General features: G+C 41.2%; 55 protein-coding genes and 8 tRNA genes (2 of these 63 only partly in view). 42 read left to right on the top strand and 21 right to left on the bottom strand.

Annotation, left to right across the window (positions count from 1 at the left end):
• Positions 1-1,313: the 5' portion of a S9 family peptidase gene (locus ACMVDV_RS06465; RefSeq protein WP_416157589.1), read on the bottom strand. It extends 634 nt beyond the left edge of the window; the window shows 1,313 of its 1,947 coding nt (coding positions 1-1,313); the start codon lies at positions 1,311-1,313; the stop codon falls past the left edge of the window.
• Between the two features lie 191 nt (positions 1,314-1,504).
• On the opposite strand from ACMVDV_RS06465, the gene ACMVDV_RS06460 reads away from it, so the two are divergent.
• Together ACMVDV_RS06460 and ACMVDV_RS06455 are read left to right on the top strand one after the other, a co-directional pair.
• Entirely contained in the window at positions 1,505-2,095 is a 591-nt protein-coding gene (locus ACMVDV_RS06460; protein ID WP_416157588.1) for an ABC transporter ATP-binding protein, read from the top strand.
• A complete protein-coding gene (locus ACMVDV_RS06455; RefSeq protein ID WP_416157587.1) occupies positions 2,092-3,207 on the top strand; it encodes a DUF6136 family protein in 1,116 nt (371 codons plus the stop codon). Before ACMVDV_RS06460 ends, ACMVDV_RS06455 begins: the two co-directional genes overlap by 4 nt.
• A 4-nt stretch (positions 3,208-3,211) precedes the next feature.
• Here the strand turns inward: ACMVDV_RS06455 and fadE are convergent, their stop codons facing one another.
• Positions 3,212-5,668, bottom strand: a complete 2,457-nt coding sequence (gene fadE / locus ACMVDV_RS06450) for an acyl-CoA dehydrogenase FadE (RefSeq protein ID WP_416157586.1) — start codon at positions 5,666-5,668, stop codon at positions 3,212-3,214.
• Between the two features lie 219 nt (positions 5,669-5,887).
• Between fadE and ACMVDV_RS06445 the strand changes: the two genes are divergently transcribed.
• From ACMVDV_RS06445 to ACMVDV_RS06430, 4 genes are all read left to right on the top strand, one after another.
• Complete coding sequence (locus ACMVDV_RS06445; RefSeq protein WP_416157585.1) at positions 5,888-6,211, top strand: hypothetical protein; 324 nt, start codon at positions 5,888-5,890, stop codon at positions 6,209-6,211.
• On the top strand, positions 6,198-6,506 hold the full coding sequence (locus ACMVDV_RS06440; protein ID WP_416157584.1) for a hypothetical protein: 309 nt from the start codon (positions 6,198-6,200) through the stop codon (positions 6,504-6,506). Before ACMVDV_RS06445 ends, ACMVDV_RS06440 begins: the two co-directional genes overlap by 14 nt.
• A 148-nt stretch (positions 6,507-6,654) precedes the next feature.
• Entirely contained in the window at positions 6,655-7,689 is a 1,035-nt protein-coding gene (locus tag ACMVDV_RS06435; protein ID WP_416157583.1) for a GAF domain-containing protein, read from the top strand.
• 14 nt (positions 7,690-7,703) lie between these two features.
• Positions 7,704-7,883 carry a hypothetical protein gene (locus ACMVDV_RS06430; protein WP_416157582.1) on the top strand — a complete coding sequence of 60 codons (180 nt, stop codon included), beginning with the start codon at positions 7,704-7,706 and terminating at the stop codon, positions 7,881-7,883.
• A 45-nt stretch (positions 7,884-7,928) separates the two neighbouring features.
• Here the strand turns inward: ACMVDV_RS06430 and ACMVDV_RS06425 are convergent, their stop codons facing one another.
• The 3 genes from ACMVDV_RS06425 to ACMVDV_RS06415 all read right to left on the bottom strand — a co-directional run bounded on the left by ACMVDV_RS06425 (position 7,929) and on the right by ACMVDV_RS06415 (position 11,656).
• Complete coding sequence (locus tag ACMVDV_RS06425; protein ID WP_416157581.1) at positions 7,929-10,094, bottom strand: S8 family peptidase; 2,166 nt, start codon at positions 10,092-10,094, stop codon at positions 7,929-7,931.
• Positions 10,091-11,203, bottom strand: coding sequence for an AAA family ATPase (locus ACMVDV_RS06420; RefSeq protein WP_416157580.1), 1,113 nt, complete (start codon positions 11,201-11,203; stop codon positions 10,091-10,093). Before ACMVDV_RS06420 ends, ACMVDV_RS06425 begins: the two co-directional genes overlap by 4 nt.
• A gap of 186 nt (positions 11,204-11,389) precedes the next feature.
• Complete coding sequence (locus ACMVDV_RS06415) at positions 11,390-11,656, bottom strand: S24 family peptidase (protein ID WP_416157579.1); 267 nt, start codon at positions 11,654-11,656, stop codon at positions 11,390-11,392.
• 273 nt (positions 11,657-11,929) lie between these two features.
• On the opposite strand from ACMVDV_RS06415, the gene ACMVDV_RS06410 reads away from it, so the two are divergent.
• Entirely contained in the window at positions 11,930-12,694 is a 765-nt protein-coding gene (locus tag ACMVDV_RS06410; protein ID WP_416157578.1) for a class II glutamine amidotransferase, read from the top strand.
• A gap of 113 nt (positions 12,695-12,807) precedes the next feature.
• On the opposite strand, the gene ACMVDV_RS06405 is transcribed toward ACMVDV_RS06410, so the two are convergent.
• From ACMVDV_RS06405 to cmoA, 5 genes are all read right to left on the bottom strand, one after another.
• Positions 12,808-13,503 (bottom strand): DUF3108 domain-containing protein, encoded by a 696-nt coding sequence (locus tag ACMVDV_RS06405; protein ID WP_416159060.1) that lies wholly within the window; start codon positions 13,501-13,503, stop codon positions 12,808-12,810.
• Between the two features lie 55 nt (positions 13,504-13,558).
• Entirely contained in the window at positions 13,559-14,206 is a 648-nt protein-coding gene (purN, locus tag ACMVDV_RS06400; RefSeq protein ID WP_416157577.1) for a phosphoribosylglycinamide formyltransferase, read from the bottom strand.
• A complete protein-coding gene (gene purM, locus ACMVDV_RS06395) occupies positions 14,206-15,258 on the bottom strand; it encodes a phosphoribosylformylglycinamidine cyclo-ligase (RefSeq protein ID WP_416157576.1) in 1,053 nt (350 codons plus the stop codon). The genes purN and purM overlap by 1 nt, the downstream gene beginning before the upstream one ends.
• Before the next feature lie 228 nt (positions 15,259-15,486).
• The gene (gene cmoB / locus ACMVDV_RS06390) at positions 15,487-16,455 is read right to left on the bottom strand and encodes a tRNA 5-methoxyuridine(34)/uridine 5-oxyacetic acid(34) synthase CmoB (RefSeq protein ID WP_416157575.1); all 969 of its coding nucleotides are present in this window, start codon (positions 16,453-16,455) and stop codon (positions 15,487-15,489) included.
• A 15-nt stretch (positions 16,456-16,470) separates the two neighbouring features.
• Positions 16,471-17,196 carry a carboxy-S-adenosyl-L-methionine synthase CmoA gene (gene cmoA, locus ACMVDV_RS06385; RefSeq protein WP_416157574.1) on the bottom strand — a complete coding sequence of 242 codons (726 nt, stop codon included), beginning with the start codon at positions 17,194-17,196 and terminating at the stop codon, positions 16,471-16,473.
• A 116-nt stretch (positions 17,197-17,312) separates the two neighbouring features.
• On the opposite strand from cmoA, the gene ACMVDV_RS06380 reads away from it, so the two are divergent.
• On the top strand, positions 17,313-18,002 hold the full coding sequence (locus ACMVDV_RS06380; RefSeq protein WP_416157573.1) for a DUF3334 family protein: 690 nt from the start codon (positions 17,313-17,315) through the stop codon (positions 18,000-18,002).
• A 122-nt stretch (positions 18,003-18,124) separates the two neighbouring features.
• Here ACMVDV_RS06380 and ACMVDV_RS06375 read toward each other — a convergent pair whose 3' ends face one another.
• A complete protein-coding gene (locus tag ACMVDV_RS06375) occupies positions 18,125-19,381 on the bottom strand; it encodes an adenylosuccinate synthase (RefSeq protein WP_416157572.1) in 1,257 nt (418 codons plus the stop codon).
• 122 nt (positions 19,382-19,503) lie between these two features.
• Between ACMVDV_RS06375 and ACMVDV_RS06370 the strand changes: the two genes are divergently transcribed.
• Both ACMVDV_RS06370 and ACMVDV_RS06365 read left to right on the top strand, forming a co-directional pair.
• Complete coding sequence (locus ACMVDV_RS06370; RefSeq protein WP_416157571.1) at positions 19,504-20,394, top strand: LysR family transcriptional regulator; 891 nt, start codon at positions 19,504-19,506, stop codon at positions 20,392-20,394.
• A gap of 134 nt (positions 20,395-20,528) precedes the next feature.
• Positions 20,529-21,542, top strand: coding sequence for a DUF5924 family protein (locus ACMVDV_RS06365; RefSeq protein ID WP_416157570.1), 1,014 nt, complete (start codon positions 20,529-20,531; stop codon positions 21,540-21,542).
• Positions 21,543-21,599: 57 nt separating this feature from the next.
• Here the strand turns inward: ACMVDV_RS06365 and ACMVDV_RS06360 are convergent, their stop codons facing one another.
• Both ACMVDV_RS06360 and ACMVDV_RS06355 read right to left on the bottom strand, forming a co-directional pair.
• On the bottom strand, positions 21,600-22,100 hold the full coding sequence (locus tag ACMVDV_RS06360; protein ID WP_416157569.1) for a M48 family metallopeptidase: 501 nt from the start codon (positions 22,098-22,100) through the stop codon (positions 21,600-21,602).
• Positions 22,101-22,137: 37 nt separating this feature from the next.
• Complete coding sequence (locus tag ACMVDV_RS06355) at positions 22,138-22,986, bottom strand: DUF72 domain-containing protein (RefSeq protein ID WP_416157568.1); 849 nt, start codon at positions 22,984-22,986, stop codon at positions 22,138-22,140.
• A gap of 284 nt (positions 22,987-23,270) precedes the next feature.
• Here ACMVDV_RS06355 and aspS point away from each other — a divergent pair, with 284 nt between their 5' ends.
• Together aspS and ACMVDV_RS06345 are read left to right on the top strand one after the other, a co-directional pair.
• The gene (gene aspS / locus ACMVDV_RS06350) at positions 23,271-25,049 is read left to right on the top strand and encodes an aspartate--tRNA ligase (RefSeq protein WP_416157567.1); all 1,779 of its coding nucleotides are present in this window, start codon (positions 23,271-23,273) and stop codon (positions 25,047-25,049) included.
• Positions 25,050-25,140: 91 nt separating this feature from the next.
• The gene (locus tag ACMVDV_RS06345; protein WP_416157566.1) at positions 25,141-25,746 is read left to right on the top strand and encodes a pentapeptide repeat-containing protein; all 606 of its coding nucleotides are present in this window, start codon (positions 25,141-25,143) and stop codon (positions 25,744-25,746) included.
• 35 nt (positions 25,747-25,781) lie between these two features.
• Here ACMVDV_RS06345 and ACMVDV_RS06340 read toward each other — a convergent pair whose 3' ends face one another.
• On the bottom strand, positions 25,782-26,105 hold the full coding sequence (locus tag ACMVDV_RS06340; RefSeq protein WP_416157565.1) for a hypothetical protein: 324 nt from the start codon (positions 26,103-26,105) through the stop codon (positions 25,782-25,784).
• A gap of 174 nt (positions 26,106-26,279) precedes the next feature.
• On the opposite strand from ACMVDV_RS06340, the gene ACMVDV_RS06335 reads away from it, so the two are divergent.
• Positions 26,280-27,017, top strand: coding sequence for an alpha/beta hydrolase (locus ACMVDV_RS06335; protein WP_416157564.1), 738 nt, complete (start codon positions 26,280-26,282; stop codon positions 27,015-27,017).
• 31 nt (positions 27,018-27,048) lie between these two features.
• Here ACMVDV_RS06335 and ACMVDV_RS06330 read toward each other — a convergent pair whose 3' ends face one another.
• On the bottom strand, positions 27,049-28,251 hold the full coding sequence (locus ACMVDV_RS06330; RefSeq protein ID WP_416157563.1) for an alpha/beta fold hydrolase: 1,203 nt from the start codon (positions 28,249-28,251) through the stop codon (positions 27,049-27,051).
• Positions 28,252-28,492: 241 nt separating this feature from the next.
• Here ACMVDV_RS06330 and ACMVDV_RS06325 point away from each other — a divergent pair, with 241 nt between their 5' ends.
• A complete protein-coding gene (locus ACMVDV_RS06325) occupies positions 28,493-29,332 on the top strand; it encodes an isopenicillin N synthase family dioxygenase (RefSeq protein ID WP_192541963.1) in 840 nt (279 codons plus the stop codon).
• A 200-nt stretch (positions 29,333-29,532) separates the two neighbouring features.
• Positions 29,533-30,939, top strand: a complete 1,407-nt coding sequence (locus ACMVDV_RS06320) for a DEAD/DEAH box helicase (protein WP_416157562.1) — start codon at positions 29,533-29,535, stop codon at positions 30,937-30,939.
• Between the two features lie 61 nt (positions 30,940-31,000).
• Here ACMVDV_RS06320 and ACMVDV_RS06315 read toward each other — a convergent pair whose 3' ends face one another.
• The gene (locus ACMVDV_RS06315) at positions 31,001-31,747 is read right to left on the bottom strand and encodes a DUF3307 domain-containing protein (protein ID WP_416157561.1); all 747 of its coding nucleotides are present in this window, start codon (positions 31,745-31,747) and stop codon (positions 31,001-31,003) included.
• Entirely contained in the window at positions 31,747-32,373 is a 627-nt protein-coding gene (locus ACMVDV_RS06310; protein ID WP_416157560.1) for a hypothetical protein, read from the bottom strand. The genes ACMVDV_RS06315 and ACMVDV_RS06310 overlap by 1 nt, the downstream gene beginning before the upstream one ends.
• Positions 32,374-32,572: 199 nt before the next feature.
• On the opposite strand from ACMVDV_RS06310, the gene ACMVDV_RS06305 reads away from it, so the two are divergent.
• From ACMVDV_RS06305 to ACMVDV_RS06245, 13 genes are all read left to right on the top strand, one after another.
• Positions 32,573-33,079, top strand: a complete 507-nt coding sequence (locus ACMVDV_RS06305) for an NYN domain-containing protein (protein WP_304182160.1) — start codon at positions 32,573-32,575, stop codon at positions 33,077-33,079.
• Between the two features lie 124 nt (positions 33,080-33,203).
• Positions 33,204-33,632 carry a hypothetical protein gene (locus ACMVDV_RS06300; protein WP_304182161.1) on the top strand — a complete coding sequence of 143 codons (429 nt, stop codon included), beginning with the start codon at positions 33,204-33,206 and terminating at the stop codon, positions 33,630-33,632.
• Between the two features lies 1 nt (position 33,633).
• Positions 33,634-33,846, top strand: a complete 213-nt coding sequence (locus ACMVDV_RS06295) for a helix-turn-helix transcriptional regulator (protein WP_304182162.1) — start codon at positions 33,634-33,636, stop codon at positions 33,844-33,846.
• Positions 33,847-34,221: 375 nt separating this feature from the next.
• Positions 34,222-35,136, top strand: coding sequence for an N-acetylglucosamine kinase (nagK, locus tag ACMVDV_RS06290; protein WP_192541971.1), 915 nt, complete (start codon positions 34,222-34,224; stop codon positions 35,134-35,136).
• Entirely contained in the window at positions 35,136-36,254 is a 1,119-nt protein-coding gene (gene nagA, locus ACMVDV_RS06285) for an N-acetylglucosamine-6-phosphate deacetylase (RefSeq protein WP_416157559.1), read from the top strand. Before nagK ends, nagA begins: the two co-directional genes overlap by 1 nt.
• Positions 36,255-36,316: 62 nt before the next feature.
• A complete protein-coding gene (gene nagX / locus ACMVDV_RS06280; RefSeq protein ID WP_304182164.1) occupies positions 36,317-37,459 on the top strand; it encodes a transmembrane glucosamine N-acetyltransferase NagX in 1,143 nt (380 codons plus the stop codon).
• A 210-nt stretch (positions 37,460-37,669) separates the two neighbouring features.
• The gene (nagB, locus tag ACMVDV_RS06275) at positions 37,670-38,464 is read left to right on the top strand and encodes a glucosamine-6-phosphate deaminase (protein ID WP_416157558.1); all 795 of its coding nucleotides are present in this window, start codon (positions 37,670-37,672) and stop codon (positions 38,462-38,464) included.
• 133 nt (positions 38,465-38,597) lie between these two features.
• Complete coding sequence (nudC, locus tag ACMVDV_RS06270) at positions 38,598-39,521, top strand: NAD(+) diphosphatase (RefSeq protein WP_304182166.1); 924 nt, start codon at positions 38,598-38,600, stop codon at positions 39,519-39,521.
• A 46-nt stretch (positions 39,522-39,567) separates the two neighbouring features.
• Positions 39,568-40,746, top strand: a complete 1,179-nt coding sequence (locus tag ACMVDV_RS06265; protein WP_416157557.1) for a cystathionine beta-lyase — start codon at positions 39,568-39,570, stop codon at positions 40,744-40,746.
• Positions 40,747-40,869: 123 nt separating this feature from the next.
• A complete protein-coding gene (locus ACMVDV_RS06260; RefSeq protein ID WP_416157556.1) occupies positions 40,870-41,688 on the top strand; it encodes an ABC transporter permease subunit in 819 nt (272 codons plus the stop codon).
• On the top strand, positions 41,685-42,599 hold the full coding sequence (locus ACMVDV_RS06255; RefSeq protein WP_304182168.1) for an ABC transporter ATP-binding protein: 915 nt from the start codon (positions 41,685-41,687) through the stop codon (positions 42,597-42,599). The genes ACMVDV_RS06260 and ACMVDV_RS06255 overlap by 4 nt, the downstream gene beginning before the upstream one ends.
• Positions 42,599-42,973 (top strand): PH domain-containing protein, encoded by a 375-nt coding sequence (locus tag ACMVDV_RS06250; protein WP_304182169.1) that lies wholly within the window; start codon positions 42,599-42,601, stop codon positions 42,971-42,973. The genes ACMVDV_RS06255 and ACMVDV_RS06250 overlap by 1 nt, the downstream gene beginning before the upstream one ends.
• A 213-nt stretch (positions 42,974-43,186) precedes the next feature.
• On the top strand, positions 43,187-43,981 hold the full coding sequence (locus ACMVDV_RS06245; protein WP_304182170.1) for a putative porin: 795 nt from the start codon (positions 43,187-43,189) through the stop codon (positions 43,979-43,981).
• 86 nt (positions 43,982-44,067) lie between these two features.
• Here the strand turns inward: ACMVDV_RS06245 and ACMVDV_RS06240 are convergent, their stop codons facing one another.
• Positions 44,068-45,912, bottom strand: coding sequence for a M2 family metallopeptidase (locus ACMVDV_RS06240; RefSeq protein ID WP_416157555.1), 1,845 nt, complete (start codon positions 45,910-45,912; stop codon positions 44,068-44,070).
• A 181-nt stretch (positions 45,913-46,093) separates the two neighbouring features.
• Between ACMVDV_RS06240 and ACMVDV_RS06235 the strand changes: the two genes are divergently transcribed.
• Complete coding sequence (locus tag ACMVDV_RS06235) at positions 46,094-48,370, top strand: acyl-CoA dehydrogenase (protein WP_304182172.1); 2,277 nt, start codon at positions 46,094-46,096, stop codon at positions 48,368-48,370.
• A 90-nt stretch (positions 48,371-48,460) separates the two neighbouring features.
• On the opposite strand, the gene ACMVDV_RS06230 is transcribed toward ACMVDV_RS06235, so the two are convergent.
• The gene (locus ACMVDV_RS06230) at positions 48,461-48,901 is read right to left on the bottom strand and encodes a hypothetical protein (protein ID WP_416157554.1); all 441 of its coding nucleotides are present in this window, start codon (positions 48,899-48,901) and stop codon (positions 48,461-48,463) included.
• 141 nt (positions 48,902-49,042) lie between these two features.
• Complete coding sequence (gene cysK, locus ACMVDV_RS06225; protein ID WP_416157553.1) at positions 49,043-50,011, bottom strand: cysteine synthase A; 969 nt, start codon at positions 50,009-50,011, stop codon at positions 49,043-49,045.
• Positions 50,012-50,355: 344 nt separating this feature from the next.
• Here cysK and ACMVDV_RS06220 point away from each other — a divergent pair, with 344 nt between their 5' ends.
• The 13 genes from ACMVDV_RS06220 (at position 50,356) to ACMVDV_RS06160 (ending at position 56,506) form a co-directional block, all read left to right on the top strand.
• Positions 50,356-51,507 carry a dicarboxylate/amino acid:cation symporter gene (locus ACMVDV_RS06220; protein ID WP_416157552.1) on the top strand — a complete coding sequence of 384 codons (1,152 nt, stop codon included), beginning with the start codon at positions 50,356-50,358 and terminating at the stop codon, positions 51,505-51,507.
• A 108-nt stretch (positions 51,508-51,615) separates the two neighbouring features.
• Entirely contained in the window at positions 51,616-52,266 is a 651-nt protein-coding gene (gene uvrY, locus ACMVDV_RS06215; RefSeq protein ID WP_416157551.1) for a UvrY/SirA/GacA family response regulator transcription factor, read from the top strand.
• Positions 52,267-52,275: 9 nt separating this feature from the next.
• Positions 52,276-54,099, top strand: coding sequence for an excinuclease ABC subunit UvrC (gene uvrC, locus ACMVDV_RS06210; protein ID WP_416157550.1), 1,824 nt, complete (start codon positions 52,276-52,278; stop codon positions 54,097-54,099).
• 42 nt (positions 54,100-54,141) lie between these two features.
• On the top strand, positions 54,142-54,687 hold the full coding sequence (gene pgsA, locus ACMVDV_RS06205) for a CDP-diacylglycerol--glycerol-3-phosphate 3-phosphatidyltransferase (protein ID WP_416157549.1): 546 nt from the start codon (positions 54,142-54,144) through the stop codon (positions 54,685-54,687).
• A 217-nt stretch (positions 54,688-54,904) separates the two neighbouring features.
• Positions 54,905-54,980, top strand: a tRNA-Gly gene (locus tag ACMVDV_RS06200).
• A gap of 30 nt (positions 54,981-55,010) precedes the next feature.
• Positions 55,011-55,084: transfer RNA gene (locus ACMVDV_RS06195), tRNA-Cys, on the top strand.
• A gap of 36 nt (positions 55,085-55,120) precedes the next feature.
• Positions 55,121-55,207: transfer RNA gene (locus ACMVDV_RS06190), tRNA-Leu, on the top strand.
• 90 nt (positions 55,208-55,297) lie between these two features.
• Positions 55,298-55,373: transfer RNA gene (locus tag ACMVDV_RS06185), tRNA-Gly, on the top strand.
• A gap of 39 nt (positions 55,374-55,412) precedes the next feature.
• Positions 55,413-55,499, top strand: a tRNA-Leu gene (locus ACMVDV_RS06180).
• A gap of 129 nt (positions 55,500-55,628) precedes the next feature.
• Positions 55,629-55,704, top strand: a tRNA-Gly gene (locus ACMVDV_RS06175).
• A gap of 18 nt (positions 55,705-55,722) precedes the next feature.
• Positions 55,723-55,796: transfer RNA gene (locus tag ACMVDV_RS06170), tRNA-Cys, on the top strand.
• A gap of 38 nt (positions 55,797-55,834) precedes the next feature.
• Positions 55,835-55,921: transfer RNA gene (locus ACMVDV_RS06165), tRNA-Leu, on the top strand.
• 393 nt (positions 55,922-56,314) lie between these two features.
• Positions 56,315-56,506, top strand: a complete 192-nt coding sequence (locus tag ACMVDV_RS06160) for a hypothetical protein (protein WP_416157548.1) — start codon at positions 56,315-56,317, stop codon at positions 56,504-56,506.
• A gap of 70 nt (positions 56,507-56,576) precedes the next feature.
• Here ACMVDV_RS06160 and ACMVDV_RS06155 read toward each other — a convergent pair whose 3' ends face one another.
• Positions 56,577-57,396, bottom strand: partial view of an alanine/glycine:cation symporter family protein gene (locus ACMVDV_RS06155; protein WP_304182124.1) — the 3' portion only. 602 nt of this gene lie beyond the right edge of the window; the window shows 820 of its 1,422 coding nt (coding positions 603-1,422); its start codon lies beyond the right edge, outside the window — the gene reads right to left on this strand; the stop codon is at positions 56,577-56,579.

The raw sequence follows: 57,396 nt of genomic DNA, 5'->3' as shown, positions 1-57,396 counted from the left end.
AAATGTTGCTGCATCGCGCTGTAACCGGTGCGACTTTGTCCTCCTGGGCCGCCATGCACCCAAATAAGCGCGGGTACTTTATTGTTGCTATTGGCTTGTTTAGGTTTATAAAGTACGCCGGGTATTTCTAAACCGTCAAAACTTTTAAAGCGTACAATAGTGCTTTCAACTAAGTCATTTTGGTCGATTTCTTTACTTAGCGTATTAGTTAATCGCTGTGCTTTATTACTGTCTACTTGCCATACAAATAGGTTACTTGGTGATGTGTCTGAGTTTAGGTAAAACGCCATGCTTTTTTCATCTGCAGAAAAGTTAACCCCACGTAAGTTACCTGCGGGTAACTGAGGCATGGCAATCTCTTTACCTGTTTGTGTGTCTATTACTGTTACTTTGGTGCTGGCATCGGCATTGACGCCACTGACTTGATAACGGCCCGATTTAGAAAAATAAATAAAATTGACATCCCAGTCATCTTTTAATGCAGGGCTGTGTTCGCCTGAGGCTAAGTCATAGCGCCACACTTGTGAAAACTCACCTTTAGCGTCTGTAGAGTAATATAAAGATTTGCTATCGGCTGAGAAGGTTTCAGGGCCGTATTGAGCGGGAGTATCGTGTTTAGAAATTAATTGTGGCTTGAGGGTCTTTTTATAAGTATCAAGAATAAACGTATCGCTGTCTTTATTGGTGTTATTTTTAGATAGCGCAATATAACGACCATCAGGGCTGATCGCACCGACATCTAAACCTAGGGTGTTTTGATAAACAGGGGTAATTTTATAGGTTTTACTATCAACGCGGTATAAGTCCATAAATTTAGCATCGCGCTGGTTACTGGTAATAAAAAACTGGCTGCCATCTTGTGTAAACCCTGCAAAGCGTGCGCGAGTTTCATCGCCTGGAGTTAAGTCTTTGGTTGTGCCGTCAAGTTCACGCACGTAAACGTGAAAGCGCTCATTACCACCTGAATCTTTGGTAAATAGTACCCGTTCATCATGGGGAAAATAACGCACAGGGTAGGTGCTGTCTGCAAAATTGGTTAAACGGGTTTTATCGCCGGTGGTTGCATCTACTTCATACAAGCTGTAAATACCACTTTCATCAGAGCTTACTAGTACTTTATCGCCACTCGGTGAAAAGCTACTGCCCATAATTGCGGTGGTATCAAAGAAAGTTTTTGCATTGTAGGTGTTAACTTGCTGAGTTTGCTGCGACTGTACTGTGGCGACGGCTGTCGTTGAGGTTGATTGGCTACAACCGCTCAAGGCAATACTGATTGCACAGGCGAGTGCGGCAAATTTCAATCTGTTGTTCATAGTCGATTCCTTGGTTTATTGTTATCTAATCATATTTTTACCGATTTTAGTGTTGCCCGAACCCTATTTAAACGCAAGTTTTTGGCTGATTTTAACTGCAACAAAGTGTTACAAAGCCTATCTCGTCAAAAATACCGCTCGCGTTATAATGCTCACTTATATAACAGGCTCTCTCATATAAAAGGAAAGTGATGATTGAAGTTAGTGGTTTACATAAGCAATTTGCCCAAAACATTCTCTATAAAGATTACCGCATCAGCTTTACAGCACCGAGAGTATGTATTGAAGCGCCAAACGGCCAAGGTAAAACTACGCTACTAATGATACTTGCTGGACTTGAGCAACCACAAAGTGGGCAAATATTATTTGCAGGCAAGGTGCTGCCTGAACCTTATAAACAGGTGGCTATTGCCAGTGATCGTATCGCGCTGCCTGAATTTTTAACCGCGCAACAAATTATCAAGTTAACGGTTAGTAGTTTAGGCTGCGCTTGGCCGGCAGCGCTTATCAGCGGCTTTAATTTTACAGCGTTTTTAGACACTCGTTTTGATGCGTTGTCCTCGGGTAATCAAAAAAAGTGCCAGTTAATTTTAGCTTTAATGCGCGGTGCGCCGTATTTATTACTCGATGAACCTAGTGCAGCGCTTGATCAAGCCAGCATTAAATATTTACTTGGTTTGCTTGATGATTACTTAGCTGATAAAGCACATGGGCAAATCATTATCACTTGCCATGAACCGGCGCCGTTTATTGAACATGGCTTTGAGTGTATGGCGTTATGAGCAAGTTAGCGATTAAGCTGGTGATGGCACAATATCGCGCATTTATGGAGTATCGTTATCAGGCCTATAAAATTGAGCTGACACAATTACTACTGCAACTAAAAAACTTTGGTTTATTATTCTTAGTGGTACTTGGCTCTGCCATGCTTGGTATGATTTTGCTGTTATTTTTAGGACTGGGCAAAATTATCGACAGCAGTGATGCGCCGCACTATGGTGCCCAAATGGCGTGGCTGTATCTATTACTGCAAAGCGTGATGCTCAGTGCGATGAAATCAGCCATTAAAAATAGTCAGCAGCGGCTCTTCCAACGTACGATTGTAAGGTCAAACTGGCTTAAGTTAATGGATATAAAACTATTACTTTTAAGCAATGGCTGGTTGCTAGCAAGTGCAGTTATTGCACTGGATTTAACTTTATCACAATGGCTAAGAGCACCGCATTTTGTGCTGTTTATGTTACTGCAGTTTGGCTTAGGCGTGCTGTGTTTGTACAAGCCAAGAGCATTAATATATGGCTTAGTATTCACTGCTATTTTAGTCTTGTTACCAATTAATATAGCGCCGTTAGCTTATCACTGTGGCTTTATTATATTATTTGCGTTGAGCATGTTGTTGCCAGCATTTTCGCTGAGCGACCGATTATCGGTCAATTCATTATCTACTTTTTGGCTAAGCTTTTTTATTCAACATAGCTGGGTATTAGTATGGCGAGTAGCTTTATTGTTGTGTGTGTTTATGGCAATCACTACGTTACTGCATGAGCGTGCTGATTTAGCCGCTATATTTAGTGTGATAGCCGCCGCTTTTATGGTGTTGTTTACCAGCTCACTGCAATTTGATTGTGGCAAGCTACATGATAAGTACCAGCTATTTTTTCAAGCAAATAACCAATCGCGGCTGTTTTTTATTAGCCAATTTGTGCCAAGTTGTCTGTTCCTTTTGATAACCTTGATCAGCTATCTGTTGTTTGTCGCTCAAATAGAGTGGTTATTGCTAAGCCTGAGTGTTAGCTGGTGTGGATTACAATTATATATAGCACAAAAAAAACCAGCGCATTATGCGCTGGTTTGGATGATCACAACAGGCGGGCTGCTGGCTGCGTTAATGTAATACGTTAAGCAGCATTCGCCTTTTTCGCCGTGTTATTACGTGCGGCTTTGCCTGCGAGTAGATCTGCAGGGTCAAAGTCGTCAACGTTAATCACAGCTAAACGGGCTTTTTCAACTTCAGCTAGTTTATCTGCTTCGGCTTGCGTTAAAATACCTGCTTCAAGGCCCATTTGCGCGACTTTATCAAGCTGGAAGAAAGGCAGTTTCACGCCTTTTTCACGACATACCTTATCAAACAATGGCTCAACGGCTAGCACGTCTTTAAGCGTTTGCTCTTGGCGACCCACTAAGTTAAGCGGCTCATTTTTCAAGTATACATAGCTTGCTAAACGATTACGGGTTTCACTCGGTACTTGTAAAATTTGCGCTAGTTTATGTTCAAGTTTGTCAGTCGGTTTACGCACCGGACGGCCAAATGGGAACAACATGAGCTTAAGTGCGGCACGTAGCGGCGCTGATGGCATATTGTTAATTAAATCAGCCAGTGCACGTTGGCAATGGTAAAGATGATCTTGGCAACTCCATTGTACCAGTGCTAAATCTTCTTTTTTACGGCCTTCGTCGTTATAACGTTTCAGTGTTGCAGATACTAAATAAAGGTAACTTAGTAAATCACCTAAACGGGCTGAAATACGTTCTTTACGTTTTAATGAACCACCAAATACCGCCATGCTGATGTCAGACATCAATGCAAGTGATGCACTAAAGCGCGCAGCGGTGCGGTAAAACTCGGCTGTTTCATCTTTAAATGGTGTACTTGCAAAGCGAGCACCGGTAAAGCTCATCCACTTAGTACGCACTAAGTTTGAGATAGTAAAGCCAATGTGACCCATTAAGGCTTTGTCGAATACTGCCAGCGCTTCTTCACGATCTTCAATATCGCAGGCACCTAATTCAGTGAGTACGAATGGATGACAGCGAATGGCACCTTGACCATAAATAATCATATTACGGGTCAAAATGTTGGCGCCTTCAACGGTAATGGCAATAGGCGCACCTTGATAGCCACGACCTAAGTAGTTATTTGGCCCAAGCATGATGCCTTTACCACCGTGAATATCCATCGCATGGATAGTTGAATCGCGCATTTGCTCAGTTAAGTGATATTTAATAATCGCCGATACCACCGACGGTTTTTCACCTAAATCAACCGCACCGGTTGACATGCTTACCGCTGCATCTGAGCTGTAGGCGTAACCTGCAAGTTTTGCAAGAGACTCTTCGATCCCTTCCATTTGACCAATTGGTAAACGGAACTGACGACGAATACGGCTATATGAACCACTGGCAAGGGCGATGGTTTTAATACCACCTACAGAGTTTGACGGTAGCGTGATTGCACGGCCAACTGATAAACACTCAACCAGCATGCGCCAGCCTTGGCCTGCCATTTCAGGGCCACCAATAATGTAATCAAGTGGTACGAAAATATCTTTACCGCGAGTCGGGCCATTTTGGAACGGCACATTCAACGGGAAGTGACGACGACCAATCTCAATCCCTGGCATATCCGTTGGGATCAACGCACAGGTAATACCAAGCTCTTTGGTGTCACCTAGTAATCCGTCTGGATCTTGCATTTTAAACGCCAGACCCAGTACAGTTGCCACAGGGGCAAGTGTGATGTAACGCTTATTCCACGTAAGGCTTAGACCAATTACTTCTTCACCTTCCCACATACCTTTACAAACAACCCCGTAATCAGGAATGGCACTGGCATCAGAGCCGGCTTCTGGTGAGGTTAACGCAAAACAGGGGATCTCTTGACCACTAGCAAGGCGTGGTAGGTAATGATCTTTTTGTTCTTTAGTCCCATAGTGTTGCAGTAATTCACCTGGGCCTAATGAGTTAGGAACGCCGACAATTGATGAAAGCAGCGTTGATTTACTGGTTAGCTTTTGCAGTACACATGATTGTGCAAATGCCGAAAATTGCAGCCCGCCATATTCTTTCTTGATGATCATGGCAAAGAATTTATTATCTTTTAGATATTGCCAAACATCTTGCGGTAAATCAGTTAGTTCATGGGTTGCTTCCCAATCGTCTAACATACTACATACCACTTCAACTGGACCATCGATAAAGGCTTGCTCTTCGATCGTTAGTTTTGGCATAGGGTATTGATGTAGCTTATTCCAATCAGGGCTACCACAGAATAAATCGGCTTCCCACCAGGTTGTACCGGCATCAATCGCTGATTTTTCAGTGTCAGACATGGTTGGCGTTACTTTTTTAAACGCGGCAAAAATAGGTTTAATGATGTATTGCTGGCGAATACCAGTAACAGATAACGGCACTGCGATGAGCAAAAAGATCAACCAGCTGATAGCGCCAAAAGCACCTGCAAAGGTACCAATAACAAGTGTTGCGATGGAAACGCCTAAGGCAGTATTCCAGCTCGCTCTGTGGTAACTCGCGATGCTAAGCAACACGATTAAACCAAGTACAAATATGAGTGTCATGTATTCAATCCTTAATAGAGGTCAGACCACCTTTGGTTAGAGTAGCGCTAGAGCGAATAATTATCAAGTAGCTTAGTGAAAATATCAGAGACTACAATTTACACGCTGTATACCTCAGCATACTGCTAAAGCAGCAATTAGTCTGTATGGTTTTTAAGAAAACAATAAGCCATGCATTTAAGTTTTTCTTGCTTGCCTTGCCGCAGCTTATGTTTAACAATGCAGCTAAGGCCTAGGTACAAAAAGCTCAACCTTTACGATATTAAAACCAATTTCATTAGAGATATTAGTTTTGAAACGCCTAAAAACAAAGGCGAACGCTGGTTAAATGCAGCCGAACTTAAAAAAGTATGGAATGCCGACGACCTGCCTTATTACCCCCAACAATACTTAAAGTCGGCATTGTTACTCGGTGGCCAACGGGTAAACGAGGTTTACGGCTCTTACGTAAGTGACTTTGATTTAGAGAACAAAAACATTCACGATTCCCGCAAACCGTATCAAAATAAAACAGCGCGGCGATCACATAATGCCACTATGTGAAACCGCAAGACCAATAATCCAAGAACTCATGCAGCAAAGTGGCAAAACTGGGCAAATGTTCCCACACCGCGATAACCCAACAGCCACCGCCCATGTATCTATCATACGAATGGCAATATTACGTTGGTGTGAAAAGAATGACGTGCTGCCATTTAATCCCCGTGACTTGCGCCGAACTTGTAAAACACTTATGGACAAAGCAGGTATTGATAAAGTAAATCGAGATATTTTACAGCAACACAATAAGTATGATGTATCTAGTGTGCATTATGATAGATACTATTTCATGAAGTAGAAGCAACAGAATGGTGAAGTTTAGGAGTTGTCTCTCTTAAATGGACTTTAAGAAAGTAAATACCTTAGTTCAGTTATTGTTACCTTGTAAATTGATAGCTTAAGCACGCATAATGTTTAAATACTAAAGATAATATTAAGGGACTAAAGTGCCGTCGAGTGAAGAGCAATTAAATAAACTAGCCGATTCAGCAAAAAAGAATAATGATATTACCGAGAAAATAGTTGAAAGGTCAGTTACTTTCTCTCAGGTTTGGTTCACTTTGGTAGCACCAGTTGTTATTGGTGTATCAGCAACCCTTCTGACTTCTGAAAATAGTGATAAAGCAAGTAAATTAACGGAAGTATTGCTTTATACAGGAGGCATTTGCTTCATACTCATACATTTTTTCTTAACGTATGTTAGTCACCAATATAGTAAAAAAGAATCTCTATATGCAGGCATTGTAGAAATGAAGCGCAAGAAGGAAGAAGAGGTTAGTGAATTAAGAAGTGCTCTTGCGCAAACTAAATTAGCTCTCCGGAAGATTGCGGATTTGTACAGTAATCAAATATCTTCTGTTTACCTATCTGCACACGCAACAGATGTTGCAATAGGTGATTTAAAGAAGTTGGAGGATTGTGAGGAGAGTACCAATGAAAATGATTTTTGGAAGAAATTAACCAGCTCACTAGATCCAATATTGCAACCTCTTGTTATCGAAAGGGAAGCTTTATTTGGTTTTAAATCAGAGGGTAAATATAATATTGCTTTGTATTTTTATGATCCGGATAACGAGGATTTAGCTATTGTTTGGAGAGATTGCGATAGTCGATTACCTCAAAGAAATCGAAGTTGGAAAGCAGGGCATGGGCATGTTGGCTTAGCGTTTTTACACAAAGAGACCAAGATTTGCCCTGATATTACTATGAGCAATGAGTTAAATCCTAGTTATACTAATAGTGATAGTTCTAACTATCGTAGTTTTATATCTATTCCTATTTTAAGGTGTGATGATGACGGAGAACTTGAAAATAACATCAAACCCTTAGGTGTTCTAGTTTTAACTAGTGCTCAGCCTGAACAATTTATAAAAGAAAGGGATTTACAATTTCTAACTATTATTTCTAAGCATCTTGGCATATACTTATCTGCAATAGAAACATTTTTAGCCCACAATACGTTAATCGAAAATAAAGAATAAGGTAGGGTAGATTTATGAATGAAAAAAAAGTTAATAAAAAACAACCGATAACAAATAATAAGACAGAATCTGTCAGTATGTCTCAAGGGCTGGAATTGGTTAAAGCTCTTAAAAATGAGCCTGCGAAAGTAGATGAGTGGTTCAGTCAACAAAGACTTGAAATGCATAAATTTGCAAATACATTAGTAAATTAATAAAAAGCCCGCAATAGCGGGCTTTTTATTAATTTACTCAAAGGCTTAAACTTTAATTTGATTATCAAGAACGAGATCTGATACTTCCCAGTTATATTGATCCATTAATTGAGACATTTCATTATAAACAGGTTGTTCTTTATCTATATCCCTTATAGTTAGGGCGATTGAAAAAGGAATTAAAACTCCTTGTGCCTCAAATCCATCCCTATCCATGACGGACACCCTTAATTTCCAGTCTTTAATGTCAACTCCATTTGGAAATCGTTTTTTATATACTTTTACAGGTGACCATTTATCACCATTTTTTACTAAATCGCATTCAAATTGGTGTTGTTCTTGTTGTAAAGGAACCTTTGACGAAAATTTCCCATCTTCAACTTTACCAAACCCAACATTCATATCCATTTGACAATATTCAAAAGCTTTTTGTGGATCTAACTCTGGATGATAGACTAATGTAATAAAAAACTCCGCTCTTACTTTTCTGTCATTTGTTCTTAAACATTCAGGTATTGGAAAAGGTAATTTCTGAATTTCAAAGCTTTTCTGTGCGATTCCTTCAAATATCATTGTACTTTCGTAATCTTGTACTGCCAATATATCAGCTGTACCGTGTGGTTTCCCCCACCCGTAATATGGTTTATGCTCATCATCCACACTGTTATTTAAATTAGCATTATGAATAACGAGAGTTTTTACTAGGCTTGGATTTGCTCGACTACCTATTTGTTCGAATAGATTGGCTGCTATAGAGGAAACAATTGGTGTTGAAAAGCTTGTTCCAATATCATGGTGTGAGTTGCCATGAGAGTCTATAGAGTTAACCCCCAAAGTTATTGGCTGTCCACCATTCATAATAATATTTCCACCAAAGTGTACTACCTCTGGCTTTTGAACGTAATTTGATACAGGACCTCTTCTACTAAAGTGCGATGGCTCTAAGTTTTTTACAAATCCGTCAACATGCGCTACAGAACCTACAGTTAATGAACGAACGGAATCTCCTGGTGAAGATATGCCATCATTTAACTCTTCAGAAGGAGGCCAAACCCTAGCGCTATCCTCATAATTACCAGCAGCTACGACACATAGACAATTAAACCTGTCTTGAAATTCATCGAGCATAATGGCCATAGTAGATATTTCACTTTTGGAAACAGGAGTACTTCCACCTAAAGACAAATTCCAAACTTTAATTTGAGGGTTTAGTTCTGCAACATCATACATAGCTTGAATTATACTATACAAATCTCCTCCATCCTCCCCTAAAACTTCTACACTAAAAATTTTAGATTGGCAAAGAGGGAAACGTTCATCGCTATTGTTTAGATTGAAACTATTTGTAATTAAGCCACTAACGAAAGTGCCATGTTCGTCGTTTTTATAATCAGATGCTACACAACTAGTTCTTCCGGCTAGCCATGGTATAATGGGGGCGCAGTTACTTACACCACTATCAACAACAGCAACAACAGGATAGTCTATACCTTCAAGTGGTGGGAACATGGTCGGAGGATTTATTCCTGATTGAGCTTTCACCATAGGTTTTAATTGAATGCATTTACTAGACATAACGCTTTGCACCCCTGCGAAATTAGGGAGAGACTGTAATATCGCTTTTGCTGACCCTGACACTCTATATAGTCGAACAAAGTTTGATGAATGCTTTTTCCAAGTACAATCGAATTCTTTTAAAAATTTCTCAAAGTCGTTATCAAGCTTTTTATTTTTATCGATTGAATTAAATCGAAATAATCGAATACTCAATGATTTATCGTCTATATCAGTGTTTATACTTACTTTATACGGAACAATCGATTTTATTGCTGAAATATCTTTAATTATATTTTTACTTTTTCCCTGAGAAATCTTTTGTTTTAGAGCTGATAATCCATTGGGTGTTATTTGGATTAGGTGTTTTGCATATCCTACATCACCGAAAAATGGGCATGTTTTATCATTAAAAATTGTAGTTGGTCTATGGCTTTTTGCGGTTGCATTATTTTCTAGTTCAACGATAGCGATAGTCGTTTTTTCATTAAATCCAGAAACTTTGGATAATTCTTCAATAGAGCTTAATAATTCAGCTTTAAACTTATCAGTTACTGACTTAAGCGGTTTGTTGCTACCACCTGGGTGGACTTTTGGTTTAATGTAATCAACTTCAGAAAATTGAACATGCTTTATGGGGTTATAATTTTTTGTCATTCGTTATTTTCCTTAAATATTTTTGACACATTACTTTGTGACATATTCCATAATTGACTAATAAACTTTTTAGTGAAGAGCTTAATATCTGTTTCTTGTAATCTTTTCATACATATATAGCGGCTATCCATATTAAAGCTTAGCCAATCAAAACGGCTTAGTAAAATCTTACGCATCAATTCATTCGCATCAATTTCTGCTTCATTAACAACGGCTTGCCTTAAGTAATCGTAAGTAAGTATTTCAATTTCAGCACCAGTTAAACTATTACTCAATGTTACAAATAAATCTATTTCTAGATTAGTAAACGAAAATTGCTCTAGAAGAACAGTAAAAAGTTGATGACGAACAATTTCAGTAGGTACTTTTAATTCCATTTTATAATGAAATCTTCTACCAATAGCAGGATCTAACAAATGAACATGATTTGTTGCTGCAACTAAGATTGTATCACCAAGGTTATCAATATTTTGCAATAAACTAACAACAACACGTTTTAGTTCACCAATTTCATTTTTATCATCACGAGCTTTTGCTATAGCATCAAACTCATCTAAAAATAAGACACAAGGTTCTGAACGAGCATATTCAAGTAAAGAGCGAATGTTTTTGGATGTAGACCCTAAATACGACGAAATTAATGCATCTGCTCGGGCTGTAATTAATGGTAAACCCAAACGAGCAGCTAAGTTACCAGCTAGTTTACTTTTGCCTGTTCCTGGAATGCCATGTAACAACAAGGTCGGATTAATTGGTATACCTAATGCATTTAACTGTTCTTTTTTAAGAATGTAAGAAATGAACGAATTTATAACTTCATTGTCATCTTTAGTTAGAAAAATATTATGTTGATTTAAAGATGGAAAGGTTTTATCAGCTAATGAAAAGCGATTATCTTTCTCTACAGGTACAGGGCGGGCTAACATTGACTGTGATGCGATGTCACTATTATGGAAACCTAAAAGCTTCTCTTTGAAACCCTGCAAAGCAATAGTTTCCCCGTCAATTTCTAATTTATTGCAAAGTAATTCAGTGTAAGATAAAACTAACTTACGATCTCCTGATAGCGCTCCACTCACTATTTTTGATATTTCAGGATAATATTTCATAATTTACTCAAATAGGCATTTAATGGCGCAATATTAGCACTTAATTTACCTCTTTGGTTGTTTTTGATTGTTTTTTTTTAATTATATTTACTTCTTAATTCACTTGTTTTGTATGTTAAACAAAGCAATATCGAGAACGAGATTTAGTTGTTTCCATGTCCGTTATATTGTATTACTTTCTTATTCCTAAAACGGCTTACCTGCAAAAACCACTTTACCCACCAACGTACAATTGCCGTTTATTGGTATGAGTTGCTCTGGCCAGTTGGGTTTGGTGGCTTTTAGGAATTTGTGGCCACTTTTGATTATTAGCTGTTTAAAGGTGGCTTCGTTATTATCGTCTAAACGTGTCACAACGTACGAACCGTGAATGCATTCGGCTTCTAGGTTTACAAAAATCAAATCACCTCCATGGAATTTAGGTTCCATGCTCTGTCTTTGTACTGAAAGCAACCTTTAGACAACTTTATCAATTTAATACCTATTATTCTTATTTTCATCAGTTGTATGATGATAACTCAAACCGCTCAAGTAAATATATGCACAAACATAATTTATAGTAACTTGCCTTTGCGATAAGGTTGTTTAACAATAACCGCATCAAAGTTGTAAAAATAAATTATATAGCAGCCACAAAAGCCAATGTGAAACCATAACGGTGATCAAGCCAAATTATAGATTATTTTTATCTACTTAACTATCTAATATAAAAGGTTAATTTATTTTATGTGTGAGTTGCTTGGCATGTCGGCGAATGTGCCTACGGATATTTGTTTTAGCTTTTCAGGGCTGTTAGAGCGCGGTGGTAACACAGGCCCGCATAAAGATGGCTGGGGCATTACTTTTTATGAAGGCAAGGGGTGCCGTACTTTTAAAGATCCTGAGCCTAGCTGCCAATCTGAAATTGCTAAGTTAGTTAAGGCATATCCCATTAAAAGTGTTTCGGTGATAAGCCATATTCGCCAAGGTAATCGTGGCCGTGTCTGTCTTGAAAATACGCATCCGTTTACCCGTGAGTTGTGGGGCAGGGAGCTGACCTACGCACACAATGGGCAGCTTTCTAATTATCATGATTTAAAACCTGAATACTATCGGCCAGTGGGTAATACCGACAGTGAACTGGCGTTTTGTTGGTTACTCGATCAGATTCGTGAAAAATACCCGAAACGTCCAGCTAATATGGCGTCAGTGTTTCGTTATGCGGCAAAGCTTGCACACGCATTACGTGAAAAAGGGGTATTTAATATGCTGCTGACTGATGGCGTGTATGTGTTAGCGTATTGTACTAATAATTTGCATTGGATCACGCGCCGTGCGCCGTTCGGTAAGGCTACGTTAATTGATGCAGATATGGTGGTGGATTTTCAACAAGAAACCACGCCAAATGATGTGGTAACTGTGATTGCCACTCGGCCATTGACCAACGATGAGCGCTGGCAAAAAATGGCGCCCGGTGAATTCGCGCTGTTTAAAATGGGTGAGTTAATTTAGCCGTCAGCCGTCAGCCGTCAGTTTTAAAGTTTGGATTAGTTATAAGTCATAAGCTGAAAAGCCCAAGTTATGATTGTCATACTTGAGCCTTTCATCTTGAATCTTATGCTAATTTACTCTGGGGCTATTTCGCTGTTCACAGCGTCAGGTAACGCAACAGGGCTGGTTACTGTGAATGACTTAAGTTGTACTTCAAATTGTTCCATGCCTTTTTCGCCTTTCCACATTCTCACTAACATGTAGTCCATTTCAGGGGCGAACCACGCAAGCGCTTGACGCTTGTCGTTATCGTAAAGACGTTTAACTTTTATCGCTTCAATATTACCAATAGGTAATGAGATCATCTCTTTGCCAACCACTTCAAAATTGTAGTCGCGGCAGTTGCCTTTTTTATCCACCAGTGGGTAGGAAAAGCTGGTTTTACCCATTTTTAGCTCTTCACGTACTTGTACTTGGTATGAAATTGAATCTTGAAATTGATCACTCCACTGACATTCGAGCGGGTATTTACTCTCGCTACTACTAATTTGCTTTTTAGTGCCATCAAATTGCAGTGTATATTCTTTATCAGGGCCAGTGCCTGTGCGGATCATACTGTAGCTGACAGGCGTTACTTTTTCGTCAGTGTAGGTAAAGTTTGATGTTTCTTTGCGTGAGTCTGAGAAGATCATCCACTCAATATCACTGTGATAGCTAACTTGATAGCTGTTATCAGCTAGTTTTTTTAATGTGCGTACACCTTGACCATGATTTTCGCCTTTGCGCAAAATATCATAGTTGGCTTCAAATTGCGTGAGTTCACCAGCCATTAAACCAGTAGGAAGTAATAAAGTGCCTGCACAAAATAGCAAGGCACTTTGTTTTTTATTCTGGGTAGTGCGCACCGTGTGCAGGAAGTTGTTTTTTGTCAAGAACTGCATAATCTGCTTCCATAGTAAGTCGTTGTTCACTGAACCACTTGACCACCAAAGGATAGATTATATGCTCTTGCGCGTGCACGCGTTGTGCAAGTGTATCGGCAGTATCATCTGCCAGCACAGGAACTTTGGCTTGAAGAATTACCGGACCACCGTCTAATTCTTCAGTAACAAAGTGTACACTTACGCCATGAACGTCGTCTTTTGCATCAATTGCTCTTTGGTGGGTATTCAGCCCCTGGTACTTAGGCAACAAAGAAGGATGAATGTTCAACATTTTTCCTTTAAATTTTTGCACTAAGCTAGGAGTAAGAATACGCATAAACCCAGCTAATACAACTAGATTTGGTGCAAAAGAATCAATAACGTGCATTAACTCTGCATCGTAGGCTTCGCGCGAGTCAAAATCTTTATGGCTAAGCACTGTTGTTGCAATGCCCGCTTGCTTTGCTCGCTCAAGGCCATAAGCGTCTGCTTTATTACTAATAACAGCCGCTATGTTTGCGTTGATCTCGCCATTATTACAGGCATCAATGATGGCTTGTAAATTTGAGCCACTACCTGAAATTAAGACTACTAGACGAGCAGGGGCCATTAATCACGGCCGCCTAGGATTTCTACTTGCTCTTCGCCCGCTTTAGCATCATGAATTTCACCAAGGTGCCATGCATTTTCGCCAAGTTCTTTTAAGATGTTTAAGCTTTGCTCAAGTTTGTCAGCAGGGACTACTAATACCATACCTACGCCACAGTTAAATGTACGGTACATTTCGTGGGTGGTGATGTTACCGTTTTCTTGTAACCAGTTAAAAATACCAGGCCACTGCCAGCTATCACCTTTAACTACTGCTTTTGCAGATTCAGGTAATACGCGTGGGATGTTTTCCCAAAAGCCGCCACCGGTGATGTGCGAAAGAGCATGCACGTCAACTTGCTTGAATAGCTCAAGTAATGGTTTAACGTAAATGCGTGTTGGCTCAAGCAGTGTTTCGCCTAATGTTTTACCTTCAAATTCAGCGCTTGTATCAGCATTTGATACTTCAAGTACTTTACGAATTAAAGAGAAACCATTTGAATGCGGGCCGCTAGATGCAAGCGCGATTAGTTGATCACCAGCAGCTACTTTTGTACCGTCGATGATATTGGCTTTCTCAACTACGCCAGTACAGAAACCAGCCATGTCGTAATCTTCGCCTTCGTACATACCTGGCATTTCAGCAGTTTCACCGCCAATTAATGCACAGCCTGAGATCTCACAGCCTTTACCAATGCCTGTTACTACGTCCGCCGCAGTATCAACATCAAGTTTGCCCGTTGCATAGTAATCTAAGAAAAATAATGGCTCAGCACCTTGAACGATAAGGTCATTCACACACATAGCAACTAAATCGATACCAACCGTATCGTGTTTTTTAAGGTCAATAGCTAAACGAAGCTTAGTACCAACACCATCAGTGCCTGCAACTAAAACTGGTTGCTTATAACCAGCTGGGATTTCGCAAAGTGCGCCAAAGCCACCAATTCCGCCCATAACTTCAGGACGACGGGTTTTTTTAACTACGCCTTTAATACGCTCAACAAGTGCGTTACCGGCATCGATATCTACGCCCGCGTCTTTATAACTTAGAGACTGTTTTTGTTCGCTCACAGGATTTCCTCAAAAAAGTTGCATGGTTTTGCATGTGTATGCTTAGAAACGCGCGTATTTTACAACAATTGCAAGGGCGCGGCTAGTTCAAATATGAGTTTACTATTATTGACAAGGACACTTGTCCGTATAATGAGATAAAGGCGCTAGGGAATAGGTTATAGGTGACTGTTTTAGCGTCGATGATTGCCTCGACGCTAAAGTGCAGTGGTTTAAAATTTATAGAGCCTAAGCCTTTGCCGTTAATATAGCGCGAAGTGGTGCAGGGTAGCCTTCAATCGTTTTACTGGTATCGTCTGGATCTAAAAAGTCGATAAGCGACTCGTTTTCCATCCAATCTGATTTACGTTGCTCTTCAAGTGTGGTGATAGCGCAGTCTTTCACTTGTACATCTTTAAAACCAACACGCTCCATCCAGAGCTTTAACGCTGCTGTGCTTGGAATAAACCACACGTTACGCATCTTCGCATAGCGGTCAGTGGGCACGAGTACGGTGTTTTCGTCGCCTTCAATGACTAAGGTTTCAAGTACGAGCTCACCCCCTGGGCGAAGCTGCGCTTTCAATTGCGCTAAAAAGTCGATGGGCGAGCGACGATGATAAAGTACCCCCATCGAAAACACCGTATCAAAGGCTTTTAATTCAGGCAGCGCTTCAACGCCTAGCGGTAACAAATGCACGTTTTCGTCTGGGTTAAAGTGTTTAATGGCTTGAAATTGGCATAAAAATAAATCAGACGGATCAATACCAACCACAAACTCAGCACCTTCACCGCGCATCCGCCATAAGTGATAACCTGAGCCACAGCCGATGTCTAACACCGTGCGGCCTTTAAGTGGTTCAATATGCGGTAATAATCTGTCCCATTTCCAATCACTGCGCCACTCGGTATCAATCTCAATACCGTGCACACTAAACGGGCCTTTACGCCAAGGCATCATGCGTTTTAATAAATGGATGGTTTGCTTTTGCTCGCCTTCAGTCATTTCACCAGGGGCACCAATTTCAACTTTGTCGATAATATTGACGTGTTTAGTCGCCACTTCAGGCAAGTTTTTTAACACTTTCTGCCATTTCGGTAAATCGCCGTGGCTGGCCTCATTTTGCCAGTGTTTTAATTGGCTAGGCAACGTTTCCAGCCAGTGACTCAGTGGGCTTTGTGCGATAGCGGCGTAAAATTGGTTAAACCATAATGACATTGAATATTTCCTAAATTACTTAATTGCTACCAGCGAGCAAAAGTTAAAACACTGATACCATACTTGGGTTTGGCTAAAGCCAATATCAGTAAGGCGCTTAAGGTGAGTGTTTAATGTATCTGGGCGCATGACATTTTCAATTGCGGTACGTTTTTGGCTAATTTCTAATTCTGAATAGCCGTTGTGGCGTTTAAAATCATGGTGTAAATCAATCAGCAAATTGTCGCATTGCTCGTTTTCACCTTTGATTTTTTCACTCAATAGCAGTACACCGCCGGGCTTTAAATTGGCGTATATTTTTTCAAGTACCGCGAGGCGCTGCGCAGGTGGAATAAACTGTAGCGTAAAGTTCATCGCTACCACTGAGGCATTTTCGATATTTAGCTCGTTAATATCACCAAGGGTCACAGTAACAGGTACTTCTGAGCGAAAACCCTGTAAATGTAACTTACAGCGTTCAACCATGGCCTGTGAGTTATCAACGGCAATAATATGGCAATTATCAGTGCGAATATTACGGCGCATACTCAAAGTGACGGCACCCAGCGAGCAGCCTAAATCATACAGATTAGAGTTACTTTGCGCGTATTCACCGGCCAATTTACCCATAGTACTGACTATGGTGGCGTAACCCGGCACTGAGCGCTGGATCATATCAGGGAAAACTTCTACTACATGTTGGTCAAAGCTAAAGTCTTTAACCGCTTGCTCAGTGGCATAAATGCTGTCTTTTATGTTCACACAAACAGTCTCTTGAAAAATAATAGGGCTATTTTAGCATTTTATGCTGGATAGTCAGTGATAATTTCAGTAGCTTGGCTAGAATAATGAATAACAAGTATAAAAAGAGACATTTAATGACTAAAAGTAAAGTAATTAGTACTGATGATATATTGGCAACCCTGTGTCATTCTGTAACGGGCGTTTTGTCGTCGGCCAGCGGTAACAGCATTAGCTATTCAGCCATGGTGCAAAAGATTACCCGCACCTGTATGCGACCAGATATTGGCTGTTTTGTATTATTTGATGGTGGTTTTACGGGGCTGGTTATCACTAACTTTACTTCGCAAGCAGCAATGGAAATTTATCACGATTATATGCGCAGCATGGGGATGCCTGAAGACGAGATTGCGCATAGTCACCTATCGGATGACGTGTCAAATGTATTGGGTGAGCTGATGAACCAAATCGTTGGTGATTTCACTTCAAAAGTGCGCGAGCAATTACACACTTCAATCACCCAAAATCAGCCAAAAATGATGGCGATTAACAAGCAAGTGCAAATTTCGGTTGATACCACTATGGATAGGCCACAAGCACGGCGCGTGACATTTACTACCGGTAAACAAAATATCTTTTATTTAGAATTAGCGATGGATAAAACTGAGTTTATTAAGCTACATGACTTTGATATTGTCGAAGCGATAGACCCAGATGACATCATCGAAAACGAAGCGAAACATAAAGCTGAAAAACAAAAAGCTGCTGATGATGCTGCTAAAGCAAATGATTTAGATGACGACTTTATGGCAGAGCTCGGACTTTAAATAACTATCCGTAGCTGAGTCAATCGTAAATTAAAACTGTATATTGGGTTTCGTGATGAAACCCAATAGCTTAGATTCAATTTAATGTTCGACAATAATCGTATGCACTCTCAACCTATCGACTAGCGGATAATCATTTGTTCGCGTTCAGGCCCTACAGACACCATACTCACCGGCACGCCCATTAACGCTTCAATACGTTCAACATAGTACTGCGCCGCAGCTGGTAGGCTGTCAAAGGTACGACAACCGGTAATATCTTCATCCCACGCTGGCATACTTTCATAGATTGGCGTTAAAGCCGCTGTTTGTGGCCAAATAGGGTTTTCGCTGTGATCGCCTGCATAACCAACACAGATTTTTAAATCTTTCATGCCAGATAGGCAATCAATTTTAGTTAATGCAATTTCAGTGGCAGCTTGTAATTCAACTCCGTTACGGGTGGCAACCGCGTCAAAATAACCCATATCACGTGGTCGGCCAGTGACTGCACCATATTCGTTCGCGCTTTCGCGAAAGTTGTCTTGCTCTGCCATGGCGGTAACCAGTGTGCCCGTACCAACAGATGAACTAAACGATTTTGCCACCGCGATAACACGCTCAGGGCGCAAAGCTGGTAGCCCGCTGCCAATCCCTGCATAAGCGGCGGTTACGTTTGAAGAGGTAGTATAAGGGTATTCGCCATAGACTAAATCGCGCCCAGCGCCTAATTGTGCTTCAAACAATAAGTTGGCATCTTGCTGTTGCAGGGCTTTTAAAGGTTCAGTGACATTACAGATAAATTCACGCCATGGCGCGGTGACCTCTAATAGCCACTCAGTCATTTGTTCAGCCGTTTGTGAAAAATCACAGCTAGGATAAAGTGCTTTTAATTGTGGCATTTTCCAATCCAGCATAAATTGAATACGCGCTAATAAAACGTCGGGCTGATTTAACCAGCCAACTAAAATGCCTTTTTTCATTACCCGGTCACCGTATGCAGGGGCAATTCCTTGACGGGTAGAGCCGTAAGCGGCATCGCCTAAGCGTATTTCTTCGAGGGTATCTTCAAGGGCGTGTAATGGTAAGCACAGTGTTGCGCGATCAGATATACAGAGTTTTACAGCAACGCCTGCTGCGTTAACTTCGGCGATTTCTTCGCTTAATGCGGCTGGGCTAATCACCATGCCGGGGCCAAGTACGGCCATACAATCTGGATTAAAAATACCGCTTGGTAATTGGTGTAGTTTAAACGTACCAAAGTCATTTACAACGGTATGTCCGGCGTTGTTACCACCTTGAAAGCGAATGCTCGCAGATGCGTTCTCAGCTAGAAAATCGACGATGCGGCCTTTGCCTTCATCACCCCAGTTTGCACCTACAACAACAATTGACGGCATAATTTACTCTCCAAATTGATTGAATGAATATGGTATGCCCACTATTAAAATAAGAGAAATTAATTATAATTATTATCTTGATAAGAATTTCATATCGATTTTACATAATTAAGGTCATCAAGATGTTAGATATTCAGTGGTTAAAAACCTTCGTCACATTAGCTGAATTAAAGCACTTTGGTAAAACAGCCAATGCGCTGCATATGACACAGCCCAATGTTAGTTTGCATATTAAACAGTTAGAAAAAATGACGCGGGTAAAATTGATTGAACGTAATCCGTTTAGCCTCACTCAGGCTGGGTTACGGCTATTGGAGTCAGGCCAAAAAACCTTATGGGAATTACAGGTCTGCCAATCTGACTTAAATGCGATTAATGACCTTCGCCAAGGCACACTGACAATTGCCGCCAGTGATATTATTTCTCGTTTATTGTTGATTGAACCGTTTCAGCTGTTTAAGCGCCAGTTTCCAGGCATTGATTTTACTTTGCTCAATACAACGTCTTCACAAGCATCGGCGTTGGTTAAAAGTGCGGAGGCGGATCTTGGCTTTGTGATTGCCCAAAAAGAAAGTGAACCACTGCATTTTACCCAATTACAGCAAATAAAATGGTGTGCGCTGGGTAATCATTTACAGCTATGGCAGCAAGCTAAAAATAACAACACTATAACGCTGACTGAGCCACCAACATTAATTTTGCTCGGCCATGATACGCGTACGCGCGAGTTACTCGATAGCGCATTGCCGTCTTTAAATTTACCAAATTATCGGGTAATGGAAGTGGGCAGCGTGGATGCACAAATTGATTGGGCCGAAGCGGGCTTTGGCGTTGCCATCGTGCCGGAGTTTTCCCTGCGCAGTAAAGCAAATTTAATCACCACAGTGACCGCATTACCACAATTTCCAACTACCAGTTTAGGTTATATCGTGCGGCAAAATCAGGTGCTTTCAAAAGCGATAAAGCAATTGTTGCATTGGGTGAGTGAAGAGATCTTGCGTAATCACCAATAAAATCTAAGTGGCAGCTAATTGTTTATTAGTTAATTTTCACAACAAAAAGTGTAAAGCTCTCATGCCTATATTAAGATGCTGCGCTGGTGGCTTTTAAGCTGCAATTATACAGACTTATGCGGATCCTCTTTTGAATGAGCTATTTTAAGAATTTAATCACAAAATTTATAATGATGATGCAACAGCGGCCTGGTTTATTGGCGGTATTTGCGTTTTGTAGCGGTGTAGCAAGTTATGTGTTGGTTGAGCGTAAAGAGTCATTCTCGCAAATTATAGCCATACTGCTGTTGGTTAGTTGGGGGTGGTTGATTGTTGATAACTGGTTGCGGGATAAAGTAGAGCAACGCTTTGGCGTGACTGTCTCTCCTAATTTTATGCGTTTTGCTTTGCAAATGGTGCAGCAAGAAAGCTTATTTTTTGCTCTGCCCTTTTTTCTAGCCGTTACTTCGTGGGATCACCCACAAGCCGTTTTTACTGCGTTGATTATACTTTGTGCATTTATATCGGTTGTTGATCCGCTGTATTATAAAAAATTAGCTAAACACAGTATTCTCTTTACGGTATTTCATAACTTTGCGTTATTCGTCGTTCTGTCGGTAATTTTACCTATTTTATTTAATCTCACTACTAGCCAAAGTGTAAAGATTGCATTGATCACCGCGATTATCTTTACCATACCGAGTTTAGGTAAGTTAATGCCCAACGCCAGATGGTGGCGTTTCCCTTTCTTGGTTTTACTGCTTTGTGTTTTAAGTGCCGGTTTATGGCAATTACGTAGTTGGGTGCCACCTGCGGCGCTGCGTTTAACCGACATTACCTTATCGCATCAGGTTGATATCGAGCAGCGCAAGCCGGTTGGCAGTATCAAGCATTTAGATGCTAATTCATTACATCAGCAAGGTTTGTATAGTTGGACCGCGGTTAAAGCGCCCAGAGGATTAAATGAAAAAGTATTCCATGTTTGGCTACATAACAATAACGTGGTTGATCGCATTGCATTAAACATTAGTGGCGGGCGAGAGCAAGGCTACAGAGCTTGGACGCATAAAGTGAACTTTCCAGCAAACCCTGTTGGTAAATGGCAAGTACAGGTTGTAACTGAGTCAGGGCAACTGATAGGTTTAACTAAATTTACGGTCACTCTATAGCATAGCCTGTTAGTGAAACCAATGTCGCGTGGCATGTTCAGTTGTGAGTAGTAACATTTATTTTAAATAAGGGTTGTTGCCCTGCGTGACTAACACACAAAAAATCCGTAAATCTAGTTCGAGCTGATGATACTGCGGTTCCATATGACAACACAGTTGATAAAAGCTTTTGTTATGGTCTTTTTCTTTAAAGTGGGCGAGTTCGTGTACAACTAGAGCTTTTAATAACTCCTCGGGGGCGCACAGTAAATCACTGTTAATGGCCAAATCGTGTTTGCGGGTTTTCCCTTGCATACGATAGGTGTGCGTACCGAGTGCATTAGTCACCATATCACCTTGCTTTTTAAACGCGGCGCGGCCAAACGGCGGGGCGTTTTTTAAATAACGTTTTTTAAGCTCGGTGGCGTATGCGTATAACGACTTGTCACTGGTAATGGTGTGGGCATGTGGGTATTTTTTAGTTAAATACGCGCCGTGTTTGTCATTTTCAATTAACTGGGTTACTTGGCTTACGATTTGCTCTGGGTAACCAGTAAAATAGCGTTTAAAATCACTCATTCAATACTTCTTTTTTGTCGTTAATTTCTATTCTAAGTCAAAATAAACTGGCTTGGCTGGCTTCTTTCTCACCAGCAAAGGGGTTTAACACTGGGTGGTCATAACCTAAATCTTGGCAAAACTCCCGCGCTAATAATGGTGCTTGGCGGTTATCGGCGGTATGAAAAAATACATACGGGTGTTTGCCTTCAGCAAGCCATTGTTTTACTTTTTTTAGCCACGGTTGGTAATAGCGTTTATAGTCATGCTCTAAATCGGCAATCACAAAGCGCGCCATGGGTTGATTGCCAGTTGCAATGGCATGTACAGGTAAATGCGGCTTTTTTTGCTGGGCATCAAGCAGTGCCGTTGTGTTAGGTGTCACTGCAAACAGGGCGCGGGTATCCATGGCAATACGGTTAATATTGTTTGCAATTAATAGCTGATTTAATGCAATTTCCGCCGCTCCTTTGTTAAAAAATTCAGGATGGCGAACTTCAACGCCGTAGTTTAAACCCGTCGGGAGCTTGGCAATAAACTGCGCTAACAACGGCAGTTGTTTGGGGCTAAAACTACTCGGTAGCTGTAACATAATTTGCCCAATATGGGGCAATATTGGCTCGAATAAATTAAACCATGCAGTGAGTTCGGCATCGATATGAGTAAGCTTTAATTCATGGCTAAAGCGTCGATGAAATTTAAAGGTAAATTTAAAATCACTAGCAACAGCATTTACCCAGCGCTTTAATGATTCAGCACTGGGGTCGGCATAAAAACTGGTATTGCCTTCGACTGAATTAAACACCTGTGCGTATTCGTGCAACATATCGGCATTTTTACAGTGACTTGATAATAAATTGCCTTTCCACGCGGTACTTGACCACTGCGGACACCCTAAATACAACATAAAACGACTAACTGATTGTGTGTTTTAGCAAGTATATCAAACCTGTAAACTCAAAGCATAGAGCCCGTTATGAAACTGGTTCTTTTTAGTCGCATAAATACAGGTTACAGCAAAAGATAAAATGCAGCGTTTCATATAAGTTTAATTCCAACGATACTCGCATCTTGAAGTAACTTGGGTATAATACCCAGCCTAAAATGATTTATAAATAGTGGCTTATTCTCCCTCAAAAACAGCAATTCTTAGGGGAAGCGGCTATTCGTCTTTACACTGACAGGAATACTATGCGCTCTATATACTGCGGACAGCTAAATAAAACTCACGTAGATCAAGAAGTTGAACTATGTGGTTGGATCAATAAACGACGTGACCTAGGTGGACTAATTTTTGTCGATTTACGCGATAGAGAAGGTTTAGTACAAGTTGTATTCGATCCTGAAGTTGAAGGCTTAATGGATACAGCGAATAAGTTGCGCCAAGAATTCTGTGTACAACTTAAAGGTGTTGTACGTGCTCGCCCAGATAGCCAAGTAAATAAAGACATGGCGACCGGTGAAGTTGAAATCTTAGGCACCAGCTTAACTATTATCAACCGTTCAGAGCCATTACCACTTGATTTTAACCAAGTGAACTCTGAAGAGCGTCGTTTAAAATATCGTTACTTAGACCTTCGTCGTTTAGAGATGAGCGACCGTATTAAATTACGTGCTAAAGCCAGCAGCTTTGTGCGTCGCTTTTTAGATGAAAACGGTTTCTTAGATATCGAAACCCCAGTACTCACCAAAGCAACACCTGAAGGTGCGCGCGATTACTTAGTACCAAGCCGTGTACATAAAGGCAGTTTTTACGCGTTACCGCAGTCTCCACAGTTGTTTAAACAATTGTTGATGATGTCGGGTTTTGATCGTTACTATCAGATCGTTAAATGTTTCCGTGATGAAGATTTACGTGCCGATCGTCAACCAGAATTTACCCAAATCGATTTAGAGACTTCGTTCATGAGCTCTGAGCAAGTACGTGGTATCACTGAGAAAATGATCAAGGATATGTGGCAGTCACTACTCAATGTTGATTTAGGCGATTTCCCTATCATGCCTTACGCAGAGGCAATGAGCCGTTTCGGTTCAGACAAACCTGATTTACGTAACCCAATGGAACTGATTGACGTTGCTGATTTAGTAAAAGACGTTGAGTTTAAAGTCTTCTCTGGCCCTGCAAATGACGAAAAAGGCCGTGTGGCAGTATTAACTGTACCTGGTGGTGCTGCGCTTTCTCGTAAGCAACTAGATGACTACACTAAATTCATCGGTATTTACGGCGCGAAAGGGCTTGCATGGATGAAAGTAAACGACCGTGCAGCAGGCGTTGAAGGTGTGCAATCACCGATCGCTAAATTCTTAAACGAAGACGTGATCAACGAACTACTTGCGCGCACTAATGCACAAACTGGCGATATCATTTTATTCGGTGCTGATAAACGCAATACAGTGAATGAGGCAATGGGCGCACTTCGCCTTAAGATTGGTGTTGATTTAGAGATCACTGATCTTAACAGCTGGGCACCACTTTGGGTTGTTGACTTCCCAATGTTTGAAGAAGATGACGAAGGCACATTACACGCCGTGCATCATCCATTTACTGCACCAAAAGAAATTAGCGCAAGCGAGCTTGAAGCAAACCCAGCAGCCGCTATTTCTGATGCCTACGATATGGTATTAAACGGCTACGAAGTTGGTGGTGGTTCGGTACGTATTCACAATGCTGATATGCAAGAAGCGGCATTTAGAATATTAGGGATTGATCCGCAAGAGCAGCAAGATAAATTTGGTTTCTTACTTGATGCACTTAAGTACGGCACGCCACCGCATGCAGGACTCGCATTTGGTTTAGATCGCTTAGTAATGTTACTTTGCGGCACAGATAATATCCGTGACGTGATTGCTTTCCCTAAAACAACTCAAGCGTCGTGTTTATTAACCAATGCGCCAAGTAAAGCCAATGCAGACTCGCTGACAGAGCTTGCTATTAGTGTTGTTGAAAAAGCTGAAAAATCAGCAGAATAAATCATTCGATAAATGATTTGTTGAAAACCCTTAGGCTCATACCTAGGGGTTTTTTCATTTAGGTGAGCGGATAATTTGATTAGAGGATTTTATGACTGTGAAGTATCAGTTTTCACAAACTGACTATTACGACCAGCAATTTTCAAAATGTGTTGCTAGCACGCAGCATTTTAGTGATATTGAATTTGAACAGTGCCAGTTTATAGAATGTGATTTTAGTCACAGTCAATTTAGTAATTGTCGTTTTATTGAGTGCGAATTTATTAACTGTAATTTAAGCGATTTAAATTGGGGCTATAGTTCGTTAGAAGAAGTCAGCTTTGTTGATTGTAAGCTCACCAGTATCCAATGGGTGCAGGTAAATTGGCCGCAACTGGCGTTAACTGCGCCGCTGAGTTTTAAAGATTGCCAACTCAGTCATAGCTCGTTTTATGAATTAGCATTAAAAGGGCTAACTATGGTTGATTGTTTTGCCAAAGATGTTGATTTTAGACACGCTAATTTAGCCGCGAGTGACTTTAGCGGTACTGATTTTAGGGATAGTTTATTTCAGCAGACTAATTTGAGTCGCGCGAATTTTGTGGGGGCGACGCAGTTTAATATTGATATTAAAAATAACCATGTGAGTGGTGCCAAGTTTGAGCGATTCGAAGCGCTAAACTTATTAACCGGACTTGATATAGAGCTGGTGGATTAAAAGCTGTGAATTACACAGCTTTTAATAGGGTGCAATTAACAGCTTGGGCCGTTTTTATTACGAGCGCTGGCAAGTGCGCGGGCAATCTCAAGGAGTGCAGGGCTAATATCATCAGCGCCATCTTTAATTAGTTTTGATACATCACCCGATGAATATAGGCTATCGCGCGGTGATTTAATGCCTAATTCACGCACAAAATCTTTGGTTTTCCCTGTGCTGCCCGTTTCAATAAACTTAAAAATGATACGTTCGTTATTGCTTTTCGGCTCTGTTTCTAGCGTTTCGATTTCATCTTTATACGCTGCAATTCTGCTTTGTAAAATATCGATACGTTCTTCGATGCTGTTGTATGATTTCATGGATAGGTTCTTTTCTAAATAGACGTTAGGACAATGCGACTATTATCGCATAAATCCACAATAATTATTTCTTTCTTTAAAACTCTTCTGCTTTTTAGTACCCCATTATATTGTAATTAGTATTGGTAGTCTTAAAATAACGGCAATTCAAATAAAAAATAAGTTTAGTAAATAATGCTGGCACCTTCTAAGTATTTGGTGATCCTCCTTTCTTTTTTGTTTAGTGTAAACAGCTACGCAAACAGCGAAGTGATTGTTGATAAAGCGCGTGATCGCGTCATCCCGATCAGTGTTTCATTCCCTACACCGAACGCTCATTGTAGCCAACAAACAAAATGCCCAGTGGCGTTTATTAATGCTGGGTATGGCATTGCGCACACTGACTATCAGTTTGCGGCAGATGTTTTTACAGCAAAAGGCTATTTAACGATTGCCGTAGCTCATGAATTAAAAAGCGATCCTGCGCTCAATCTTACACCGCCTTATATGGCTACCCGTATAGAGAACTGGCATCGTGGTGTAGTCACTCTGAAATTTTTAGTGGGCGAATTGAGTAGTCGTTATCCACAGTATGATTTTACGCGCTTAACGTTATTTGGCCATTCAAATGGCGGCGATATCTCCGCGCTTTTCGCTGCAATCTACCCCCATCAAGTGAATCAAATTATCACGCTTGATCATCGTCGTATGTTGTTACCTCGCAATAAAAACATTCGGGTGTTAACGCTACGTGGTAGTGATTATCCTGCTGATCATCAGGTATTACTGAATAAAGATGAACTGGTGCAGTATCCTGTTACGCAAATTATGATAGAAAAATCCCGTCATAACGATATGTATGATGGCGGGCCAAAGTGGTTAGTTGCAAGGATGGCTAAAGAAATCGATGCATTTTTAAATAATAAAATATAACGCGTAAACAATGTTACGCGTTTGATAGTTATTATTTTACCAATTCACTGACGATTAATAGATCATTATGCAGGGTTCTATGCACGGGGCATTTGTCGGCAATTTCTAATAGGCGCTGGCGCTGGGCGTCACTTAAATCGCCTACTAAGGTGATTTTACGGGTAATGGCTTCAAGCTTGCTTGTTTGCTCGCAGTTATCACAATCAGCGTAGTAGTCACGGCTGTGATCCAGCTCTACCTTTACGTGTTCAAGTGGCAAGTTTTTACGGCTTGCATACATACGTAAAGTCATCGCGGTGCATGCGCCAAGTCCTGCCAGTAAATGATGATACGGATCTGGGCCTAAATTACTGCCGCCTACTGTTACGGGTTCATCGGCAAGCCAAGTATGATCTTTGGTACTAACATATTGGGTAAAAACATGGTCTTTTTCTTCAACTAATACGTTGCCGTTGGTCAGTTTGGCACTGTATTGGCTGTTATCAAAATCCACATAACGTTTTGCCCATGATGCTATAACGTCTGCTGCGTAATCGGCATCGTGTTTGTTAGTGAGTAGATGGTCGGCGTTATCTAAACTAATAAAGCTTTTTGGATGTTTAGCGCTTGCGTAAATCTTTTCAGCTTCGCTAATATTCACAGTGGTATCAATAGGAGAGTGCATTACTAACAAAGCACGCTTTAATTTACTGATATGGCTGCGGTTGTATTGGGCTATGTCATCGACAAACTGTTTTTTTATTGTGAACTCACGCCCAGCTAAATTAACTTTTGCTTCGCCCTTGCTATTAATTTCATCTAGATGAGCGGCAAAGTTATGGGTTACATGTTGTGCGTCAGAGGGCGCGCCAATAGTAGTAATGGCTTGCACTTCAGCGATGTGTTCGGCAGCTGCTAATACCGCTGCACCGCCTAAGCTGTGGCCGATCAGTAATTGTGGTGCTTTAAAGTGCTCTCGTAAATGATCTGCCGCGGCAATTAAATCTTGAATATTAGATGAGAAATTACTGTTAGCAAAGTCGCCATCACTGTTACCCAGCCCAGTAAAATCAAAACGTAATACCGCAATACCTTGTTGGGTGAGCGCGCGGCTGATCCGACTTGCTGCAGCAATATCTTTACCACAGGTAAAACAATGAGCAAACAAGGCATAGAATTTAATATCACTGGCTGGCGTTTCTAATTGCCCGGCAAGGCTTAGTTCACCACTTTTAAATGTTACTTTTTGTCGCATGTAAATTGCCTTAGTTATTGTGAATAGGGACGCATTAAAGGGTAGACCACATTACGCTGTTTTTATTTTCATTGTTATTAATTAATCGTTGATCTGTGTCAAAGTCAATGCTGTTACTATTTTAGTGCGGACATAAGTCCTTATGTTTTTTAGGCTGGTTTACTATGCTCGCGAAGCGCTATATTGATGCACCTGCTATGCTAAGTAAGTGCTTCTAATAACTTATTCATTGGAAACGAACATGCAATTACCTACCGTTGATTATAAAGCGAGCGATGCGGCCGCTCAGTTTGTTGAGTCTCTTAGAAATACGGGCTTTGGTGTATTAAAAAACCACCCAATTCCACAGTCTCTAGTTGAATCAATTTATAAAAATTGGCAGGATTTTTTTAATTCTGAGCAAAAGCATGAGTTTTTATTCTCTAAAGAAACCCAAGACGGGTATTTTCCGCCATCGGTATCGGAAGTTGCAAAAGGCTTTACGGTAAAAGACATTAAAGAATATTTCCATGTTTATCCTAATGGCCGCGTGCCTGCAGAGCTTGAAGCGGATATTCGTGAATATTACCGCTTAGCCAATGAGTTTGCTGCAACGCTGTTAAGCTGGGTGCAAGCAGAGGCACCAGCGGATGTACGTGCTAAGTTTTCAATCGATTTAAAAGACATGATCGCGAACTCTGAGCAAACATTATTACGTATATTACATTACCCGCCAATGACCGGTGATGAAGAGCCAGGGGCAATTCGCGCCGCTGCGCACGGTGATATTAATTTATTAACGGTACTACCAGCGTCAAACGAGCCTGGTTTACAAGTGCAAAAAACCGACGGCGGCTGGTTAGATGTGCCATGCGATTTTGGTAGTTTAATTATTAATATTGGTGACATGCTGCAAGAAGCGTCAGGTGGTTATTTTCCATCGACTATTCACCGCGTTATTAACCCTACGGGGAAAGCGTCAACTAAGTCACGTATTTCGTTGCCATTATTTTTGCATCCGCGTCCTGATGTGGTGCTTTCCGAGCGTTATACCGCAGATAGCTACTTACAAGAGCGTCTACGCGAGTTGGGTGTTAAGTAACTAGAACATCGGATAATAAATCCTATTTTTATAAAAAACGGCCATTGTGCCGTTTTTTGTTTTTAGGTTTGCCATGCGTTAGTTTTTAACGTTTAAGCGCACGAGAAGGGCTGCAAAGGTTAATATTCAATGCATTATTGGTCACGATCGGTATAATGCGCGCAACTGGTCACTTTGGCCTTATTTAAAAGAGAGTTTATATGAGTTTTGATGGGTTAGGTTTATCACAGTCTTTAGTTAATGCAGTTTTAGAAAAGGGCTATGAAACGCCAACACCAATTCAGGCTCAAGCTATCCCCGCGATCATTGAAGGTCGTGATGTAATGGCTGCAGCACAAACGGGTACGGGTAAAACGGCGGGTTTTACATTACCGCTGATTGAATCTCTATCTAAGGGGCAAAAAGCCAAGGGGAATCAAGTACGCGCGTTAATTTTAACGCCAACACGTGAGCTTGCATTACAAGTGAGCGAAAATGTTGAAGAGTACGCTAAGCACTCTAATATCAGTTCTTTTGTTGTTTACGGCGGCGTTAAAATTAATCCGCAAATGCAGCGCCTTCGTAAGGGCGTGGATATTTTAGTCGCCACGCCTGGGCGTTTGATTGATTTACACAATCAAAATGCATTGAAGTTCGATAACCTTGAAGTGTTGGTACTTGATGAAGCCGACCGTATGCTCGATATGGGCTTTATTCACGATATTAAACGTATTATCAGTAAATTACCGGCTAAACGTCAAAACTTGATGTTCTCAGCGACGTTCTCTGACGATATTAGAGCGCTTGCAAAAGGACTTATTAACGATCCGGTAGAAATTTCAGTTGCAGCTAAAAACACCACCGCTAAAAGCGTTACCCAATGTGTTTACGCTGTTGATAAAGCGCGTAAAACGGCTTTATTAAGTCACTTAATTCGCAGTAATGATTGGCAACAAGTATTAGTATTTAGCCGTACAAAACATGGCGCAAACCGCTTAGTTAAGCAACTTGAGCGTGATGAGATTGTTGGTGCTGCCATTCATGGTAATAAATCACAAGGTGCACGTGTTAAAGCGCTTGATGGCTTTAAAAGCGGCGAAGTACGTGTACTTGTGGCAACCGATATCGTTGCCCGTGGTTTGGATATTGTAGAGCTACCCCATGTAGTTAACTATGATTTACCGAATGTGTATGAAGATTATGTGCACCGTATTGGTCGTACTGGCCGTGCTGGTGCCTCGGGTGATGCTATTTCGTTTGTAACGATTGATGATGCGGATGACTTATATGGTATTGAGCGCTTTATTGGTGAATTGATCCCACGCGCTCAAGAGCCTGGCTTTGAACCAAGTAATCCTGTGCCAGAAAGAGAGCTTGATGCACGACCAACAAAACCGAAAAAGCCGAAAAAAGCCAAACAGCCGTTTTCTAAGCCTAAGTCGGATAGCAAAAAGCCAAATAGCAATGGCAGTGGTACAGGCCCACGCCGTGGTGGTTCAGGTAAAAAGCCAGATGCTAATAAAGCGGGTGGTGAGCAAACACAAAACCCATGGGCTAAGCGTCAATCTGTTGGTGGCAATTCTCAGCGCCGCCGCCGTCCAAATAATGATGGCTCAAGCAACGCATAATTGATCTGTTGATTGATAAAAAACGCGCCTACCTTGGCGCGTTTTTTATGGGCTCGTAAAGTTACAGTGCTTTGAGATAATTAACCGCCAAGCCAATAAATAAAGTCACGCTGACACTGAGTAAGGTACCGAGCATCACGTATTCAGTCAGCTTTTTATCTTTACTGGCACTTAAATCGCCAAACCGAAACACAGATTTTGCCGCGAGTAAAAAGCCGACTCCTGCAAATTGGTCCAGCAAAATAAATGTTAGCATTAATACTCGCTCAAGCATGCCGATGCTTTGTCCTGCTGCTGGTAAACTCCCGGTAGTACTAAAGCCGGAGGTGATCCGCTCTAACATCATGCGAATAAACACCGCACTTGGACTCAATATCAATAAATACCCACAGAGCACCCATAATGTTGCAGGTTGTATTAACCATTGCCAAGCATGTGTAAAAAATTCACTACTGTCACTCAGCCATATGGCTAATAACAGCAAGACGACTAAATGAGCGAGTTGATCGACAATAAAAGCAACCACCCCTTTATTTGAATACGATTTAGCTAAGTCAATTAAGTAATGAGTGACAATCACAACGCTGGTGGCGATACAGATAGGGGCAATGGTTTGCCAACCAAAACTAAATTCCCACCAGCTGACAATAACAGCAGTGGTTATGCCATGTACTAGCACATGCAAATACAGTTTTTTAGCACGGAAATGACGCGTGTTACGGTTATGGACCCAGCTCATTGGTTGCCAGTAAAAATCAGCTAAAATATGGCCGATAATTAATGCCACGAATAACAACATAAAGCTCATTATATTGCTCCTGATAATGTGTCTGCGATGGTTTTTTCTGCATACTGCAAAAACCGTTCGACTAATTGATAGTGGCCAAGATTGAGTAATTTAGTGACATTTTCTCGGCTTGTTTGCAATTGTTTGGCAACTTCACTGTGTTGGTTATTCTCGCAGGTTAAGTAGACATAGAGCGCGTTTGCTTGTTTTTGAGTCATTTTGGTCAGCAACACATCAATAAAAGCGAGATTAAGGGCTAACCCCTCGTTGGTAGGCTCGATAATACTGTTAAATATAAAACGTTGATTGTGCATTTCATCAAGGCCGCGGCCCGATAAGGTAAATGCAGATCCTGTGGCTGTTTTAATATCAGCTCTGGCGTTATCTATTTCACCTATGGCGAGGCTTTGGCGAACCTCATAACCTGACGCCTTTAAATGTAAATACAATAACAGCGCGACATTGCAGACCTGCGCAGGTTGATTTACTTGCAGCTGAAATGCATCGCCTCGGTAAATAATCCCCTGATTGTGTTTACCTTCAGCGATCGCTCGTAAACTTTGGTCAAGCTGATAGAGCATTGCATCGTAGTCGTGCTTTGGAATATGTTGTGATTTGATCACATCGCCGCTGATCACCGCAATCATAAATGTCCTAACTTAGTTACATATTAAAATGTAACCAATAATGGTTACATAATGCTATGTAACTAATTTAGGTTACTTATGGAATAAATGCAAGGGCCTGAAATAGCAGCGGGTATGTTACAGTAGGGTAATAAAGGGTCTGTTTATCTTTCGAGGTTAATCCTGAAAGGTCAACAGACCCTCATAAAAAGGATACCGCATGAATCAAGAAACACACAGTCCAGCAAGCACCAAACCTAAGGTTGGGATTTTTGTTGATGTACAAAATATTTATTACACCTGTCGAGAGAGTTACCGAAAAAATTTTGATTACAATGCTTTTTGGGCAAAAATCAGTGATGACTATGATATTGAGTGTGCGATTGCGTACGCTATTTATCGTGGTGACGAAAAGCAATCTCAGTTTCAAAATATCCTGCGTGCGATTGGTTTTGAGGTAAAGCTAAAACCGTTTATCCAGCGCAAAGATGGTAGTGCTAAAGGTGACTGGGACGTTGGCATCACCATCGATATGCTCGAGCAAGGTAAGCATCTCGATAAAGTTATTTTACTCTCTGGTGATGGTGACTTTGCGTTATTGTTGGGGCATTTACAGCATCAGTATAATGTCCCGTGTGATGTCTATGGGGCTGATAAACTGACGGCAGAAGCGCTGAAACAAAGTGCAGAGCATTTTTATTGTATAGATGACGCTTTGTTATTGTAGAAAAGTATAAAAAACTTAACCCAATGTTAAATATTTTTGACATGATGGGCATGTGGAACTATAGTTTTAAATGTTAATTAATTTTAACATTACGTTAGTTTTACTTTACATGGCCGGAGGGGATATGAGTTACACGCAAAAATCACGCTTACTTGAGGTGGTTATAACATTAGTTGTCTTATTTAATTACCTGCAAGCTGTACTGTCTATGACACCAGAAGCACAGATGGACCCAACACTTGCCAGTGGGCTGCTGATCAAGCTTGTTATACAAACTGTCGTTATGCTTGCTGTTATGCACAGTATTTTGGCTGCATTTAATAGTAAGTATGCAAATCAGCCAAAAGATGAGCGCGAGCAGGCAATCGCATTAAAAGCCAAAAGCGTGAGCTTGTTCATTTTGCAATTAGGTGTAGTAAATGCGGTATTTGCGTTGTTAATTAACTCTGTATACCCGATACCTATGAGTCCTGTACACCAGTTAGTGATCGCTGCATTACTGAGTGAAGTCATTGGTGGGGTTGTGGAAGTATGGTTATTGCAAAGAGGTTAAAATGGCAAAGTTAGCAATTAGCAATTCCATCCGCACATTACGTTTTCAACATGATGAAATGACCCAGCAGCAATTAGCTGATGCTGTAGGAGTTACACGGCAAACAATTGCTGCAATTGAAGCTGCAAGGTATTCACCGTCATTGGAAGTTGCTTTTAAAATAGCGATTGTTTTTAATCAACCACTAGAAAAAATATTCCAATATAAGCAGTGATTCTTTACTAAACTATTATTTTAGGTAAACTGGAGCAGCATTACACAGTTTATTTACGTTATTGGCCATTCACACCGATAAAATAGCATATTAAATCACTATATTAGGTGTTGTTTTAGGTAATAACGTCATTTTTAAGCCTGATTGTTACGTTGAAAAGTAGTCGACACTAATTTAATGAATATTAATTGTTTATTTAATTCAGTTAATTAGAGATGAATATGGGATATATGTGATTTTTTGTGAAAAATATAATGACAACGCTGTCATTTGTTGTGTAACATTAATTCAACATGGGTTGAGGGTGGATCGCATTAAGATAATAAAAAAACATGCGATTAATACAAATATTAAACGAAGGTTAGAGGTCGTTAGATGATGGCTAAGAGTGCGAATGAGGACCAATTGTTTATTGGTATCGATGGTGGCGGAACTAAGTGCCGTGCAACTATATACTCTGCACAACATGGGGTATTAGGAACTGGTCTAGGTGGCCCCGCGAATCCATTACATGGGTTAGAGCGCACATTAGAGTCAATAATGGTGTCTACACAGTTGGCGATGCGTGATGCAGGTTTGCAGCTAGAAACTATTCACCAAGTCTATGCAGGCTTAGGATTGGCAGGCGTTAATTTACCAAGCTTGTATGAAAAAATAACTGAATGGGAACATCCATTTAAACAAATGTTCTTAACTACAGACTTACACACTGCATGTATTGGCGCTCATGAGGGCGGTGATGGTGCGGTGATTATTACTGGCACTGGTTCATGTGGTTTTTCACATGTCAAAGGGCAATCAGTGAACTACGGTGGTCATGGCTTTGCTCTAGGTGATAAAGGCAGCGGCGCATGGATGGGGCTTGAGGCAATCAAAGCGGTGTTGGTTGAACTGGATGGTTTAGGCCCTCAAACCGCATTGACCCAAATAATGAAAAATCATTTTAATGCAGTAAATGCAATGGATATAGCCGAGCAAATGGCTGGACAGCCGTCAAGCAGCTATGCCAAGCTTGCTCGTTATGTATTTGATGCAGCCCATCAAGGTGATGTTATTGCATTGGCCATTGTTAAAGACGGCGCAGCCTACGTGAGCCAGTTAGCACATCGTTTATTAGCAAATAACCCACCGCGGTTATCTATGATTGGTGGTCTTGCTGAGCCATTAAATAAATGGCTTGATCCAGAAATTGCAAAACGTGTTGAAATGCCAAAACAACCACCAGAAATGGGCGCTATTTATTTTGCCCAACAATCGGTATTAGAACAAGATCAAAAGGTAGCCTTGTAATGAAAACCTTCTATCGTGCAGCGCGTTTATTTACCGCAGAAAACTTTATTGATAACGCATTATTTAGTGTTGAAAATGGTGTATTTAAGCACGAAGACTCAACTTCTGAGTCAGTTGTCGAGTTAAATGGCCTAGTCGCCCCAGGTTTTATTGACGTACAAGTCAATGGTGGGGGTGGTGCATTTTTTAATGCTGAGCAAAGCACACAATGCTTAGATCGTATCGCAAAAGCACACGGTCAATTCGGTACTACCGCACTGATGCCAACACTCATTACAGATAAAGTTGCAGTAATGCAAGCGGCGGCTGATGCAACGGCACAAGCAATTAGCGAAGGCGTAGCGGGTGTATTAGGTATCCACTTTGAAGGCCCACATTTATCGTTTCCAAAAAAAGGCACTCACAGTGAGCAGTTTATTCGGCCAATTAGCGAACAAGAATTTGCCATTTATGCGCGCCAAGATTTAGGTATTAAAATGGTTACCTTAGCGCCAGAAAACGTCAGCATTGCTGATGTTGAGCGTCTAGTAGCCTGTGGTGTGAAAGTATCACTAGGCCATACCAATGCTGATTATCAAACAACCATGGCGGCACTTAATGCAGGCGCCGATGGTTTCACGCATTTATACAATGCCATGTCACCGTTTACATCGCGTGAGCCGGGTGTTGTTGGTGCCGCCCTTTGGCATGATAACAGCTGGTGTGGATTGATTGTTGATGGCCACCACGTGCACCCGCTGTCTGCGAAATTAGCAATTCGCAGTAAGCAACGTGGCAAAATTATGTTGGTCACTGATGCGATGCCACCTGTGGGCACTGATGATATGGAATTTGATTTCTTTGATGGGCGAAAGGTAATTCGTACCGGAGATAGATTAAATTCAAGCACTGGCGAGTTAGCGGGCAGTGTTTTAGATATGGCAAGCGCAGTGCGCAACACCGTCAATACTTTAGATGTTAGCCTGAGCGAAAGCTTACGGATGGCAGCATTGTATCCGGCACAATATTTGAACCTCAAGAACAAGGGACGTTTACTTGATGGCTTTGACGCAGACTTTGTGGTGCTCGATGAGCAGCAGTATGTCAAAGCAACTTATATTGCAGGCATTGCAATCTAACGTTTCCCTGGAAAAAACCCCGCCGTTGTATCGCGGGGCTTTTTTGTTTTAAGAGTAAAAATATGACAACAACAAGCACAGTTGAAAAACCGATTAAAAAACGTCTTGCATCACTTGATGCATTACGTGGTATGGATATGTTTTGGATTTTGGGAGGCCAATCAATTTTCGCGGCCTTATTTGTCTTAACTGACTGGAGTGGTTGGAAAGTCTTTGCAGCACATACAGTACATAGTGCTTGGCATGGCTTTACTTTTTACGATTTAATTTTCCCCTTGTTTATCTTCTTATCTGGTGTGGCAATGGGGCTCTCGCCTAAACGTATTGATCACCTCGCATGGCATGAGCGCAAAGTTTTTTATGCTAAAGCGATAAAACGGTTATTGTTATTGTGCGGGTTAGGGGTGATGTACAACCATGGTTGGGGCACCGGTATCCCTTTAGCGGTTGATGAAATACGCTATACCAGTGTATTGGGTCGTATTGCAATAGCGTGGTTTTTTTGCGCTATGTTGGTATGGCATACCAGTATTCGCACGCAAGTGTTTACGGCGGTTGGTTTATTATTAGGCTATTGGGTATTAATGTGCTTTATTCCTGTGCCAGGCGGTGTTGCTGGCGACTTAAGCGCTGCTGGTAGTTGGAATGCATGGTTTGATAGACACTTTTTACCAGGGATTAGTTACCAAAACCGGCCGGTCGATCCGGAAGGAATATTATCAAGTTTTCCGGCCATTATTAATGCCATGATTGGCGTTTTTGCTGGGCAACTCATAGCCAGAGCAGCGCAAATTGGTGAGTGGAAAACTACCGGGATCTTGTTTGTCGCCGGTGTGATTAGTGTCAGCCTTGGTTGGTTGTGGGATTTACAGTTCCCAGTTAATAAAGAGCTATGGACAAGTTCTTTTGTACTTGTCACGGTGGGGTGGAGCGCGATATTACTGGCTGTTTTCTATGCCTTGGTCGATATTTTAAATGGCCAAAAATTAGCTTACCCATTTGTTATTATTGGCGCGAACTCGATTATTATTTATTTAGCGTCTAGTTTAGTTGATTGGACATTTATCAGCCGCAGTGTATTTGGTGGCTTTATTAATGCAGTCCCTGAACTTTGGCAGCCACTGCTTAGCGTTATCGCTTTATTATTAGTACAAATCCTTGTTTTACACTGGATGTACAAGCGTAAAATATTTGTCAGCGTGTAAAACGTGGCATTAAAAACGGTAAAATAATTTTTATTCACTTTTACTTTACAAACGAAACTGAAATGGTAATAATGACAGCGTTGTCATAATGGTATTGACCAAGCAGTGTATCCCTGTCTGGTCTGATCTAAGGCCCAATTCGATTGCACGTGGAGTTGGGACTTAGATCCCATTTTTTCATCAACTAATTTAATAACTGAGCAAACAAATATGCAAATAGTAATTTTAAATGATGCAGCGGCCGTCGCTGCCTATGGCGCAAATATTTTCGCAGCCCAATTACAAAAAAAACCAACATCAGTGCTCGGTTTAGCAACGGGCTCTACGCCGGTTGCGTTATATCAACAGTTAATCGCTAAAAATAAAGCCGGTGATATTTCATTCTCGCAAGCGACAACATTTAACTTGGATGAATACTTAGGCTTAACGGGTGAACATCCACAAAGTTATCGTTACTTTATGAACGAGCAGCTATTTAGCCATGTTGATATCAATAAAGAGAATACTTTTGTACCGCCTGGCGATGCCGTCAATCCAATTACTGCATGTAAAGAATATGAAGATAAAATAGCCAAAGCAGGTGGCGTTGATGTGCAGTTATTAGGCATTGGCCGTAATGGTCATATCGGGTTTAACGAACCTTCATCTGGTCTATGTTCACGTACTCGTGTAAAAACCCTAACCAAAGCAACCGTTGATGATAATGCGCGTTTTTTTGCTGAGGATGAATATCAACCACACCTATCTATTACCATGGGAATTGGTACCATTTTAGAAGCTAAAAAGGTGGTATTACTTGCAACGGGTGAAAATAAAGCCGATGCAGTGCACGCTATGATTGAAGGGCCATTAATGGCTAAATGTCCCGCATCTGCGTTGCAGTTACATAAAGATGCCGTGATTGTTATTGATAAAGCGGCAGCAAGCAAACTTGAAGATTTAGAGTTTTATCAGCATATCGAAGCTGAAAATCAAAAGTTACAGGCTCATTTAGCTACATTGTAACTGTAAAAAGAATTTATTGTGTGTTCAAAAAGTCCGTAAGGGCTTTTTTTTTGTCTGTTTATCAGTGGCTAACAATTGGGTTTGGCTGAGTGTTATGGTAGTTTTAGCCATCTAAACAATTAAAAGGACGAGCATGCTTAATTACACTGCTATGTCGTTAAATCGAGCATCAAATTTACGTAAAGAACCAAACTGGCTAGCAGCTCAAGTCAATGAGCAAAGTCGTTGGTTATTAGTGAATAATAATCAGACTTTATTTGACCGTAATAGTTATTCTGTGACGTTTTTGAGCTTTGTAACTGTGCGTAATTTAGATTTAACTGAGGCGATATTCTTAGGCTTAGATGAGCAGCAAACCAGCCATTTTGCGCTTGATGTAAGCCAACTAGATGAAGCGATATTAGCACAATTGATTGGTGATGCTGAGTTTGTTGATATTCGTCGCTATGGCGTACACGTCGCACTTGAACAAGGCTCAATGGCAGCACTCGCTCGTGGTTTGTGTTACTGGCATGCAACGCATTGTTTTTGCGGACGTTGTGGAAGCAAAAATACCCTTGTTGAGGCAGGGCACTCTCGTTTATGTAGTAATGAGAAGTGTAAGCATCAAACATTCCCACGTACAGATCCGGCGGTGATCATGGTGGTAACGCGTACCTTTGCCGATGGTATTGAACGTTGCTTATTGGGCCGTCAAGCGATATGGGCGCCCGGCATGTACTCGTCTTTAGCTGGTTTTGTTGATCCCGGCGAGAGCCTTGAACAAGCCGTCGCACGTGAAGTAATGGAAGAAGCGGGTATTGTTGTTGGCAATGTCCGTTATATCGCCTCGCAACCTTGGCCGTTTCCGTCATCAATTATGTTGGGCTTTATCGCAGAAGCCGTTACTGAAGAAATTCACGTTGATAAAGACGAGCTAGATGACGCGCAGTGGTTTAGCCGTGAAGAGCTTAAATGCTTTGGTAATTGGCATGAAGAAGGTGAGCATTTAAAGCTGCCTCGTACCGACTCTATATCACGCTATTTAATTGATCATTGGTGTAATTTAAACGATTAAGCATTTTTTAATGCATGTTCTAACGAAATATTTTTAAGGATTAATAATGACGACAAGTAATAAAAATACGCTGTTAGTCAGTGCTGGGCGTAAGAAAGCGTATACCCATGGGGTTGTTAACCCTGTAGTGCAACGAGCGTCAACGGTTGTTTTTGATTCTGTGGCCGAGCTCAAAGAAGCGGCAAAAAAACGAGGTGACAAAACGCTTTTTTATGGTCGTCGCGGTACCACGACTCATTTTGCACTGCAAGAAGCGATCACTGAACTGGAAGGTGGAGAAGGCTGCGCGCTGTACCCGTGTGGAGCTGCTGCTATTAGTAGTGCGCTATTGGCTTTTGTTAAAGCGGGCGATCATATCTTAATGGTTGATAATGCCTATGAACCAACCCGTGATTTCTGCGATAAAATTTTAGCTGGGTTTGGTGTCACCACAACGTATTATCCGCCAACTATTGGTGCGGGTATTAAAGCGCTGATCAAAGAAAATACTAAAGTGTTATTTTTAGAGTCGCCGGGATCCATCACCATGGAAGTGCAAGATGTACCGGCAATGGTTGCTGTCGCAAACGAGCGAGGCGTGATGACGATGCTCGATAACACTTACGGCAATGGCTTACATTACCGCCCATTAGAGCACGGTGTCGATATCAGTATTCAAGCTGCGACTAAATACATTGTTGGTCACTCTGACGTGATGATGGGCGTTGCGGTTGCGAATAAAAAATATTGGCCAACGTTACGTGAGCAATCTTATTTACTTGGGCAATGTACCTCAGCTGATGATGCTTATTTGGCACTTAGAGGGTTGCGCACCATGGCAGTACGTTTAAACCAGCACGAAAAAGCTGCGATAACAGTGGCAAGCTGGTTAGAGCAGCATCCACTGGTTGATCATATTCGTCACCCTGCATTTGAGAGTTGCCCAGGTCATGAGTTTTTCAAACGTGATTTTGATGGCAGTAATGGCTTGTTTTCTTTTGTTATGAAACAAGGGAACCAAAGCGCGATTGATGCCTTTTTAGATAGCCTAGAGCATTTTAAAATGGGCTTCTCGTGGGGTGGCTTTGAGAGTTTAGTCACTGCTAATTTGACGATGAAAGGGCTGCGCTCAGCGACGGGTTGGCAGTTGGGCCCTGTGATCCGCTTACATATTGGCCTTGAAGATGTTGACGATTTAATTACTGATTTATCGCAAGCTTTGGATGTATATAAGCAACATTTATAATAATTTACTTGTTACATTTTCATCTATTGTTACAAAGCTCACCATTCGGTGGGCTTTTTTTTGCTAGTAATTCAACACGTTTGCCCTTAGTGTAAGCTGTATATAGATTAATAAGGAATATCTGTGACGCAACTCCACCCTCAGCGATTATTAAAAATTGCCCAGTTTGAACTGGTGAGATTATTTTTAACCAAGCGCGGCTTACTTGCTGTTGCCGCATTTTCAATTTGTTGGTTATTGATTTTACGTTATCCGATAGGTCAAGCTGTTAGCTTAATTAGTTCGCCTCAAATAGCCGATTTTGCACAACAAGTGTTTGGTGCTATTGGGCTGAGTAAATTACTCGATTGGCCTGAAGCTGAATTAGCTATGTATTGGTTAATTGCATTGTATAGCTTTCCCAGTTTTTGCTTGTTTTTATGTAGCGACCAACTTGTTGGTGATAAACAGCGAGGAACCCTACGATTTTTATCTCTTAGAGCAACCCGTAATGAAATGCTATTTGGCCGCTTTTTAGGGCAAGTATTTATTTTAGCCGCGCTGTTAATTGTGACCTTAGTTGCTGCTGTCGCGGTGATGGCATTTCGTGAGCCGCCATTATTAATGACAGGCTTAACTCGCAGCTTTGTTTTGTTCTTTTATCTATTAATAGCCGTGTTGCCCTTTATAGCGCTAATGACTTTATTAAATACCTTTGCTCGCTCAGCACGCTTAACCGTGGTGCTGGCAATCTTGTTTTTTGCCGGTGGCAATATTGTGGTTGGCATATTAAGTTGGCAAATTCCAGCGATGGCAATGCTTGACTATATTTTCCCGGGTGTGCAGTTAGAGCAAATGGCGGGGCAAAATGCAGGATTGTTTAACAGTTTAGGTATTCCAATTATTCAAACAGCGGTTATGTTAGCCCTAGCCCAGCGTATTTTTGCAAGGAGTTCATTATGAGCACATTAATACAGGCAACAGCTTTAACAAAGCAGTACGGCAGCAAATTAGCACTTGATAACGTGAGTTTTGAAATTCAAAAAGGCGCGCCGGTCGCTTTAGTCGGGCCTAATGGGGCAGGTAAAACCACATTGTTTAGTGTGTTATGTGGCTATATATTGCCGACTAAAGGCACGCTCAGTATTTTGGGTCATAACCCTGGCAGCAGTGAGTTATTTGGTAAGCTCAGTGCGTTACCGCAAGATGCACAACTTGATCCCCGTTTTAGTATTTCCCACCAATTGGCGTTTTATGGCCAGTTGCAAGGGCTGTCAAATAAGCAAAGCCAAGCAGAAGCGATCCGCGTACTGGAGTTGGTAGGACTAGCTGACGTTGCTAAACAGCGTTCTGATGACTTATCACACGGTATGCGCAAGCGGGTTACAATCGGGCAGGCACTGATCGGTAAACCGCAAATTGTTATGCTCGATGAAGCCACCGCAGGACTTGATCCAATTCATGCCCGTGAAATCCGTCAATTAGTCGCTGAATTAAGCTCAGAGGCTACCTTTATTTTAAGCTCACACGATTTGACTGAGCTAGAGCGCTTATGCTCACATGTACTGCACCTTGATAAAGGCAAGCTCACAGAGCATCCAACGCAAAGTAATAATAGTGAACAGCAATTTGGCTTTATTACCTTGTTATTAAATGAGCAATATGCTGATGTTGAGGCTAAAATTCAAGCCTTAGCAGAGGTGTCTAAGGTATATATGAGCCAAGCTAAAGAATATGTTATTGAATATCAAAAAGCAGCCACGCCATTTGATATCACGTTATTACAATATTGTTATCAGCAAGGTTGGCGTTATCGCCAATTAGTAAATGGGCACACGTTAGAAAATCAAATATTTAAACAGGAGCAAATATAATGGGTTTATTAAGTGGTTTAATGGGTAATGCCAGTGAAGTTGATGACGATGATTTAGAAAAAGTATTGGCAAATACACTGATTGAAGGTGAACAAGTCGAAAAAGCCTATAAAGTTGTTCGCGACATGTTTATCTTCACTAATAAGCGTTTAATTTTACTCGACAAGCAGGGCGTGACTGGCTCAAAAATGGAAATGATCAGCATTGCCTATTCAAAAATTACCAAGTTTAGTAAAGAAAGTGCTGGGCATTTTGATTTAGATGCAGAATTAAAAATTTGGGTTGGCTCTGATCCAACTCCTATTAGCAAAGATTTTAAATCAGGTGATAACATTAATGATGTTTATCGCATCATCAGTCAGTATGCCCTGTAAAGAGAAGAAAAAAGAGAAAATGTAGTGGTTGTTTCAATAATCGCTACATTATTTTTACAACAGCTTACATAATTTTACATTTTCCTAATTAATACAATGAGTTAGTTAAGTTCCCGTTCAGTTTACTCGCGTTAGCATGTGCCCCGTCTTAACCAACCGGTTAAACGTTAAACCTTGTAGCAATAAAACAATGTAAAATAGGGAAATCTTTTTATGAAAAAATTAGCAGTTATTATTTCGAGTATTCTTCTTTCTAGTGCCGCGACTGCTGCGGATAACTATCAGTCAATCAGCCATTTAGGATATAAGGACACCGATGGCAACGACACAGTAAGCGTTGATTCAACGTATTACTTCTCGCCAAAAGCGACTTTAGGTCCTTACGATCAATTTGAGTACATCAATAAGCAAACTAATGTTTATGGTTCATACCTTGATAATGACTCTAGTGATGTAGCAACTATTGGTGGTGAGTATTTCTTACAAGATTTTGTACTTGGTGCTGAGTACAGTAATAAAGACATTGACGCTGGTTCAAGCACTGACGTGATTAAGCTTTCTGCAGGTTACTTCTTTAATCCTAACCTTCTTTTAAAAGCAACATTTGAAGATGTTGAAGATGGCGAAAATCGTGTTTTATTTGCTTTAGCATACAACCACCAGTTAAACAGCACTGATTACATCGGTTTCACTGTAACATCTGATGACGAGTTTGATTACCGCGCTGTGAACGCTAAATACTTCATGGACCTTAAGCAAGGTAACTACCTAACTGTTGAAGGTACTGTTTCAGATACCGATAATGGTAGCAGCTCATGGGAACTTGGTTCAAACTACTACTTCACAAAAGCAACATCAGCGTTTGTTACATTTAACAAAAACGATGATTACACTTTTGGTGCGCAACACTTCTTCAACAAAAATGTTGGCTTAAAAGCAGGTTACGGTAATAACTGGGATGATTCTGGTTATGATGCTTACTTTGCAAATGTAAGCTTACAGTTCTAATCACACTGTAATATTAGTACTGCAATACTAAAAAAGCCCGCTTAATTAAGCGGGCTTTTACATTTGTGCTATTTAACTAGGTTTATTTACCAACCACATTGACGGCCTTTGTTTTGCTCATCAAGGTACTTTTGCAGTGGTGCAAAGTAATCAAGGAGGGCAGTGGCATCCATTTCAGGTTTACCTGTTACGGTGGCTAATGCTTCTTGCCAAGGGCGGCTTGAGCCCATTTCTAACATCGCATTAAGCTTTTCGCCAGCTGCTTTAGAGTTATACACAGAACAACGATGAATGGCTTCTTTATTACCTGCTATTTCACATAAACTACGGTGGAAATCGAACTGTAAAATATGTGCTAAGAAATAACGTGTATAGGGTGTATTGCCTGGTACATGGTATTTAGCACCTGGATCAAAATCAGTTTCGCTACGCGCAATCGGTGCTTGTACACCTTGGTATTTTTCACGTAATTCCCACCACGCTTTATTGTAGTTTTCAGGCGTCACTGCACCTGAAAATACTTGCCAACGCCATTGGTCAACAAGTAAACCAAATGGAATAAAGGCAACTTTATCCAGTGCCATTTTCATTAATAAGCCAATGTCTTTTGATTCATCAGGGACTTGCTCTAATAAACCAATCTCTTTTAAGTAACCGGGCGTTACAGAAAGGGCAATCGTGTCGCCAATCGCTTCATGGAAACCGTCATTAGCACTTTCTTGATAATAAAGCGGCTGGGTATTGTAAGCGCGTTGATAGAAGTTGTGACCTAACTCATGGTGAATAACTGAGAATTCTTCACCTGTACGTTGAATACACATTTTAATGCGCAGGTCGTCTTTGCTATCTATATTCCACGCAGAGGCATGACACTGTACATCACGATCCGCAGGCTTGGTGAATAACGAACGTTCATAAAAGCTCTCAGGTAAAGGCGCAAATCCCATAGAAGTGAAGAATTTCTCAGCTCCTTGCACCATTTTTAATTCATCGTAGTTATGCTCGGCTAATAATGCAGTTACATCATAACCTGGATCGGCATTTTCAGGTGCGACGACATCGTAAATGTTCCCCCATGTTTGTGCCCACATATTGCCTAACAAATGTGCTGGGATAGGTTGATCTTGGGGTACTTTATCTTCACCGTATTTTTCACCTAACTTGGCGCGAACATGACAATGCAGTGAGTCATAGAGTGGTTTTACTTGGCCCCAGATACGATCAAGCTCTGTTGCAAAGTCATCAGCGGGCATGTCGTATTTACTGCGCCACATTGCACCAGTGTCGGCATAACCAAGCTCTTTCGCACCTTCATTGGTTAGTGCAACTTGCTGCTCATACAGTGGCCGCATTGGTTTTGATACCAAGCGCCAGCCCTGCCATAAATCAAGCAGTTCATTGTAATCACGGCTGGTGGCCATTGTTGCAGTCATATCGCCTAGGCTTAAACAGCTGCCATCGTCTTTACAGTATTTCCCTTTGCCGTACATGCCACCAAGTTCAGCCACCAGCTGTGATAATTTTGCTGTTTTTTCTGCATTTTGTGGGGCAGGTAAAGTCAGTGCTAATTTTAATTTATCGAGCTTGCGACGTGCGTCGTAATCAAGTTCCAGTGAGTCAAACTGTGCAGCTTCGTTCGCCAGACGAACCACCGCGGCAGTCATTTTACGGTTTACTTCTGCAGAAAGCGCAGATGTATCGTGCGTTATAAAATTTGCGTAGATCCATTCAGCACGGCTGGATTCTAAGTATAACGCGCTGAGCTCTTGCTCTGTTGCATCTAAAAATGCTTGCGCATCTTTTGCGGTTGCAGGTGCCGGGCTGGCAGTTTGCGCAGTGGTGTTACTCGCTTCTTGGTTACAGCCGCTTAATGCTAATGTGCTGGCAACCAGTATGGCGCTCAAACTAAGCTTAAAATGTGGAGTAGTCATGTTGACCCTTATATTTGTTATTTATCGCAGAGGATAATAGCAGTGTCTCTTTGTTAGGCAAAGTTTATCAGTAACCAAGCGCCAACCAATGAGCAAGGCGAGTTTACAGTGACATTGTATTTATTAAAGGATCGGTCATAATTAAGCCAATGCATTTCATTAATTAATAAGGATAGTTTTCATGTCAGTATTTATCTTGTTACTGGTGGTAGTAATCGTTATTTTTGCGGTCAAAGATATCCGCTTAAACTTAGTTAGTCGCCCGACATTTAAAATGTTTAAAAAAGTACTTCCGCCACTTTCACAAACCGAGCGAGAAGCGATGGAGGCGGGTGACGTATGGTGGGATGGCGAACTGTTTAGTGGTAATCCTGATTGGCAGGTATTACACAGCTATCCAAAACCTGAACTTAGTGAGAAGGAACGGGCATTTTTAGACAATGAAGTCGAAACATTACTGGCAATGCTTGATGATTATCAAATAGTACAAAAAGATAAAGACTTACCAAAAGAAGTATGGGATTACCTAAAAACGCAGGGTTTCTTTGCGATGATCATTCCTGAAAAATTTGGTGGTCGGCAGTTCTCAGCAATCGCAAATTCAACCATAGTTGCTAAAATTGCCACTAAAAGCTTAACCGCGGCAGTGACAGTGATGGTGCCTAACAGTTTAGGCCCTGGTGAATTGTTATTACATTATGGTACTAAACAACAGCAGGAGCGTTGGTTACCCAGTTTAGCTAATGGTAAAGATGTGCCCTGTTTTGCACTTACGGGTCCAGAAGCAGGCTCAGATGCGGGCAGTATTCCTGATTCAGGCGTCGTATGTAAAGGTGAGTTTGAAGGTAAAGAAGTGCTGGGCTTACGTTTAAATTGGTCAAAGCGCTATATTACACTCGCACCTGTAGCGACTGTACTGGGACTTGCTTTTAAAATGTATGATCCTGAAGGATTACTTGGTAAACAACAAGAGCTTGGTATTACCTGTGCACTGATCCCCACAGATCATCCGGGTGTTGAAACCGGGGAGCGTCATTTCCCTCTTAATATGGCGTTTATGAATGGCACAACGTACGGAAAAGATGTGTTTATTCCGCTTGATTGGATCATTGGCGGTCAACAAGGCGCAGGGCGAGGCTGGCGTATGTTGGTCGAGTGTTTAAGCGCCGGGCGTGGTATTTCATTACCAGCGCTTAGCAGTGCAACTGGGCATTTATGCGCTCGAATGACGTCAGCGTATGCCACAGTGCGTCAACAGTTCGGTGTATCTATCGGCCAGTTTGAAGGTGTGCAAGAAGCGCTTGCTCGGATTGGCGGTTTAACCTATAGCTTAGAGTCGTGTCGGCTAATGACCGCAGGCGCCATTGATTTAAAATTAAGCCCGTCAGTAGTAACAGCCATTGCTAAATACCATATGACAGAAATGGGTCGTACGGTAATGAATGATGCAATGGATATTCACTCAGGCAAAGGGATACAAGTAGGTCCGAACAACTATTTAGCCCACGGTTACATGGGGATCCCGGTATCAATTACCGTTGAAGGGGCAAATATTTTAACCCGTAACTTGATGATTTTTGGTCAAGGTGCAACCCGTTGTCATCCATTTGTGCTCAAAGAAATGGCAGCTGCGGCGATGGAGGATGATGATTTAGCGCTAAAAGAATTCGATTCATTATTACTACAGCATATTATTTTTGCTGCGACCAATGCAGGTATGGCATTTGTGCATGGTTTAACGCGCAGCTACTTTGCTAAATCGCCGGTGTGTGGTGCAACAGCAACGTATTATAAGCAACTAGGACGAATGAGCCGCGGGCTTGCTTTTAGTACTGATGTAGCCATGTTAGTCCTCGGTGGTGAGCTTAAACGCAAAGAAATGATTTCAGCGCGTTTAGGCGATGTGTTAAGTCATTTGTATTTGGCATCATGTGTATTAAAACGCTTTGAAGATGAAGGGCGTCAACAGGCTGATTTACCCTTTGTTAAATATGCGGTGGAATTATCATTGTTTGAAATTGGCCAAGCATTTGATGGTTTTTTCAAAAACTTTTCAAATCCCGTTGTTAATTTTATACTTAAACGTATCGTATTTCCGTTTGGTAACCATTACCAGCGGCCAAGTGATGAGGTTGCGCAAGCAATCTGTGAGCATATGACTCAACCAGGGGTATTTAGAAACCGCTTAACCCACTTATGTTATGTAGACGATAATGCTGGAACTGGGGTGATGGAAAATGCCTTTATAGCTATGCATGATACTAGTGCGGCATTTAAACGATTAAAAAAATGGCAACGTGAGGGCACGCTTAATCGTAACCATGATATTGAGACTGCGATTAACAGTGCGCGCGAGAAACAGTTGATCACTGATGAGCAAGCAGAAAAACTACACGGGGCAAATAATTTACGCAAACAGGCCATAGCGGTAGATAATTATCAAGCGGGTGAATTGTAATTTTAGCATCATTTATTATGATTAACTGAATAATAAAAAGCCTTGCTGATGCAAGGCTTTTTGCTAGTTTAACTCGCAAGTTATGTGTTTTTAACGGGCAAATGGATCGGCATTAATCTTATCAACATACCAATTGCCTTTTTTACGAACCATTTTTACGCTGCGCATATCATCGACTTTATTACCATTAAATTGGCCAGTAAAAATAAGGTTGATATTTGCTGTATCACCGTACTGCTCTCTTAAGCTCATATTAGTCATATCAACTTCAATGACCACGTTATCGTATTGCATGTTGACTAAATTACGGGCAAATTGTTTAGATGTGCCATATGACTTCATGATCCGCGCCATTCTTGGCGTTGCCATGGTACTGGCTTTGGTAAGATCTTGTTCGTTATACAGGGTATCAAAAAATAGTGTGGCACTATTTCCTGGCGTATTTTTTTCACCTTTAGGTGAATCATCATTGCCACAGCCGCTTAGTAGCAATAAAAATGTAGCAGTAAAAAGAGTTATAAATAATTTCATTAGATAAATAGACTTATTATTGATGATTTAGTGTGTGACGAAATGCGGCAGATGTAAAGTTTACGATAAGAATTAGTGAGGTTAGTACAATAAATAATAAAAAAGGATGCATTTAGCATCCTTTTTTCAAGGTCAATACAGTTATTGAACAAGCTCTTGTTCAGTAAACTCTTCAGCAAAAAGCGGGCTTGATAAATAACGCTCTGTTGCACTTGGTAAAATAACCACCACATTTTTACCTGCATTTTCAGGTAACTCAGCAATACGCTTAGCGGCAACAACCGCAGCCCCTGACGAAATACCGACTAAGATACCTTCGTCTTTCATAAGCTTGTGGGCCATTTCAATTGCTTCTTCATTTGAAACAAGTTCAGCGCCATCAATGACACTAAGATCTAAGTTACCAGGGATGAAGCCTGCACCAATACCTTGGATTTTATGAGGGCCGGGCTTAATTTCTTCGCCCGCTAAAGTTTGGCTGATAACTGGAGAATTTGTCGGCTCTACAGCGATTGATTTAACATTAAGGCCTTTTTCAAGTTTCAAATAACGACTAACACCAGTGATCGTGCCACCAGTACCCACACCTGCTACGAAGAAGTCAACGTTACCGTCTGTTGCTGCAAAGATTTCAGGACCGGTTGTTTCAAAGTGAATTTTTGGATTCGCTGGGTTCTCAAACTGTTGTAATAGAATGAACTTTTCAGGATCACTGGCTTGAATTTGTTTAGCCTTTTCAATTGCACCATTCATTCCTTTAGCGCCATCCGTTAATACTAAATTAGCACCTAATGCTTTTAGTAATTTACGACGCTCAAGGCTCATGGTATTTGGCATAGTAAGTGTTAATTTGTAACCACGAGAAGCAGCTACAAAGGCAAGCGCAATACCTGTGTTACCAGAGGTTGGTTCAATCAATTCTTTGTCTTTCGTTAGCTCACCTGATTTTTCAGCTTCCCAGATCATTGATGCACCGATACGGCATTTAACACTAAAACTAGGGTTACGTGATTCAACTTTAGCAAAAATATTACCAGTAGTTACACGGTTTAGCTTTACTAATGGTGTATTACCAATACTGAGTGAGTTATCTTCAAAAATTGTAGACATAATGTTCCCTTAGGTGCAATTTATTCAATCGGGACCGATTTTAAGCAATCGATCTGTAATACTGACACTTTACTGCTGAATTAAAAAAACTAAAGTAAAGTTTGGCTATAAGATATATCTATTCGAGTTATAATTGAATGAAATAAAAACAGCTTAACGTTCACATGCGCTAGATCATAATGAACAAGGTATAGCATATTATAATGGCTAAGAAATTAGGTTGGGTGTTTAATGATAAAAATGGTGGTATTTTGTGCAAACAGGCCGCTGTTGAGCGGTTTTATGATACAAGTAATTAAAAACATGTTAAAACCACATCCACCAAAATTTATAAAGTGATCACAATGACATTAATCTTAAAATTAATTGCCGGCATCTTAGGCGGTATTTTAGTGGGCTTATATGTTCCACTGACTGGAGTTGAACTCCTTTACACGGTAAAAGAAATAATTGGCCAGTTGATCACTTTCACGATTCCGTTGATTATTTTGTTCTTTATTGCCTCTGGTATTGCTGGTTTACCGAAAGGTTCTGGCCATTTACTTGGCAAAACAGTCGGCTTTGCATATGGCTCAACAATTATAGCAGGCATACTTGCGGTGATAGCCGTTAGTGCGATTATTCCGCTGTTCGATGGTGGTTTGAGTTTTGAAGCCGAAGTTGCTACTGAAGTAGCCAGTTTTATTGATTTAGAAATTCCACCGCTGATGGGCGTGATGACAGCGCTTGCGACAGCATTCGTGTTTGGTATTGGGATGAGCCAATTACAACTAGAAACATTGAGAAAAGTATCAGATCAAGGTCGTGACGTTATTGATGGTTTATTAGCGAAAGTGATCATTCCGGCATTACCTTTCTATATCGCAGGTGTATTTGCTGAAATGACGGTCGCAGGTACAGTTGTCGATACCTTGCAAACGTTTGGTGTGGTGTTGATTGCTGCATTAATCATGCATTGGCTTTGGTTAAGTATTCTATATATTGGCACAGGGATATTATTAAAGCGCAATCCGATTGAGTTAATTAAAAATATGCTCCCCGCGTATTTTACTGCATTAGGGACTATGTCTAGTGCGGCGACAATCCCAGTATCACTTCGTTCGAGCAAAGCAAATAATGTGAAAGAAGATGTAGCTAACTTTACTGTACCACTGTGCGCCACTATACATTTATCCGGTTCAACAATTACCATTGTTACATGTGCGATGGCGGTGATGTTCTTATCACCTAATATGGACGTTCCTTCATTATTTGGCATGTTGCCATTTATCATGATGCTAGGCGTAGTGATGATTGCCGCACCCGGTGCACCAGGTGGCGCTGTGATGTCAGCATTAGGTTTGTTAACCAGTATGCTAGGATTTAATGAAGGTGCAGTGGCGTTAATGATCGCGCTTTATCTAGCCCAAGACAGCTTTGGTACAGCCTGTAATGTTACCGGTGATGGAGTTATTGCCTTGTGGGTAGATCGCTTTAGTGAAAAAGCGTCATCGTAAATTAGTTATCTGGAACTATAATTGAGTTATCGTTTCAGATTTTCTGTGTTAGTGTGGCGAATTAAATTGTCACACTGACATACTGTTAGGTTATATGAGGGTGTCCCATTGATTAATGTACTTTTAGTTGATGACCATGAACTCGTACGAACGGGTATCAAACGTATTTTAGATGATGTTCGTGGGTTTAAAGTAATTGGTGAAGCTAAAACAGGTGAAGAAGCGGTACAATTTTGCCGTCAGCATTCTCCTGATATTGTGTTAATGGACATGAATATGCCAGGTATTGGCGGATTAGAAGCGACTAAAAAGATTTGCCGTTATTGCCCCGATGTGAAAATCATCGTGTTAACTGTGCATTGTGAAGATCCATTCCCAAGCAAAGTGATGCAAATTGGTGCACACGGTTATTTAACCAAAGGTGCAGGCTCTGACGAAATGGTCAATGCTATTCGCGCAGTAAATGCGGGGCAACGCTATATTGCACCTGAAATCGCGCAACAAATTGCCTTAGCACAAGTGACGGGTCGTACAGATGAAAGCCCGTTTCAGAGTTTATCTGAGCGCGAATTGCAGATCATGTTAATGATCACCAAAGGTGAAAGGGTGCAAGATATTGCCGAGCGCCTTAATTTAAGCTCTAAAACAGTGAACAGCTATCGTTATAGAATGTTTGAAAAGCTCAATGTGGGTGGTGATGTTGAACTTACCCATTTAGCTATTCGCCATAAGATGATCGACATCGACAGCGCTCATTAGTCTTGCCCCATGGCAGAATTTGATCACGCCCACTTCTTAAAAACACTATCAAGCGATCCAGGCGTTTACCGGATGCTTGATAGTGACGGCAAGGTTATTTACGTCGGTAAAGCTAAAAACCTTAAAAAACGTGTTAGCAGCTATTTTCGCAGTAATGTCACCGACGGTAAAACGCGTGCCCTGGTTAGTAATATTAGTGATATTGATATCACTTTAACCAATACTGAAACCGAAGCCTTACTGCTTGAAAACAACCTAATAAAAAAATACCAGCCTCGTTACAACATCTTACTACGTGATGATAAATCCTATCCGTATATCTTATTAACGGCACACAAACATCCTAGACTTGCATTTCATCGCGGTAGTCGCAAAGTCAAAGGGGAGTATTTTGGTCCTTTTCCAAGTGCTGGCGCTGTTTCTGAAAGCTTGCGGTTAATGCAAAAAATATTTCCAGTTCGTCAATGCGAAGATGCCTATTATCGTGCTCGCAGTCGCCCTTGTTTGCAATTTCAATTAAAACGTTGCTCAGCCCCATGCGTTGGCGAAGTCACTGATGTTGAATATAGCCAGCAAGTGGATTTTGTGAGGAAATTTTTAGCGGGTAAATCACATGAAGTCATCGCGGCATTAATTACTAAAATGGAAGCTGCTAGCCAAGCGTTACAATTTGAACTGGCGGCAAAAGTACGTGACCAAATAATGCTGCTGCGGAAAATGCAAGAGCAGCAATCAATCTCAGGTAATTATGCTGAAATGGATGTGGTGGGTTTTGCCCATCTCAATGGCCTCAATGGTATTCACTTATTGATGATCCGTGATCATAAAGTGCTTGGCAGTAAAACCTACTTTCCAAAAGTGCCAAAAGATTCACAGCAACAAGAGATATTAGCCTCATTTCTTGGGCAATATTATTTAGCGCCAGGGGCAACAGGACGCATAGCAAAAGAAGTGATTTTGCCATTTACGATTGATGAAGCAGATGTGTTGGGTGAGGCGTTAAGCCAAGTAAGTGAGAGAAAAGTCACTTTAAAAACGGTTACACGCGGTGAGCGCGCGCAATACTTACAGTTAGCCAATAAAAATGCGCTAAATAGCATCACAGTTAAGCAAAGCACTCAGGATTCAATCAATAAGCGCTATGCGCAGCTTAAAGCGACGCTCGGACTTGATGATATTAGCCGCATGGAGTGTTTTGATATTAGTCATACCATGGGTGAAAATACGGTTGCAAGTTGTGTGGTATTTGATTCGCAAGGACCGAACAATAAAGAATATCGACGTTTTAATGTCACAGGGATCACCGGTGGCGATGATTACGCTGCAATGGAGTTTGCATTAAACAAGCGTTACAACAAGTTAGTAGATGAAGATAAAATCCCTGATGTTATTTTTATTGATGGTGGTAAAGGGCAGTTATCACGGGCTGAGCAGTATTTTGCTACTTGGCCTCACACAAAAATGCCACTATTAGTCGGCGTAGCAAAAGGCACCAGTCGCAGGCCTGGCCTTGAAACACTGTTAATCGATGGTGGCCGCAAAACAATCCCAATGGACTCAGACGCACCGGCACTGCATTTAATTCAACATATTCGTGATGAATCACATCGCTTTGCGATTGCAGGGCATCGTAATAAGCGCCAGAAACAGCGTACACAATCATTATTAGAAGAGATAAGCGGAGTTGGCTCGACACGGCGACAAACATTATTAAAATTTTTAGGGGGCATGCAGGGAGTAAAAGCTGCTAATATAGACCAATTAAAGCAAGTACCTGGGATCAGCTCTGACATGGCTGAGAAGATATTTAACCATTTGCATGACAAGGGCTAGCCCTTCATGCGAATATAGCAAAAAAGACATCCTCAAGTAGTTATGTGGAATATTCCAAACACACTCACAACATTTAGACTTTTTCTTATCCCCATTTTCTTGGTGATATTTTACTTGCCTTACTCATGGGCTTTCTTTGCGGCTGCCTTTATTTTTTGGCTAGCATCAATCACTGATATTCTCGATGGCTATCTAGCGCGTAAGCTTGAACAGTCAACGCCTTTTGGTGCATTCTTAGACCCTGTTGCTGATAAAGTAATGGTGTGTACGGCACTGGTTGCGCTAGCGAGTTATTATCAATCACTGTATATGACTATTCCTGCGTTAATTATAATAAGCAGAGAAATTGTTATTTCAGCACTTCGAGAATGGATGGCTGAACAAGGTAAGCGTGGCAATGTAGCTGTGTCCAATATGGGCAAGTTTAAAACTGCTGCACAAATGTTAGCCATTATTGGACTCATCTGGCAGTACGATAGCTGGATGATGTATTTAAGTTATGGCCTACTTTACATTGCAACCTTCTTAACGGTTACTTCTATGCTGCAATACTTGATAGCAGCGTGGTCTGAATTGACTAAAAATTGAGTCTAAACGTATAATAACGCACCGTTTTAGATAAAAAATAATCAAACAGTTCGAAACTAGCATTTTTTGTATTGACGCGTTTAATAATCTCTGTAGAATGCGTCCGTGTTGAGAGGGCATAGCCCCCTAGATAAATAAAGTGACACTCGTTAAGTTGCTAGAATGTTAAACCGCGACACAGTCGTGCACAAACATACTAACTACTTACAAGTATTAAGCGGCACTAGCTCAGTTGGTAGAGCGCGACCTTGCCAAGGTCGAGGTCACGAGTTCGAGCCTCGTGTGCCGCTCCAATTTATCTTAAAGGCTAACCCCGATACTGGGGCGGAATGGCAGAGTGGCCATGCACCGGATTGCAAATCCGTCTACCTCGGTTCGACTCCGGGTTCCGCCTCCATTCAACACTCCACATGCTTTAAATAGCAAACTCGATGCCCGAGTGGTGGAATTGGTAGACACAAGGGATTTAAAATCCCTCGACTAACAAGTCGTGCCGGTTCAAGTCCGGCCTCGGGCACCACTTTGTGGTTTAGTTACACCGCCAAATGTAACTTATAAAAATTGTATTACATAAATTAGTTTATGTGATTTTATTTAGAATTAATATGATGCGGCACTAGCTCAGTTGGTAGAGCGCGACCTTGCCAAGGTCGAGGTCACGAGTTCGAGCCTCGTGTGCCGCTCCATATTAGTTTTATCCACTTGCTTTAAATAGCAAACTCGATGCCCGAGTGGTGGAATTGGTAGACACAAGGGATTTAAAATCCCTCGACTAACAAGTCGTGCCGGTTCAAGTCCGGCCTCGGGCACCACTTTTAATTATTGACCAAGTTATTAAAAGTCTGATAAATACTTATTTTATGCGGCACTAGCTCAGTTGCCAGAACGTTTTACCGTGACATGGTCGCGCACCAACGTACAAATTACTGACAAAGTTTTATGCGGCACTAGCTCAGTTGGTAGAGCGCGACCTTGCCAAGGTCGAGGTCACGAGTTCGAGCCTCGTGTGCCGCTCCAAATTATTTGTTACATTTAGGCGGAATGGCAGAGTGGCCATGCACCGGATTGCAAATCCGTTTACCCCGGTTCGACTCCGGGTTCCGCCTCCAAATAATTTACTCCACACGCTTTAAATAGCAAACTCAATGCCCGAGTGGTGGAATTGGTAGACACAAGGGATTTAAAATCCCTCGACTAACAAGTCGTGCCGGTTCAAGTCCGGCCTCGGGCACCACTTTATATTCTCAACTATTAATCTAATCCCCCTTGATATTCCAATAAGCTACGTAATAAATCTAATTCAAATAAATCATGCCACTAATTATTTTTGATATACACTTAACTTTCATTACTTTTGAAAGTATTAACTGGTATGGATAATTTTAAACAGGGTCTCAATCAATTTTGGGTTGCGCTGTTTTTGGTGTTTGTTTAGCGTTATCACTCGTTTTAATCTCCTTTGCAATCGTTACGGCTACGGTTAATGATGTCCTTAAAATTCAAGAAGTCAGTACACTTGTCACGCAAGTGAACCAACTGGTTGAAAAAACAAGATAAATTAGCAGATACAAAGTAAAAGCTTACTTCATTTTCTTTTATAGATCTTGATAAAGCAGCATTACTAAAAGTGATCAGTACAGTTCAAGACTATCAATTACAAGCTAATACGTTACTCACAGATACGCAGAAGCAGGCATTACACGAGCAATCACAAATCAAGTTACAACAAGAGCTTTCGCAAACACTTAGTCCAGAGCAGCGTGCATTAGCAGTGAAATTGCTTAATCGCTTTGTGGCAACTGAAGCTGAACTGCAATGAATGTACTAATCATATAGCCACGATCAAAAAAGGGAGCACCTAGGCTCCCTTATTGATTTATCAAAGTGTTTTAGTTTTTATGCCAAATGCCTGTAGGGATAGTTTTATCAAGTTGCTTATTTTGAGTTGGATCGAAAGTGGGTAACTTACCCGCTTTACGTTGTGCGGTATAATCGTTGGCAAGCCAGATCACTACGCCAGATAACATAAATAGTGCAATAACATTCACGATTGCCATGAGGCCCATCGAAATATCAGCTAAGGTCCAGATCAACCCCAATTCACTCACAGAGCCAAACATCACCATACCTAATACTACAAGTCTAAAGATCAACATACCATGCTCATGATTATGCTCTAAGAATAATAGATTAGTTTCAGCGTATGAATAGTTGGCAACAATCGAAGTAAAAGCAAAGAACAAGATAGCAATCGCAACAAAGATTGTGCCCCAACTGCCAACATGTTCTTCAAGGGCTGCCTGAGTTAATGCAATGCCTGTTACACCTGAGTCAGCTACTAATTGATCTGAGAGCAAGATCAACGCAGCGGTTGCACTACAAATGACGACAGTGTCAATAAACACCCCAAGCATTTGTACATAACCTTGTGAGGCAGGATGGGGCGGATTTGGCGTCGCAGTCGCTGCCGCATTTGCGGCGCTACCCATACCAGCTTCGTTTGAGAATAAGCCACGTTTGATACCTTGGATCATTGCCTGCATAACACCGTAACCAATAGCACCAGCACCGGCTTGTTCAATGCCAAAGGCACTATTGATAATGCGCATAAATACAGTCGGTAATTCTGATGCATTCATTGCACACACATAAAGTGCTACAAGTAAGTAAGCTAAGGCCATAAATGGCACAACCAACTCAGCAAAGCGG

This window comes from Pseudoalteromonas sp. ASV78 (genome assembly GCF_047806705.1).
Lineage (GTDB): Bacteria > Pseudomonadota > Gammaproteobacteria > Enterobacterales > Alteromonadaceae > Pseudoalteromonas > Pseudoalteromonas prydzensis_A.
This window is presented reverse-complemented; position numbering and strand designations above follow the sequence as displayed.

Bases quoted from the DNA above. Each gene is read 5' to 3' on its own strand.
- ACMVDV_RS06460 (WP_416157588.1), top strand. From the start codon at position 1,505: ATGATTGAAGTTAGTGGTTTACATAAGCAATTTGCCCAAAACATTCTC.
- ACMVDV_RS06455 (WP_416157587.1), top strand. From the start codon at position 2,092: ATGAGCAAGTTAGCGATTAAGCTGGTGATGGCACAATATCGCGCATTT.
- fadE (WP_416157586.1), bottom strand. From the start codon at position 5,668: ATGACACTCATATTTGTACTTGGTTTAATCGTGTTGCTTAGCATCGCG.
- ACMVDV_RS06445 (WP_416157585.1), top strand. From the start codon at position 5,888: ATGCAGCTAAGGCCTAGGTACAAAAAGCTCAACCTTTACGATATTAAA.
- ACMVDV_RS06440 (WP_416157584.1), top strand. From the start codon at position 6,198: ATGCCACTATGTGAAACCGCAAGACCAATAATCCAAGAACTCATGCAG.
- ACMVDV_RS06430 (WP_416157582.1), top strand. From the start codon at position 7,704: ATGAATGAAAAAAAAGTTAATAAAAAACAACCGATAACAAATAATAAG.
- ACMVDV_RS06425 (WP_416157581.1), bottom strand. From the start codon at position 10,094: ATGACAAAAAATTATAACCCCATAAAGCATGTTCAATTTTCTGAAGTT.
- ACMVDV_RS06420 (WP_416157580.1), bottom strand. From the start codon at position 11,203: ATGAAATATTATCCTGAAATATCAAAAATAGTGAGTGGAGCGCTATCA.
- ACMVDV_RS06410 (WP_416157578.1), top strand. From the start codon at position 11,930: ATGTGTGAGTTGCTTGGCATGTCGGCGAATGTGCCTACGGATATTTGT.
- ACMVDV_RS06405 (WP_416159060.1), bottom strand. From the start codon at position 13,503: ATGGCTGGTGAACTCACGCAATTTGAAGCCAACTATGATATTTTGCGC.
- purN (WP_416157577.1), bottom strand. From the start codon at position 14,206: ATGGCCCCTGCTCGTCTAGTAGTCTTAATTTCAGGTAGTGGCTCAAAT.
- cmoB (WP_416157575.1), bottom strand. From the start codon at position 16,455: ATGTCATTATGGTTTAACCAATTTTACGCCGCTATCGCACAAAGCCCA.
- ACMVDV_RS06380 (WP_416157573.1), top strand. From the start codon at position 17,313: ATGACTAAAAGTAAAGTAATTAGTACTGATGATATATTGGCAACCCTG.
- ACMVDV_RS06375 (WP_416157572.1), bottom strand. From the start codon at position 19,381: ATGCCGTCAATTGTTGTTGTAGGTGCAAACTGGGGTGATGAAGGCAAA.
- ACMVDV_RS06370 (WP_416157571.1), top strand. From the start codon at position 19,504: ATGTTAGATATTCAGTGGTTAAAAACCTTCGTCACATTAGCTGAATTA.
- ACMVDV_RS06365 (WP_416157570.1), top strand. From the start codon at position 20,529: ATGAGCTATTTTAAGAATTTAATCACAAAATTTATAATGATGATGCAA.
- ACMVDV_RS06360 (WP_416157569.1), bottom strand. From the start codon at position 22,100: ATGAGTGATTTTAAACGCTATTTTACTGGTTACCCAGAGCAAATCGTA.
- ACMVDV_RS06355 (WP_416157568.1), bottom strand. From the start codon at position 22,986: ATGTTGTATTTAGGGTGTCCGCAGTGGTCAAGTACCGCGTGGAAAGGC.
- aspS (WP_416157567.1), top strand. From the start codon at position 23,271: ATGCGCTCTATATACTGCGGACAGCTAAATAAAACTCACGTAGATCAA.
- ACMVDV_RS06345 (WP_416157566.1), top strand. From the start codon at position 25,141: ATGACTGTGAAGTATCAGTTTTCACAAACTGACTATTACGACCAGCAA.
- ACMVDV_RS06340 (WP_416157565.1), bottom strand. From the start codon at position 26,105: ATGAAATCATACAACAGCATCGAAGAACGTATCGATATTTTACAAAGC.
- ACMVDV_RS06335 (WP_416157564.1), top strand. From the start codon at position 26,280: ATGCTGGCACCTTCTAAGTATTTGGTGATCCTCCTTTCTTTTTTGTTT.
- ACMVDV_RS06330 (WP_416157563.1), bottom strand. From the start codon at position 28,251: ATGCGACAAAAAGTAACATTTAAAAGTGGTGAACTAAGCCTTGCCGGG.
- ACMVDV_RS06325 (WP_192541963.1), top strand. From the start codon at position 28,493: ATGCAATTACCTACCGTTGATTATAAAGCGAGCGATGCGGCCGCTCAG.
- ACMVDV_RS06320 (WP_416157562.1), top strand. From the start codon at position 29,533: ATGAGTTTTGATGGGTTAGGTTTATCACAGTCTTTAGTTAATGCAGTT.
- ACMVDV_RS06315 (WP_416157561.1), bottom strand. From the start codon at position 31,747: ATGAGCTTTATGTTGTTATTCGTGGCATTAATTATCGGCCATATTTTA.
- ACMVDV_RS06310 (WP_416157560.1), bottom strand. From the start codon at position 32,373: ATGATTGCGGTGATCAGCGGCGATGTGATCAAATCACAACATATTCCA.
- ACMVDV_RS06305 (WP_304182160.1), top strand. From the start codon at position 32,573: ATGAATCAAGAAACACACAGTCCAGCAAGCACCAAACCTAAGGTTGGG.
- ACMVDV_RS06300 (WP_304182161.1), top strand. From the start codon at position 33,204: ATGAGTTACACGCAAAAATCACGCTTACTTGAGGTGGTTATAACATTA.
- ACMVDV_RS06295 (WP_304182162.1), top strand. From the start codon at position 33,634: ATGGCAAAGTTAGCAATTAGCAATTCCATCCGCACATTACGTTTTCAA.
- nagK (WP_192541971.1), top strand. From the start codon at position 34,222: ATGATGGCTAAGAGTGCGAATGAGGACCAATTGTTTATTGGTATCGAT.
- nagA (WP_416157559.1), top strand. From the start codon at position 35,136: ATGAAAACCTTCTATCGTGCAGCGCGTTTATTTACCGCAGAAAACTTT.
- nagX (WP_304182164.1), top strand. From the start codon at position 36,317: ATGACAACAACAAGCACAGTTGAAAAACCGATTAAAAAACGTCTTGCA.
- nagB (WP_416157558.1), top strand. From the start codon at position 37,670: ATGCAAATAGTAATTTTAAATGATGCAGCGGCCGTCGCTGCCTATGGC.
- nudC (WP_304182166.1), top strand. From the start codon at position 38,598: ATGCTTAATTACACTGCTATGTCGTTAAATCGAGCATCAAATTTACGT.
- ACMVDV_RS06265 (WP_416157557.1), top strand. From the start codon at position 39,568: ATGACGACAAGTAATAAAAATACGCTGTTAGTCAGTGCTGGGCGTAAG.
- ACMVDV_RS06255 (WP_304182168.1), top strand. From the start codon at position 41,685: ATGAGCACATTAATACAGGCAACAGCTTTAACAAAGCAGTACGGCAGC.
- ACMVDV_RS06250 (WP_304182169.1), top strand. From the start codon at position 42,599: ATGGGTTTATTAAGTGGTTTAATGGGTAATGCCAGTGAAGTTGATGAC.
- ACMVDV_RS06245 (WP_304182170.1), top strand. From the start codon at position 43,187: ATGAAAAAATTAGCAGTTATTATTTCGAGTATTCTTCTTTCTAGTGCC.
- ACMVDV_RS06240 (WP_416157555.1), bottom strand. From the start codon at position 45,912: ATGACTACTCCACATTTTAAGCTTAGTTTGAGCGCCATACTGGTTGCC.
- ACMVDV_RS06235 (WP_304182172.1), top strand. From the start codon at position 46,094: ATGTCAGTATTTATCTTGTTACTGGTGGTAGTAATCGTTATTTTTGCG.
- ACMVDV_RS06230 (WP_416157554.1), bottom strand. From the start codon at position 48,901: ATGAAATTATTTATAACTCTTTTTACTGCTACATTTTTATTGCTACTA.
- cysK (WP_416157553.1), bottom strand. From the start codon at position 50,011: ATGTCTACAATTTTTGAAGATAACTCACTCAGTATTGGTAATACACCA.
- ACMVDV_RS06220 (WP_416157552.1), top strand. From the start codon at position 50,356: ATGACATTAATCTTAAAATTAATTGCCGGCATCTTAGGCGGTATTTTA.
- uvrC (WP_416157550.1), top strand. From the start codon at position 52,276: ATGGCAGAATTTGATCACGCCCACTTCTTAAAAACACTATCAAGCGAT.
- pgsA (WP_416157549.1), top strand. From the start codon at position 54,142: ATGTGGAATATTCCAAACACACTCACAACATTTAGACTTTTTCTTATC.